The organism is Corynebacterium sp. HMSC06D04, from assembly GCF_001807315.1.
Lineage (GTDB): Bacteria > Actinomycetota > Actinomycetes > Mycobacteriales > Mycobacteriaceae > Corynebacterium > Corynebacterium simulans.
Window position 1 is genome coordinate 1 of the sequence record NZ_KV788535.1, and the last position, 54,643, is coordinate 54,643.

52 protein-coding genes and 1 pseudogene (1 of these 53 cut by a window edge) are annotated in these 54,643 nt (G+C 60.4%); 25 read left to right on the forward strand and 28 right to left on the reverse strand.

The annotated features are described in order from the left end of the window. On the reverse strand, positions 1-1,228 hold a 1,228-nt coding region (locus HMPREF3155_RS04385; protein ID WP_070432680.1), incomplete at its 3' end, for an HlyD family efflux transporter periplasmic adaptor subunit. After that, positions 1,228-2,244 carry a PspC domain-containing protein gene (locus HMPREF3155_RS04390; protein WP_061920643.1) on the reverse strand — a complete coding sequence of 339 codons (1,017 nt, stop codon included), beginning with the start codon at positions 2,242-2,244 and terminating at the stop codon, positions 1,228-1,230. The genes HMPREF3155_RS04390 and HMPREF3155_RS04385, both read right to left, overlap by 1 nt. A 112-nt stretch (positions 2,245-2,356) precedes the next feature. On the opposite strand from HMPREF3155_RS04390, the gene HMPREF3155_RS04395 reads away from it, so the two are divergent. The 3 genes from HMPREF3155_RS04395 to HMPREF3155_RS04405 are packed head-to-tail and all read left to right on the forward strand — an operon-like array spanning position 2,357 to position 5,339. After that, complete coding sequence (locus tag HMPREF3155_RS04395) at positions 2,357-3,505, forward strand: ATP-binding protein (protein WP_062035807.1); 1,149 nt, start codon at positions 2,357-2,359, stop codon at positions 3,503-3,505. Positions 3,506-3,507: 2 nt separating this feature from the next. After that, the gene (locus HMPREF3155_RS04400) at positions 3,508-4,161 is read left to right on the forward strand and encodes a response regulator transcription factor (RefSeq protein WP_062042154.1); all 654 of its coding nucleotides are present in this window, start codon (positions 3,508-3,510) and stop codon (positions 4,159-4,161) included. A gap of 35 nt (positions 4,162-4,196) precedes the next feature. Then, positions 4,197-5,339 carry a hypothetical protein gene (locus tag HMPREF3155_RS04405; RefSeq protein ID WP_141744831.1) on the forward strand — a complete coding sequence of 381 codons (1,143 nt, stop codon included), beginning with the start codon at positions 4,197-4,199 and terminating at the stop codon, positions 5,337-5,339. On the opposite strand, the gene HMPREF3155_RS04410 is transcribed toward HMPREF3155_RS04405, so the two are convergent. Further along, complete coding sequence (locus HMPREF3155_RS04410; protein WP_070432682.1) at positions 5,336-5,749, reverse strand: hypothetical protein; 414 nt, start codon at positions 5,747-5,749, stop codon at positions 5,336-5,338. The two genes, HMPREF3155_RS04405 and HMPREF3155_RS04410, sit on opposite strands and share 4 nt — an antisense overlap. A 58-nt stretch (positions 5,750-5,807) precedes the next feature. On the opposite strand from HMPREF3155_RS04410, the gene HMPREF3155_RS04415 reads away from it, so the two are divergent. After that, positions 5,808-6,491: a hypothetical protein gene (locus HMPREF3155_RS04415; protein WP_246817677.1), complete on the forward strand. Its 684-nt coding sequence runs from the start codon at positions 5,808-5,810 to the stop codon at positions 6,489-6,491. Further along, positions 6,488-8,056, forward strand: a complete 1,569-nt coding sequence (locus HMPREF3155_RS04420; RefSeq protein ID WP_070432684.1) for a DNA polymerase Y family protein — start codon at positions 6,488-6,490, stop codon at positions 8,054-8,056. Before HMPREF3155_RS04415 ends, HMPREF3155_RS04420 begins: the two co-directional genes overlap by 4 nt. Here HMPREF3155_RS04420 and HMPREF3155_RS04425 read toward each other — a convergent pair. Beyond that, entirely contained in the window at positions 8,053-8,673 is a 621-nt protein-coding gene (locus HMPREF3155_RS04425) for an AMIN-like domain-containing (lipo)protein (protein WP_070432685.1), read from the reverse strand. The genes HMPREF3155_RS04420 and HMPREF3155_RS04425 overlap by 4 nt on opposite strands. A 104-nt stretch (positions 8,674-8,777) precedes the next feature. Here HMPREF3155_RS04425 and HMPREF3155_RS04430 point away from each other — a divergent pair, with 104 nt between their 5' ends. Further along, positions 8,778-9,632, forward strand: coding sequence for a sucrase ferredoxin (locus HMPREF3155_RS04430; protein ID WP_070432701.1), 855 nt, complete (start codon positions 8,778-8,780; stop codon positions 9,630-9,632). Here HMPREF3155_RS04430 and HMPREF3155_RS04435 read toward each other — a convergent pair. Genes HMPREF3155_RS04435 through HMPREF3155_RS04450 form a run of 4 tightly spaced genes read right to left on the reverse strand, consistent with a single transcriptional unit; the run spans position 9,619 to position 13,155 of the window. Continuing rightward, entirely contained in the window at positions 9,619-10,299 is a 681-nt protein-coding gene (locus HMPREF3155_RS04435; protein ID WP_062035800.1) for a methionine ABC transporter permease, read from the reverse strand. The genes HMPREF3155_RS04430 and HMPREF3155_RS04435 overlap by 14 nt on opposite strands. Then, positions 10,296-11,357, reverse strand: coding sequence for a methionine ABC transporter ATP-binding protein (locus HMPREF3155_RS04440; protein ID WP_062042132.1), 1,062 nt, complete (start codon positions 11,355-11,357; stop codon positions 10,296-10,298). Before HMPREF3155_RS04440 ends, HMPREF3155_RS04435 begins: the two co-directional genes overlap by 4 nt. 33 nt (positions 11,358-11,390) lie before the next feature. Further along, positions 11,391-12,293, reverse strand: coding sequence for a MetQ/NlpA family ABC transporter substrate-binding protein (locus tag HMPREF3155_RS04445; RefSeq protein WP_070432686.1), 903 nt, complete (start codon positions 12,291-12,293; stop codon positions 11,391-11,393). Between the two features lie 4 nt (positions 12,294-12,297). Beyond that, a complete protein-coding gene (locus HMPREF3155_RS04450; protein ID WP_070432687.1) occupies positions 12,298-13,155 on the reverse strand; it encodes a MetQ/NlpA family ABC transporter substrate-binding protein in 858 nt (285 codons plus the stop codon). A 134-nt stretch (positions 13,156-13,289) separates the two neighbouring features. Between HMPREF3155_RS04450 and HMPREF3155_RS04455 the strand changes: the two genes are divergently transcribed. Continuing rightward, a complete protein-coding gene (locus HMPREF3155_RS04455; RefSeq protein WP_070432688.1) occupies positions 13,290-16,436 on the forward strand; it encodes an error-prone DNA polymerase in 3,147 nt (1,048 codons plus the stop codon). 230 nt (positions 16,437-16,666) lie between these two features. On the opposite strand, the gene HMPREF3155_RS04460 is transcribed toward HMPREF3155_RS04455, so the two are convergent. From HMPREF3155_RS04460 to HMPREF3155_RS04470, 3 genes are read right to left on the reverse strand one after another with little or no spacing between them, the layout of a single operon-like run. Beyond that, positions 16,667-17,119, reverse strand: a complete 453-nt coding sequence (locus HMPREF3155_RS04460; RefSeq protein WP_061920668.1) for a hypothetical protein — start codon at positions 17,117-17,119, stop codon at positions 16,667-16,669. Positions 17,120-17,121: 2 nt separating this feature from the next. Then, on the reverse strand, positions 17,122-17,595 hold the full coding sequence (locus HMPREF3155_RS04465) for a hypothetical protein (protein ID WP_061920670.1): 474 nt from the start codon (positions 17,593-17,595) through the stop codon (positions 17,122-17,124). A 6-nt stretch (positions 17,596-17,601) separates the two neighbouring features. Continuing rightward, positions 17,602-17,862 carry a helix-turn-helix transcriptional regulator gene (locus HMPREF3155_RS04470; protein WP_061920672.1) on the reverse strand — a complete coding sequence of 87 codons (261 nt, stop codon included), beginning with the start codon at positions 17,860-17,862 and terminating at the stop codon, positions 17,602-17,604. Between the two features lie 90 nt (positions 17,863-17,952). Between HMPREF3155_RS04470 and HMPREF3155_RS04475 the strand changes: the two genes are divergently transcribed. Together HMPREF3155_RS04475 and HMPREF3155_RS04480 are read left to right on the forward strand one after the other, a co-directional pair. Further along, a complete protein-coding gene (locus HMPREF3155_RS04475; RefSeq protein ID WP_070432689.1) occupies positions 17,953-18,402 on the forward strand; it encodes a PH domain-containing protein in 450 nt (149 codons plus the stop codon). After that, on the forward strand, positions 18,399-19,862 hold the full coding sequence (locus HMPREF3155_RS04480) for a PH domain-containing protein (RefSeq protein ID WP_082787632.1): 1,464 nt from the start codon (positions 18,399-18,401) through the stop codon (positions 19,860-19,862). Before HMPREF3155_RS04475 ends, HMPREF3155_RS04480 begins: the two co-directional genes overlap by 4 nt. Here the strand turns inward: HMPREF3155_RS04480 and HMPREF3155_RS12610 are convergent. The 4 genes from HMPREF3155_RS12610 to HMPREF3155_RS04495 form a co-directional block, all read right to left on the reverse strand. After that, positions 19,825-20,112: a hypothetical protein gene (locus HMPREF3155_RS12610; protein ID WP_062035793.1), complete on the reverse strand. Its 288-nt coding sequence runs from the start codon at positions 20,110-20,112 to the stop codon at positions 19,825-19,827. The two genes, HMPREF3155_RS04480 and HMPREF3155_RS12610, sit on opposite strands and share 38 nt — an antisense overlap. Continuing rightward, positions 20,109-22,055, reverse strand: a complete 1,947-nt coding sequence (gene feoB, locus HMPREF3155_RS04485; RefSeq protein ID WP_070432690.1) for a ferrous iron transport protein B — start codon at positions 22,053-22,055, stop codon at positions 20,109-20,111. The genes HMPREF3155_RS12610 and feoB overlap by 4 nt, the downstream gene beginning before the upstream one ends. A gap of 2 nt (positions 22,056-22,057) precedes the next feature. Then, positions 22,058-22,324, reverse strand: a complete 267-nt coding sequence (locus HMPREF3155_RS04490; protein ID WP_061920677.1) for a FeoA family protein — start codon at positions 22,322-22,324, stop codon at positions 22,058-22,060. Between the two features lie 78 nt (positions 22,325-22,402). Beyond that, entirely contained in the window at positions 22,403-22,873 is a 471-nt protein-coding gene (locus tag HMPREF3155_RS04495; protein ID WP_061920678.1) for a tRNA (cytidine(34)-2'-O)-methyltransferase, read from the reverse strand. A 24-nt stretch (positions 22,874-22,897) separates the two neighbouring features. Between HMPREF3155_RS04495 and HMPREF3155_RS04500 the strand changes: the two genes are divergently transcribed. Both HMPREF3155_RS04500 and HMPREF3155_RS04505 read left to right on the forward strand, forming a co-directional pair. Then, positions 22,898-23,755, forward strand: a complete 858-nt coding sequence (locus tag HMPREF3155_RS04500) for a bifunctional methylenetetrahydrofolate dehydrogenase/methenyltetrahydrofolate cyclohydrolase (RefSeq protein WP_061920681.1) — start codon at positions 22,898-22,900, stop codon at positions 23,753-23,755. After that, complete coding sequence (locus HMPREF3155_RS04505; protein ID WP_061920683.1) at positions 23,756-24,082, forward strand: DUF3017 domain-containing protein; 327 nt, start codon at positions 23,756-23,758, stop codon at positions 24,080-24,082. It begins immediately after the preceding gene. Here HMPREF3155_RS04505 and HMPREF3155_RS04510 read toward each other — a convergent pair. The 3 genes from HMPREF3155_RS04510 to HMPREF3155_RS04520 form a co-directional block, all read right to left on the reverse strand. Next, positions 24,079-25,230 carry a homoserine O-acetyltransferase MetX gene (locus HMPREF3155_RS04510; protein WP_070432691.1) on the reverse strand — a complete coding sequence of 384 codons (1,152 nt, stop codon included), beginning with the start codon at positions 25,228-25,230 and terminating at the stop codon, positions 24,079-24,081. The two genes, HMPREF3155_RS04505 and HMPREF3155_RS04510, sit on opposite strands and share 4 nt — an antisense overlap. A 13-nt stretch (positions 25,231-25,243) precedes the next feature. After that, positions 25,244-26,581, reverse strand: a complete 1,338-nt coding sequence (locus HMPREF3155_RS04515; RefSeq protein WP_070432692.1) for an O-acetylhomoserine/O-acetylserine sulfhydrylase — start codon at positions 26,579-26,581, stop codon at positions 25,244-25,246. A gap of 143 nt (positions 26,582-26,724) precedes the next feature. Next, on the reverse strand, positions 26,725-26,934 hold the full coding sequence (locus HMPREF3155_RS04520; RefSeq protein WP_061920689.1) for a hypothetical protein: 210 nt from the start codon (positions 26,932-26,934) through the stop codon (positions 26,725-26,727). Positions 26,935-27,337: 403 nt separating this feature from the next. On the opposite strand from HMPREF3155_RS04520, the gene HMPREF3155_RS04525 reads away from it, so the two are divergent. From HMPREF3155_RS04525 to HMPREF3155_RS04535, 3 genes are read left to right on the forward strand one after another with little or no spacing between them, the layout of a single operon-like run. After that, a complete protein-coding gene (locus HMPREF3155_RS04525; protein WP_061920691.1) occupies positions 27,338-29,986 on the forward strand; it encodes a nitric-oxide reductase large subunit in 2,649 nt (882 codons plus the stop codon). Positions 29,987-29,995: 9 nt separating this feature from the next. Then, entirely contained in the window at positions 29,996-30,643 is a 648-nt protein-coding gene (locus tag HMPREF3155_RS04530; RefSeq protein WP_061920693.1) for a hypothetical protein, read from the forward strand. Continuing rightward, positions 30,643-31,482: an SPFH domain-containing protein gene (locus HMPREF3155_RS04535; RefSeq protein WP_061920695.1), complete on the forward strand. Its 840-nt coding sequence runs from the start codon at positions 30,643-30,645 to the stop codon at positions 31,480-31,482. The genes HMPREF3155_RS04530 and HMPREF3155_RS04535 overlap by 1 nt, the downstream gene beginning before the upstream one ends. 166 nt (positions 31,483-31,648) lie before the next feature. On the opposite strand, the gene HMPREF3155_RS04540 is transcribed toward HMPREF3155_RS04535, so the two are convergent. Then, positions 31,649-32,965: a MocR-like pyridoxine biosynthesis transcription factor PdxR gene (locus HMPREF3155_RS04540; protein WP_070432693.1), complete on the reverse strand. Its 1,317-nt coding sequence runs from the start codon at positions 32,963-32,965 to the stop codon at positions 31,649-31,651. 81 nt (positions 32,966-33,046) lie between these two features. On the opposite strand from HMPREF3155_RS04540, the gene pdxS reads away from it, so the two are divergent. From pdxS to HMPREF3155_RS04555, 3 genes are all read left to right on the forward strand, one after another. Then, entirely contained in the window at positions 33,047-33,955 is a 909-nt protein-coding gene (gene pdxS, locus HMPREF3155_RS04545; protein ID WP_061920831.1) for a pyridoxal 5'-phosphate synthase lyase subunit PdxS, read from the forward strand. Between the two features lie 49 nt (positions 33,956-34,004). Beyond that, positions 34,005-34,598: a pyridoxal 5'-phosphate synthase glutaminase subunit PdxT gene (gene pdxT / locus HMPREF3155_RS04550; protein WP_070432702.1), complete on the forward strand. Its 594-nt coding sequence runs from the start codon at positions 34,005-34,007 to the stop codon at positions 34,596-34,598. 86 nt (positions 34,599-34,684) lie between these two features. Next, positions 34,685-35,701, forward strand: coding sequence for an HNH endonuclease signature motif containing protein (locus HMPREF3155_RS04555; RefSeq protein WP_062039135.1), 1,017 nt, complete (start codon positions 34,685-34,687; stop codon positions 35,699-35,701). Between the two features lie 66 nt (positions 35,702-35,767). On the opposite strand, the gene HMPREF3155_RS04560 is transcribed toward HMPREF3155_RS04555, so the two are convergent. After that, positions 35,768-37,822, reverse strand: a complete 2,055-nt coding sequence (locus tag HMPREF3155_RS04560; RefSeq protein WP_070432694.1) for a M3 family metallopeptidase — start codon at positions 37,820-37,822, stop codon at positions 35,768-35,770. A gap of 78 nt (positions 37,823-37,900) precedes the next feature. On the opposite strand from HMPREF3155_RS04560, the gene HMPREF3155_RS04565 reads away from it, so the two are divergent. Then, complete coding sequence (locus HMPREF3155_RS04565; RefSeq protein ID WP_062035786.1) at positions 37,901-38,683, forward strand: MerR family transcriptional regulator; 783 nt, start codon at positions 37,901-37,903, stop codon at positions 38,681-38,683. A 109-nt stretch (positions 38,684-38,792) separates the two neighbouring features. On the opposite strand, the gene HMPREF3155_RS04570 is transcribed toward HMPREF3155_RS04565, so the two are convergent. The 6 genes and pseudogenes from HMPREF3155_RS04570 to HMPREF3155_RS04590 form a co-directional block, all read right to left on the reverse strand. After that, a complete protein-coding gene (locus tag HMPREF3155_RS04570) occupies positions 38,793-40,979 on the reverse strand; it encodes an NADP-dependent isocitrate dehydrogenase (protein ID WP_070432703.1) in 2,187 nt (728 codons plus the stop codon). Between the two features lie 99 nt (positions 40,980-41,078). Then, a pseudogene (locus HMPREF3155_RS13280) lies at positions 41,079-41,954 on the reverse strand (siderophore-interacting protein); the annotation flags it as partial. Further along, positions 41,955-42,755, reverse strand: a complete 801-nt coding sequence (locus HMPREF3155_RS04575) for an ABC transporter ATP-binding protein (protein ID WP_061920704.1) — start codon at positions 42,753-42,755, stop codon at positions 41,955-41,957. A 15-nt stretch (positions 42,756-42,770) separates the two neighbouring features. Next, positions 42,771-43,775: a FecCD family ABC transporter permease gene (locus HMPREF3155_RS04580; protein WP_062042088.1), complete on the reverse strand. Its 1,005-nt coding sequence runs from the start codon at positions 43,773-43,775 to the stop codon at positions 42,771-42,773. Further along, entirely contained in the window at positions 43,775-44,767 is a 993-nt protein-coding gene (locus HMPREF3155_RS04585; RefSeq protein WP_070432695.1) for a FecCD family ABC transporter permease, read from the reverse strand. The genes HMPREF3155_RS04580 and HMPREF3155_RS04585 overlap by 1 nt, the downstream gene beginning before the upstream one ends. 4 nt (positions 44,768-44,771) lie before the next feature. Next, entirely contained in the window at positions 44,772-45,806 is a 1,035-nt protein-coding gene (locus HMPREF3155_RS04590; protein WP_070432696.1) for an iron-siderophore ABC transporter substrate-binding protein, read from the reverse strand. A 388-nt stretch (positions 45,807-46,194) separates the two neighbouring features. Here HMPREF3155_RS04590 and HMPREF3155_RS04595 point away from each other — a divergent pair, with 388 nt between their 5' ends. The 6 genes from HMPREF3155_RS04595 to HMPREF3155_RS04620 all read left to right on the forward strand — a co-directional run bounded on the left by HMPREF3155_RS04595 (position 46,195) and on the right by HMPREF3155_RS04620 (position 51,828). After that, the gene (locus tag HMPREF3155_RS04595; protein ID WP_082778551.1) at positions 46,195-47,367 is read left to right on the forward strand and encodes an MFS transporter; all 1,173 of its coding nucleotides are present in this window, start codon (positions 46,195-46,197) and stop codon (positions 47,365-47,367) included. A gap of 102 nt (positions 47,368-47,469) precedes the next feature. Continuing rightward, a complete protein-coding gene (locus HMPREF3155_RS04600) occupies positions 47,470-48,396 on the forward strand; it encodes an exodeoxyribonuclease III (protein ID WP_061920713.1) in 927 nt (308 codons plus the stop codon). A 55-nt stretch (positions 48,397-48,451) separates the two neighbouring features. Next, entirely contained in the window at positions 48,452-48,643 is a 192-nt protein-coding gene (locus tag HMPREF3155_RS04605; protein WP_049147434.1) for a hypothetical protein, read from the forward strand. A gap of 98 nt (positions 48,644-48,741) precedes the next feature. Further along, the gene (gene trpS, locus HMPREF3155_RS04610) at positions 48,742-49,761 is read left to right on the forward strand and encodes a tryptophan--tRNA ligase (RefSeq protein WP_061920716.1); all 1,020 of its coding nucleotides are present in this window, start codon (positions 48,742-48,744) and stop codon (positions 49,759-49,761) included. 95 nt (positions 49,762-49,856) lie between these two features. Beyond that, positions 49,857-50,939 (forward strand): YhjD/YihY/BrkB family envelope integrity protein, encoded by a 1,083-nt coding sequence (locus tag HMPREF3155_RS04615; protein WP_061920839.1) that lies wholly within the window; start codon positions 49,857-49,859, stop codon positions 50,937-50,939. Positions 50,940-50,991: 52 nt separating this feature from the next. Further along, positions 50,992-51,828 carry an RDD family protein gene (locus tag HMPREF3155_RS04620; protein WP_061920717.1) on the forward strand — a complete coding sequence of 279 codons (837 nt, stop codon included), beginning with the start codon at positions 50,992-50,994 and terminating at the stop codon, positions 51,826-51,828. On the opposite strand, the gene HMPREF3155_RS04625 is transcribed toward HMPREF3155_RS04620, so the two are convergent. Then, positions 51,797-53,083, reverse strand: a complete 1,287-nt coding sequence (locus tag HMPREF3155_RS04625) for a D-alanyl-D-alanine carboxypeptidase family protein (RefSeq protein ID WP_061920841.1) — start codon at positions 53,081-53,083, stop codon at positions 51,797-51,799. The two genes, HMPREF3155_RS04620 and HMPREF3155_RS04625, sit on opposite strands and share 32 nt — an antisense overlap. Before the next feature lie 40 nt (positions 53,084-53,123). Between HMPREF3155_RS04625 and HMPREF3155_RS04630 the strand changes: the two genes are divergently transcribed. Further along, positions 53,124-54,008, forward strand: coding sequence for an amidohydrolase family protein (locus tag HMPREF3155_RS04630; RefSeq protein WP_235591001.1), 885 nt, complete (start codon positions 53,124-53,126; stop codon positions 54,006-54,008). 99 nt (positions 54,009-54,107) lie between these two features. Here the strand turns inward: HMPREF3155_RS04630 and HMPREF3155_RS04635 are convergent, their stop codons facing one another. Next, positions 54,108-54,643 carry the final stretch of a hypothetical protein gene (locus HMPREF3155_RS04635; RefSeq protein ID WP_070432697.1) on the reverse strand. 703 nt of this gene lie beyond the right edge of the window, so 536 of the gene's 1,239 nt are visible here — the last part of the coding sequence; its start codon lies off the right edge, out of view; its stop codon occupies positions 54,108-54,110.

Below are 54,643 nucleotides of genomic sequence, written 5' to 3' on the forward strand. Positions count from 1 at the left end.
CGGGCGCGGCGGGCGCGGCGGGGGCGGCGGAGACGGGCGAGATGAAGGACACGGTGCCCGTGTATTCCTTATGCGGCTGGCTGGGGGAGGTGAACGTGACGCGGTCGCCGACCTCGATATCCGCGATGTCGGCTTCCTTGACCGTTGCCTTGACGAGGAGGGACGAGTCATCCGCGATCGCGAGCAGTGGCCCCTCGGCGGGGCGGCCTTGCTGCGCGGTGACGGACGTGATCACTCCGTTAAGCGGAGAAAATAGCTGAGAACCAGAGATGTCGAACTCGAGTTTCGCATTGGCTTCCTCGGCGGCGACGCGTGCGCCCGCGGCGGACTTGAGGGCGTGGTTGACGGCCTGGGACTGCGCGTCGATTTGCTGTTGGGCGCTGAGCTCGGCGGCGCGCTGGGCGAGCTGGGCATCGGAAAGCTGGGCGTAGGCAGCGTTGGCGGCGCGCTGTTTGGCACCGACCTCGCGGTCCACGGCCTCGAGCGCGCGGGCGTAGGACTCCTCGGCGCGGTCAACCTGGTTCTGGGCGTCGCTGACCGCGTCATCCGCCTCGGTCGAGGCGAGCAGCGACGTGGCCATGGTGGCGCTGTCTGCGGTGGCCTCGCCAGCAGCACCGAGCGAGGCGAGCGCGGCCTGGAGCGATGCGTTATTCGCGGTGCGCAGCCCAGCGCGGGCCGTGTCTACCGCGGCGGCGGCTTCGGCGACGGAAGGATCTGCGGCGGCGCGGGACTCGGCGACGGCCTGCTGCGCGTCGTCGAAGCTGTGCTGCGCGGTGTCCACGGAGGCGCGGGCGGCATTGACCTCGCCGTTGAGGCCTTGATCCAACGCGTCCTGGAGCTGGTTGAGCTGGAGCTGCGCGTCCTCGACCTGATTGAACGCGCCGACTTCTTCCGCGGCCTGAGCGGCACGCTGACTTTGGAGCTCGCGTTCGGTAGCAGAGGTGTCGAAGGAGGCGAGGCGCTGGTTGGCCGTGACGCGCTGGCCGACCTTCGCGTCGAGCGTGACGATGGGCCCGGTCTGCGTCGTGGCGAGCGAGACCTCGCGGGCGGGTGCGATCGAGCCCGTGGCGGGCACGGACTGCGTGATGTCCTTCGCCGCGACGGTCGTGACATCGGCGGCGGTGAGCACCACGCCGTCGGGGCCGAAGGTGAGGTAGTAGGCGCCGCCACCGCCCACGGTGAGGACGGCGAGGGCGGCGGTCGTGATAGCGATAGTCTTCTTTTTCATTATTCGTGAATAGTAGTAGTGCCAATTCCGTTATCAATAATTAATGTCAGCTTAGCGCCTGGATCTGTGCGTGGAACGCAGTTGCTCTCACCAATGCCGGCGTCGCATTCGATCGCGATGGGCAGGTTGTCCGGCAGGTAGACTTCCGTGGCACCAATTCCGTTGTCGACGGTCACGGTGCGCGGGGAGTCGAGCTCCAGCTCACGCAGGTCGAGCGTGAGCTTGCCGATGCCATTGTCGTAGAGGTCCTGCAGCTCCGCGCCATCGTGCGGGGTAAACCGTACGTCGCTGGAGGTCTCGTCCTCGCTGGTCATGGTCATGGTGAGCACGAAGCCGAGGCCGGCGATGACGGCGGCGGAAATCGCGATGGCCGCAATGACGCCTTCGCGGTGCTTCTTCTTTGGCTCAGGCTGCTTGTAGGGCGCTGGGTCGGGCAGATGCCAGGCCTCGGGCACCGTGCCCAGGGGATCCCAGGACGGTGGGGTCGTGCGCCCCGGCGGAAACGGGTAGCCTTCGACGGGGGTGAAGGCGGACATATCGGGGCCCGGGGTGGTATCGGGGATCGGCGACGCGAGGACGCCGGCGGGCGGGATGGGTTGGCGTTGGTGCAGTCCGTACCAGGCTACGGCGGCGAGGATGAAGATGACGACGGTGGAGAGGGTTTGCTTCTCGCCGAACAGCGGGCCGAAGCCGGCCGTGGCGGCGAAGAGAATGATGAGCCCGATGGCGAGGCTGGATTCGGACTTTGGGCCGTCGGCCTTGCCAAAGAGGTCCTGGACGGGTGCGGTGGCCTTGCCGTAGAGCGGCATGCACATCCATGCCAGGGCGTAGAGCGCGATGCCGCCGCCGAGGACGAGCGCGGTAACAACGAAAGCCACGCGGACGAGGACCGGGTCGATTTGGTAACGCACGCCGATGCCTTCGCAGACACCGGCAATCATGGCATTGCCGCCCTGGTTTCTCGGGATGCGGGGCGGGCGCGTGTCCCACATCTGGTTGAGAGTCGCGGTGTTCATACCTATATCGTGACGCACCGCGAGGTACGCCACCATCGGGGAACGCCCTGATTTTTGAACTTCAGGGTTTACCCCGATCCGCGCGGGGTGCAGCCGTGCGAAGATTAAGCGCATGAGTTCTCCCTATGCTTCGCGCGCGACTCAGCCCGCGTTCCCGACTTTGGCACGTCCCCAGGACGGCCGCGTCGTGGCGGGCGTGGGCGCGGGGGTCGCGGCGCACCTGGGCGTTGACGTGTTGTTCGTGCGTCTGGCCTTGACCGCGTTGTGCGCCTTGGGCGGCCTCGGCGCGTTCCTCTACGCCGGGGTATGGGTTGCGACCAAGCCTGCCGATGCCCCCGCGCCCGCCTCCCGCTTCGACTTCCGGGCTAACTGGTTGCTTGTCTTCATTGCCGTGGCGGCGGTCGTCAGCGCGCTGGCCAGCGGAGCCAACATGCTGCTGCCGCTGGTCATCGTCGGCGCGGGCGCGCTCGTGACGTGGCAAGCCTATGACCGCGGGCTCGAGAACGTATCGAGCAAGCTGAGTATTGCTGCGGGTAGTGTGCTCGTCTTGTCCGGCGTGGTCATTACCATCGCGCGGTGGGACGGCGGCGCGGACTTTATTCCGGCGTTGGCGGCGGTCGCGCTGACCGTTGTCGGCCTCGGCGCCCTCGTGGTGCCGCTCGTGCTCAAGCTGTGGCGCCAGGTGGCGGATGAGGGCGCGGAGAAGGCGGCATCGGAAGCCCAGGCGATCATGGCGGCGCGCCTACATGACTCGGTGCTGCAGACCTTGGCGCTCATTCAAAAACGCGCGGAGGATCCGGCGGAGGTCGCGCGGCTCGCGCGATCGCAGGAACGCGAGCTGCGTGCCTGGCTATTTGACGCCCCCTCGGCGGCGCCGGCGACGGTCTTTGGCGCGCTGGCCGCGGCGTGTGGCGAGGTCGAAGACCTGTTCCCGGTGCGGATTGCGCCGGTGACGGTGGGCGAAGATATCGAGCTTACCGAGCCCACGAAGCTAGCGGTGCAGGCGGCGCGGGAAGCGATGGTCAACGCCAGTAAGCACGCGGGCGTCGATACGGTGGACGTGTATGCGGAAAACTTAGCCGGCGAGCTGTCCATTTTTGTGCGCGACCGTGGCGCGGGCTTTGACCCGAACGCGGTGACCGGGGACCGGCACGGAATCCGGGACTCTATCCGCGGGCGCATGGAACGCGCCGGGGGCACCGCGCGGGTGAACTCGCGTCCGGGAGAGGGCACCGAGGTGGAGCTCACGGTAGCTTTGTAGCCATGGTTTCCGTTTTCCTCGTCGATGATCATTCTGTCTTCCGCGCCGGCGTGCGTGCGGAGTTGGCCGACGCAGGGGATATCGAGGTCGTGGGCGACGTGGGCACGGTCGCCGAGGCGGTCGCGGGGATTGAGTCGGCGCACCCGGACGTGGTGCTGCTTGACGTGCATATGCCGGACGGCGGCGGGTTGGCCGTGCTGCGTGGCGCCCCGGGCCCGGTGTACCTGGCGCTGAGTGTCTCGGACGCGGCGGAAGACGTCATCGCGCTCATCCGTGCCGGCGCTCGGGGCTACGTGACGAAGAATATTTCAGGCCCGGAGCTGGCCGCGGCCGTGCGCCGCGTGCATGAGGGCGACGCGTATTTCTCGCCGCGGTTGGCGGGTTTCGTGCTCGATGCGTTCGCATCGGGTGCGCCTGCCGAGTCGAAGCCCGGTGCGCCGGACGAATCCGTGGACCCGGCGGTCGACGCGCTAACACGGCGCGAGCTCGAGGTGCTGCAGCTGCTCGCGCGCGGTTACACGTATCGCGAAATCGGCGAGCGTCTCTTTATCTCGGTGAAGACGGTGGAGACGCACGCGTCGAATATCTTGCGCAAGACGCAGCAGTCGAATCGTCATCAGTTGACTCGCTGGGCGGCTAGCCATGATCTGGATTAAGTTTTTGCATGCGTCTATCTCTCCCTATTGCTTGCGTGACCCTATCCCTTAGCCTTGTTGCGTGCTCTGCTGCGGGTTCAAAAGATGAGCCGCTCTTTGATCCAAACGCTGCGTCTGACTCCAAGGAACCGGAGTTCAACATGGTTGATTTGTGGAGCGGCGAGGCCGATAAGGACACCGTGGAAGGTGCTGAAGGATGCGCGGATCCTTTCTTTGACCTAGGCGATACCTATGCTGGCTATTACCTGATGCAGCGCAAGGTGGGGCTGGATAGCCCGCGCGGGCATTCCCTCGGAATGGGAGATGATCTGGGGCTGGTGGATAACCAGTTCGACCCGTGCGCGCCGATGAGTTACGCAGTCGTGTCTATCGACGACCGTGTCGGCCGCTACAACAGCGAGGGCAAGTCCGAGCCTTCCCAGGATCAAGGCGAGGCGGTGCTCTTCTTCGCGGGTGAGGATTTGGCTAAAGACTCCGTTATTAAGATTGCCCCGCGCGTCGAGGACGTCGACATCGAGGGCACCGAGGCCACGGTGACCTACGCGGAGGGCCAGAAGGTCTCTTACTCCCTAGATGGTGACAAACTGGTCGTGGGCGATGGCCTGGAGAAGCTGCAATCTGATTATGACGGCTACGACGATGCCTACCTGGATTTCGAGCGCGCATTGCCAGGCAGCGATGGCGGGCGCCCGGTGGGGCTGGGCAACGTGAATGTGAAGCCGTGGGATGAAAACCGCGATGAGTTGGTGCGAGATCAAAGGCCTTTCCGCATTCCTGCCCGCGAGTCAGATTATGTATGCCGCTGGGAGAACTTTTCTCTGGTTTGCGCGGCAGAGGAGGGAACGCCTTTTCCTTCTGAGGCGGACTTTGACTTGACCTCGCCGTCGGATAAAGCCGAGCGGGCGGCCAGCATCCAGCTGACCATGCCTTTCGGTGTTTTCCCGAAGGATGTCGACGATAGTTTCTTCCACGCGGACGAAGCGCTCCAGGATGAGCAGGTTACGGCCGTTGGCACGATGCTTTTTGATACCCGCGGCGATGGCATCACGCTTTTCGACGGCCACGTCGGCATGCGCTTTACCCCCGACGGGCCAAAGAAGGTGCCGGTTGAGCATAGCCTGACCAGGAAATACTGGCCGGACCCGACGGAGCTCGATAGCTTTAACGAAGCTGGCTAGGCATAAGCTAGTTTGCGGGTGCCGTCGACGTGGGGGAATACGAAAAAGGCGGCGCCGGAAATCAGCAGCCAGGTCACGGCCACGCCCCAGACGGGAAGTGCGAAAAGAGGGGCGAGCATGACGGTGAGCCATAGCAGCGTCAGGGGGATGAGCTGGCTGATATTCGGCAGCATCGTCACGTTCTTTTTGTCCGCGTAGGCCCGCAGTTGCGTGCGGTAGGGGTGCAGAAAAACGAGGGTGAAGGCCGCAATGAGAAAAAGCAGGCCAACCCCGATGGCGATGCCGAAGTGGACATCGCTGACCAACACAGCCACGGCGGCGCCGATGAGGAGGGAAGCGCCCAATCGTACCCAGTGTGGGGTGGGGATTGGGGTCTCGAGGTGGCGGATATCGCTGGCATGGGCAGTCATGCCGGTTAACGCTATCACTGCAATTGCAAGAGCGTGGGGGAAGGGCCATAATGGAGGCATGAATCAAACAAGTGTTCGCATGGCGGAGGTGGCCGCGGGGCAGAGTCGCGCGGACCAGATTGCCGCTTTGCGGGCGCAGATGCACAAGCTGGAAGCGCCTCGAACCGCCCCGGCAGTGCAGCCAGATGAGGAAGTGGTGGAGGTGCCTTCTTCCCTGGCCAGGCTGCTTCCTGGTGGGGGTCTCGCGCGGCGCAGTGCGGTGTATTGCGGGGAGTGTCCTGCGCTTATCGTCGAGCTTGTTTGTCATATTAGCGCACAGGGCGGACACGTCGGCGTCGTTGGCTGGCCGGAACTGTCTCTCGCACAAGTGGCCGAGTCCGGGGATTTGCGCCGCGTGATTGTCGTCCCGGATCCCGGCGCTGAGCCGTGGGCGGTGACGGGAGTGTTGGCGGAAGGCCTCGATGTCGTTATTCACCGCGGGGTTGGGGAAGTCACGCCGTCGAAAGCGCGGCCCGTTCTGGCGAAGATCCGCGGCGGGCAGGCGGCCGTGGTGACGGTGGGCGTGCGCCTGCCGGGAACCACCACGGAAATCGAAGCGGAAGTCACCAGCTTCCGCGGGCTGGGGCGCGGAAGTGGGCGCATTAACGGCGTGGATATTGCAGTAAACGTGGAGTCCAAGGGCGTGCGAGCGCGGCGCGGCACGGTGACGTGCGGACAGCGGCGTCGGCTGGAGGCGGTATGAGGGTCGCGGCGCTGTGGTTTCCAGATTGGCCGGTCCAGGCGCTGCGGATGCAGGAGGCGGTGCGGGTAGGTGCAGCGCGGGGAGGCACAACGCGGGAGCGGGCTACAGCTATCGTGGCGCAGCACAAGGTCGTTGTATGCGATGGCCTCGCGCGCCGAGCCGGCGTGCGCCGCGGGATGCGCTTGCGCCAGGCGCAGGCGGTGCTGCCAGAGCTGCGCGTCGAGGAGCTTAACGCGGATCGTGATGGCGCTGCCTTCGCCGAGATTGCCACCGGCTTGGATGCGGTGGCTTCCTCCATCGAGGTGCTGCGTCCGGGCCTGGTCATCGTGGATGCTGCTGCGGCGGGGCGTTTCCACGGCGGTGAGGACACGGCGGTGCACATGCTTGTCGACGCCGCCTCCCGCGCCGGCCTCGACGCCACCGTCGGGGTAGCAGACGAAATCGCCACGGCGCTCATCGCTGCCCGCCACAATGGCCTGGGCGCGGTGGTGCCGGAGGGCGCTTCGCGGGAGTTTTTGGCGGGCCAGCCCTTAAGCGTGCTGGCCGCAGAGGTGTCTTTGGGCTGTGCGAAAGAAGTAGTAGAACAGCTGCGGCAGCTGGGGATTAGCAACCTTGGTGAGCTGGCGGCGTTGCCGGCTAGGCAAGTAATGACGCGCTTTGGGCAGGCAGGCAGGCGTTGTCATGACATAGCTAATGCCGTCCCGGATAGGCGGGTGGCGCCGGAGCTTGCGCGGCCGGATTTGGTGGTGGAGGTCAGCTATGAAGAACCCTTAGAGCGAGTGGACGCCGCGGCCTTTGCAGCGCGCCAGTTGGCGGCGCAGCTGCACAGCGTGCTCGCGGAGGCAGGGCAGACGTGCGTGCGTTTGCGGGTCGTCGCGGAGTTTCTAGGCGGCGCGGTGCTGGAGCGCGTGTGGCGTACCCAGGAGGCCCTGGATGAAAGCGCAACGGCCGATCGCGTCCGCTGGCAGCTGGATGGCTGGCTGAGCTCGGCGCGGGCGGGCGCGGAAGGCGGCGTCGTCAGGCTGGCGTTGGAACCGGTAGAAACCGCGGCGCCGGAGGGCGAGGGCCTGTGGGGGCAGACGAAGAGCAATGACAAAGCCAAGCGGGTCATCGCGCGCGTGCAATCGCAGCTGGGCGTGGATCGAGTACTGCAGCCGCGGGAGGCCGGCGGGCGTGGGGTGGCAGAGCGCATCGAGTACGTCCCCTACGGCGAGCAGCGCGACCCCGCTCCGCAGGGCAGCTGGCCAGGCCGAATTCCCTCGCCGCTGCCGGCAAGTTTGGCGCACCCTGCCTCGCGCATCCGGCTTCTCGACGATTCCTCCCGCGACGTCTACGTCACCGCCGAAGCGCTATTGAGCGCGGCGCCAGTGGCGTTGAGCTGGGGTAACAAGCGCTATCAGGTCATCGGCTGGGCTGGGCCATGGCCGGTGGATACTGCGTGGTGGGGAGAGGAAGCTCAAAGGCTCGCACGCTTGCAAGTGGTAGGCCAAGGCACGCAGAATCAGCGGGCCTGGCTGCTGGTCTGGGCGGCCGGGCGGTGGAGCGTGGAGGCGTCCTATTGCTAGGTGGCAGCGAGGAAATCGATGACCAGGCGGGTGGGTTCTTCCAGGACCTGCACGGAATATGGGTGGCGTTCCTTTAGGCCAACCACGAACTGGGAGCGGCCTTCGAATGTACCGGAGCTTTTGACCTCGGTGATAAAACCGCCTGCGCCGGGGGTGGAGCCGAGATTGGGATCGGCCATGTCTTTTTCGAAGGGATAAACGGTGCCGTCGATGTTGACGTTGAGAGCCGTGGCGCCTTCATAGTCGATGGCGTTGCCGGAACCCTGCTGCAGAGGCTTGTCTGTGTAGTCGATGAACCAGCCGGGGCTGCCTTCCCCAGTGAATTCGAAGACGACGCGTTCGAAGCCATCGTGATTGCCAACGCGAACATCGGTGACAACCAGCTGGGAAGGCACCGCGGGGCGTTCTGTCTTGCGGTTGAGATTGGTGACGCCAAGCGGGGTTACACCGGCTGGAGCAGAGGTCGTGGGGGCGCCTTCGACAGAGGACGTAGTAGATACCGCCTCTGTGAACGCGAGACTGGATTTATCCTCTGTGTCGCTAGCGCAACTTACCAAAGCTACAGATCCGAGAGTAAGGACAGCGAGAGCAGGCACGAGGGAGGACAATTTCGGCATGAAAACAGACTATTGCCTAGCCACCGACTCTGTATAGCCAAGGCAGGATTCTTAACCACATTGTTGTCATCATTTTCATTTTGATGGCAGGTAAGCTGTGGCACATGACTTTTTGCTCCGACGTACAGGTTGAGCCGCTTCCGGGCACTGCCAAGAAAGAAAGCGTATTTGTGCTCTTCGAGTGGCCAAACGGCTGGTCGCGCGATGTCTTAGACGGCGGGACCTTCGGCCCGGAACTCACTGCTGAACTTAAATCCAAGCTCAAAGGCGTGGCAGGGCTGCAGCTTATCCGCAAGCCCGGCAAGGAAGGCCGCAGCATTAACGGCAAGCATCGCTGCTACGTGGTCTGGGCCGAGCGCGGAGTTTATATGGAGCATCTCCTAGACGGCCCGGAAGGCATCTTGGGGTTGGATTTTGCGGTGCCGGAAGACGGCGTTCTTTCCCGCCCGCTTGTGCTGATTTGTACCCACGGGCGTCGGGACGTGTGCTGTGCGGTCAAGGGGCGCCCTCTTGCGGCGGAGCTGGCTGCAAGTTTCCCGGAGGAGGTATGGGAGACCTCGCACACGAAGGGGCATCGTTTCGCTCCGTCGATTCTTTTGATGCCGTGGGGTTATTCCTTTGGCAGGCTTAACGTTGAGGCGGCACGTGAGATGCTGCTGGCGGCGCGTCGCGGGGAGTATTTCTACCCGGGCAATCGCGGCAGCGGGCTCTATGATCCGCGCGGGCAGGTGGCGGAACTGGCAGTCGCGCGGGAGCTGCTCGAGGCGGGGGAGGCCTTGCGCTATGGGCAGTTGCACGCGCTTGAAGATACCGTGCACCACGACGACGGCCGCACCTGGCGGGTAGAGCTGGAACAAAAAGAGGTCTCCGGGGTCATCTCCTCGTGTGGAGACTGCCCGAAGACCTCAAAGGCGTGGCACGCAGTGGGTGTGCACGCGGGGGATGTTAACGGCGCATAATTTTGGCCGAGAGCCAGTTGCCGAAGAACTGTGCGGCTTGCACCAGCACGATGATAATCAGGGTGGCCACCACGGTGACCTCCCACTCGAAGGCGCGGTAGCCGTAGACGATGGCAAAGTCGCCCAAGCCGCCGCCACCGACGTAGCCGGCCATTGCGGACATATCTACGATGCCGATGAACAGGAAGGTATAGCCCAGAACCAGCGGGCCAAGGGCTTCCGGCACGATGACCGAGGTGATGATCTTCCAAGGGGAAGCGCCCATCGCGCGGGCTGCTTCAATGACGCCGGGGTCGATGGCGACCAGGTTTTGCTCCACGATGCGGGCCACGGCGAAAGTGGCTGCGATGACCATGACGAAGGTCGCAGGTTCGCGGCCGATAGATCCGCCGAGGACCGCCACGGTTAGCGGCTGCGCGAAGGCCAGCAGGATGATGAACGGGATGGGGCGGATGAAGTTCACCAGGATATTGATGATGAAGTAGACAACCTTGTTCTGCAGGATGCCACCAGGACGGGTGGTGTAGAGCAAGACGCCTAAAACGAGGCCGAGGAGGCCTGCGACCACCAGGGTCGTCGAGACCATGATGAGGGTGTCTTGGACGGCCTCGATGAGGGTATCGCCCAAGCGATCCCAGTCAGCGGCAGCTTGGTAGGTCACGTTCATCGGGAAATCTCCTCAATCTCGGTGGTGCGTTGCAGGGTGCGGTAGAACTCCTCGATGGCGGCGGCATTACCGTTCAAGCGCACGGTGAGCTTGCCGAAGGAATGCTTCTGCAGAGTCGTGATACCGCCGTGGACCACTGCGATAGACACGCCCTTTTCCGCCAAGCGTGCCGATGCGGTGAAAAAGCCGGAGTTCTCGGTCAGGTTGATGGTGAAAAGGCGGCCCTCGTGGGCGAGGAGGTCGTCTGCTTCTACCAGGTCTGGGGTGTTGCGCAGGGAAGTGGCAACGAACTTGGAAGCGACCTCCGTGCGCGGGTTGGAAAAGACCTCGTAGACGCTGCCGGCCTCGATGACTCGGCCGGCTTCCATGACGGCGACCTTATCCGCGATGGAACGAACCACGTCCATCTCGTGGGTAATCACGACGATGGTGATGCCAAGGTCGCGGTTGACCTTGCGCAGCAGATCCAGCACCTCGTGCGTGGTGGTGGGATCGAGTGCGGAGGTGGCTTCGTCAGCCAGCAACAGCGAAGGGTTGGTCGCCAGCGCGCGAGCGATGCCCACGCGCTGCTTCTGACCGCCGGAGAGCTGCTCCGGGTAATTCGAGCCCTTATCGCCAAGGCCCACGAACTGCAGGAGCTCCTCCACGCGCTTCTTGCGTTCTTCCTTCGGCATACCGGCTAGGCGCAGCGGGTATTCGATGTTGCCTGCCGCGGTGCGCGAGGTCATCAAATTAAACTGCTGGAAAATCATGCCGATGTTGCGGCGGATACCGCGCAGCTTGGACTCCGGCATGCCGACGATGTCGGTGCCATCCAGCAGGAGCTGGCCCGAGGTGGGCTTATCCAAGCCGTTGATCATGCGCACCAGCGTGGACTTACCCGCGCCGGAAAAACCAATGATGCCGACGATTTCACCGGGCTCGACGGTTAGCGAGACGTCGTCAAGCGCTTTGGTTTCGGTCTTGTTATTTGTAAAGACCTTGGTGATGTTGCGGAACTCAATGCGGGTGCCGTGCTTGGCACCGGGATTATCTGTCACGTGAGGCGTTTCCTTCATATTGTTGTGACTGGCTAAAACCTTTTTAAGACCTTACTCGGCGGAGGAAGTCTCCAAGCGATCCAGGATTTCCTGGAGTTCATCTTGCGGACGATCCACGAAGATGGTGGTGCCGCCCGTGGTCTCCTGCACTGCCTTTTTGACCTCTGGTGAAAGGTACAGCTGCGCTAAGCGCTTGACCTTATCGTTGTCCTTATCTTTTTCTTGTACTGCCCAGACGTTGATGTATGGGTCGAACATGATGGTGGGATCGGCGCTGGGGGCTTCGGGGTCGTCGTAAAGCACTGCCTCAGCAGGGTTGATGCCCGCGCGTTTGAAGAAGGAATTGGTGATGATGGCAGGGGTGCCTTCGCCGTATGCCGACGGAGTCTGGGAAGCATCGACCGGGGTTACCTTGACTTTTGACTTGGCCTCGTCGATGTCGGCCGGATCCGGGGTTAGCTTGCCTTTTTCCTTCAAAGTCACCAGATCGTTGGCGGCCAGCAGGTTGATGGCGCGGCCCTGGTTGGTGGCGTCATTCGGGATGGCGACTTCCTGGCCCTCGATGCCCTTTATATCCTTGTGGCCCTTCCAAAACAGCGGCATCGGGTAGACCTGCGTGGAGGCCACCGGAGCGAGGTTGGTGCCGTTGCCCGCGTTGTATTCCGCCAGGAACTTCAGGTGCTGAAACTTGTTGGTGTCGGTGCTGCCTTCCGCCAGAGACTGGTTCGGGGTGGCGTAGTCGGTGAAGCTTTTCATCTCGATCTCGATGCCTTCCTTGGCGGCGAGATCTTTCAATACGTCCCACTCCGGAAGCTCGGCATCGGTGGTGCCGATGATGATTGGATCCTCTGCGGTGCCGGCAGCAAACTCGGAGGACTTGGAAGAACAACCCGCAAGGCCCGTGGCTGCAACAATGCTTGCCGCAGCCAGCGCAGCAATCTTTTTCAGCTGCACGGCGCTAGCTCTGCTCTGTCACGCGGTCGAGGATCTTCTTCAGCTCCTCCGGAGACTTTTGAACCGGAACGGAAGTGCCCTTGGAATCCTCTGCGACGGCGTCCTGGACGGCCTGGGAGTGCCAAATTTCGGCGACCTTCTTAATCTCCTCGTTGTTGGCGTCTTCTGCGCGAACGACGAAGGCGTTGATATAAGGCTCTGCCTCCTTGGAGTTCGGGTCATCCTGGAATACGGCGGTGGTGGGGTCGATGCCGGCGCGGTCGAGGAAGGAGTTGTTGATGATGGCTGGCTTGCCTTCGCCGTAGGCGGTGGGGGTCTGCGCGGCGTCGACAGGCACGACCTTGACCTTGGACTTTGCCTCGTCAATATCCGGCAGACCTGGGGTGATGAGGCCTTCCTTCTTCAACGTAACCAGCTTGGCCTGTACGAGGACGTTGATGGCGCGTCCCTGGTTGGTGGTGTCATTCGGGATGGCGACTTCCTGGCCCTCGATGCCGTCGAGGGAGTCGTGGCCCTGCCAGAACAATGCCAGCGGCACGATTTCGGTGGCGACGATCGGAACGAGGTCGGTGCCGTTGCCCTTGTTGAACTCCGCCAAGAACTTCAGGTGTTGGAAGTTATTGGTATCCAGTTCGCCTTGGTCAAGCGCCTGGTTCGGGGTGTTGTAGTCCGAGAAGTTCTGCACCTCGATGTCAAGGCCTTGTGCCTCGGCTTCGTCCTCGAAGGCGGACCATGCCTTCTTAGCGGCGTCGGTAGTGCCGACGACGATCTTGCCGTCGGAATCGCCAGAGGAGCAAGCAGCCAGGCTGGTGGCTGCGATGACGGCTGCGGAGGAAGCAGCGAGAACGCGGCGAATACGCATGATATGAGGTGTCCCTTCGAGTGAAATAACGTTTGTTGCAAGAAACCTAGCAATGATTGAACCGCTTTGTCTATATCGCTTTGGGTGAGACTGAAAAATTGACTAGAACATAGTTTCGATCATATCTTTTCCCCATGAGGTTCAATGGTGGGGCGGCGCTGTCTTGGTCGCGGGTGGAGCGGATTCTTTCCGGCCGTCCTGCCGCAACGCCCGTTTCGGTGGAGCACTTGGGGGAGCGGGGCGAGGGTCTCGAGCGCGGGGTCTCGGCCGTGCCTTTCGCGGAGCTGCATGCGGTTTCTTCCTATAGTTTTTTGGGCGGCGCCTCGGAGCCGGAGGAGCTGGTGGCGCGCGCGATGCAGCTGGGGCTAGAGGGGCTTGCGCTGGTGGATAAGGACGGTTTTTATGGCCTGATGAAATTTGCCGAAGCCGCCGCTAAGGCGGGGCTGCCGGCGGTGTTTGGGGCGGAGCTTTCGCTTGTCGACGGCCCTCTTGTCGTCCTCGCCCGCACCCCCGAGGGGTACCGCCGGCTATCGCGATTGATTGCCCAAGCGCGCATGGATGCAGGTGTGAAGGGCGAGGTGGCTTACCCGCCGTTGGAAGTAATTGCGGAGCGTTTGCAAGATTATTGCCTGTTCCTTCTGGACTGGCAATGGTTGGACAAAATCGATCATGTGCTCGAAAGAATAAAAATAGACAGCATAGTACTTGAATATTCCTGCACGATGTCTCCTGAGGACGCAGATCGCCACGCTGAACTGGATAAATGCAATAATCTGCGCGCCATCGCCACTGCCTTACCCGCTGCCGCCACACGGCAGGAAGCGCGCCTAGCCGCGGCAAAGCGTGCGCTTAGCCAAAGAAAATCTCTGGACCAGGCAGAACCCGATGTGCCCCCGATGGGTGCCGGCTGGCTGCGCTCAGGCGAGCAGATGGCGCAGCTCTTTCCGGAGCGGCCGGAGCTCATCGCTGAGACTGTCAAAGTATTAAAGGAGTGCAGTTTCACCTGGGATGCGCTCGCGCCGAACCTGCCTGACTTCGAGGTGCCTGAAGGCCATACCGAGATGTCTTGGCTGACGCACCTGACCTGGCAGCGAGCAGAAGAGCGCTATGCCTCGCGCCCGGCTGCGATTCGCTCGCGGGCGTGGAAGCAGATCGAGTACGAGCTAGGCGTTATCGAGCAGCTGACCTTTCCAGGGTATTTCCTCATCGTGTGTGACCTCGTGGATTTTTGCCGTCGCTCCAACATCCTGTGCCAAGGTCGCGGCTCGGCGGCGAACTCCGCGGTGTGTTTTGCCTTAGGCATCACTAACGCCGAGCCGATTTCCGCGGGGCTGCTTTTTGAGCGCTTCCTTTCGCCAGACCGTGATGGCCCACCGGACATCGATATCGACATCGAATCCGGCCGCCGCGAGGAGGTCATTCAATACGTCTATGACAAGCATGGCCGCGAGCGCGCAGCGCAGGTGGCCAACGTTATTACGTATCGCCGCAAGGGCGCTGTTCGCGATGCAGCGCGTGCCTTGGGCTTTCCCCAAGGCAGCGCCGATTCCTGGTCGAAGGGGCTTTCGGAGCCGCCGGAGGGCGTCGTTAAGCTGGCGGAGCAATTCCTCGGCCAACCGCGCCACCTGGGCATTCACTCTGGCGGCATGGTGTTGTGTGACCGTCCTATTGCGGACGTGGTGCCGATGGAATGGGCGCGGATGGAAAAGCGTTCGGTGCTGCAGTGGGATAAGGATGACTGCGCGGCGGCCGGATTGGTGAAGTTCGATCTGCTGGGCCTTGGCATGCTGGAGGCGCTGCACCACATGCAGGACTTGGTGGAGGAGACCACCGGGTACAAGGTGAATCTGTGGGAGCTCGACCTAGCGGAAAAAGAGGTCTATGACATGCTCTGCCGCGCCGATGCGGTGGGGGTATTCCAGGTGGAATCGCGCGCGCAGCTGTCCACGCTGCCGCGCTTGCGCCCGCAGAAGTTCTTCGACTTGGTGGTGGAGGTTGCGCTCATTCGTCCCGGCCCGATTCAGGGCGGTTCGGTGCATCCTTATCTGCGCCGCCGCGACGGTAAGGAGGCTGTGACCTATGACCACCCGGTGCTGGAGAAGTCTCTGGGCAAGACGCTGGGCATTCCGCTGTTTCAGGAGCAGCTGATGCAGATTGCCGTCGACGCCGCAGGCTTTTCCGGAGCGGAGGCCGATGACCTGCGGCGTGCGATGGGCTCGAAGCGCTCGCCTGCACGGATGGCCGCGCTCAAGCAGCGTTTTTATGATGGGCTCGCGCAGACGAATGGCATCGAGGGCGAGGTTGCGGACAAACTGTGGAACAAGATCGTGGCCTTTGCAGCCTATGGCTTCCCAGAGTCGCACTCGCAGTCTTTTGCCTCGTTGGTCTACTTCTCGGCGTGGATGAAGTATCACTATCCGGCGCAGTTTTGCGTGGGTCTGCTGCGGGCGCAGCCGATGGGCTTTTATTCGCCGCAATCGCTCATTCAGGATGCGCGGCGGCACGGCGTGGAAGTTCTTCCGCTGGACGTGAACGCTTCGGGGTGCCAGGCGCGTGCGGTGGTCCAAGACGGCGGCGAGGTGGCGATCCGGCTGGGCCTTAACCTCATCAAGGGGTTGGGGGAGAAGGCCGCGCAGCGTATCGAGGATGCATGCGCGCAGACGCCGTTTCAAGACATCGCGGATCTGTCTAGGCGGGCGGAGCTTAGCGTGGAGCATGTGGAGGCTTTGGCCAGTGCCGGTGCGCTGGAGACCTTTGGGCTAAGCCGGCGTCAGGCGCTGTGGCAGGCGGGGGTGGCGGCCACGGAAAAGGCGGGCATGCTTGCAGGGCTTTCGGCTATTTCTGCGCCGAGCCTGCCTGGCATGAGCGCTTTCGAGCTGATGGCTTCCGACGTCGCCAGTACTGGCGTTACCCACGACAAACAGCCGATGGAGCTCGTGCGCGCCGCGCTTAACGACGCCCATGTCTGCACCGCCGCACAGCTGCGGCAGGTTCCAGACGGTACACGGGTGCGGATTGCGGGCATCGTGACGCATAGGCAGCGTCCGCAGACTGCCGCCGGCGTCATCTTTTTGGGCTTGGAGGATGAGACCGGCTTGATGAACGTGATGGTCTCACCGGGGCTGTGGCAGCTCAACAAGACCGTGGCCAGGACGTCTAAAGCGCTGGTTATTCGTGGCATCGTGCAAAATGCCACGGGCGCGGTCAATGTGGTGGCAGACAAGCTGGAGCCGCTTGCCATGGGTGAGTGGCTCTCCCGCGGCTCGCGTGATTTCCGTTAGGCCGGTGCGAGAAATCCCCCCGTATTCAGGTAAAGCCGCATAACATTCACCCCGCGCTGGCAGCGGGCCTGCTTTTCTTCCTGCTCTACCTGGCCTTTTCTAAGTAGCGAGCCTATCCCTTATGACTACGAATCCGGCGAGTACATCTCCAAGCAGGAAGCACGCGACCTAGGCCACGCGGACATCCAGGAAGTTGTCGACGGCTGGGAGCAGGATACTTAAAAAGGGGTCTAGGAAGCTACGAGTTCGGCACGATCATCGGTGTCCATGCCAAGGGCGATCGTGCCGAGCAGAGTCAGCGATGCCCCGAACATCAATACGCCGGCAAGCATGCCTAGGCAGCGCACGATTTCCGGCCATGGAACGTCTTGTCCAACTAGGTCGAGCAACGGCAGACAGAGCATCAGCACCATTAAACTGCCGAGGGCAAAATACGCGTACTTGAAGACGTTGCTGCGCGCGCGATCGATGCGGCTGCGCTGATATTCGTCTGCGAAGGCTGGGTCCATATTGTCTTTTCCGATTAGAACTTGAAGGCGCCCCAGGCAGATAACGAGCCAGGCAAGGCCGCCGACCCACAAGAACATCGCAATGACGTTGGAGAAGGGATTGACTGCTATAGCGGCGAGTGCAATGAACAGTCCGACGAAGCTGGAATAGAAGTACTTGGTGCGGATAGGCATGATTAATCCCCAGAAATTAGTTCGTCGCGGTTGAATTTGCCTGCCAGAGACTTGGCCACGGTGAATGGAACCCACAGCATTTGCAGCATGATCAGCTTGAAGAACAAGCTGGCCACGAAGATTCCGTCCATGGAATCAAGAAAGCGGGTTCCAAGAGCAATAGCGCCGCAGGCCACGAACATGAACATGGAAGAAAACAAGGCGAGCTTAAGTCCATCTTCGCGGGCCTCTATATGAAGTTGCAGCATGTACTCGTCGAGTTCGATAGTGGGTAGGTCGGCGGAGTCGATAGTCTTGCGTAGCTTGGACACGCCGAAGCCGGTTACACAGCTACCCAAGCAGGCCAGCATGAAGGACGTGAAATCGTCCCAGAACTGCAGCGGGATGGATAAGACGATGATTGCAAGCCCGACGTCGGCGAGGCGTATGAGGCGGTTGCGATTTGTGACGCGAGCTTTAGCAGCTGTGGTTGCCATGAGCAGTTAGTCCTTTCGATAGATCTCGGTGGATAGCGGCTGGAATTCGGTGCGGGAGAAGACGGCTTCGACAGGGAGGCCGAATACTTCGCAGATGCTGAATGCGAGGTCGAGGCTGGGAGAGTGATCGCCACGCTCAAGGGCGCCGATGCTTTGGGGGTTGACCCCGACGGCGTCGGCAAGCTGGGCGCGCGACATGTCCCTCTCGACTCGGAGCAACCGAACCCTATTGAAAATTGGGGAAGACGGCTTTTTCTTTGGGGACATAAACCAAAGTGTTGCATAAACCCAACACTTTGTAAAGAAATCTGAGGCTTTGTTAGCATAGGCGGCATGCGCTCCGCCCTTCCTCCAGACATGCATCCGGTCTCCCGGAAGCTGACCACAGCTCGCTATATTCACCACCTGAGCTGGTCGGCAGGCTTTGCTATCGCTTTCGCGGTTGCGGGATACTTCGCCAGCTCATTTTGGTACTGGTTCGCCGGAGCCTGGGGAGTGTGGTTCGTTTACTTGCTCTGGCTTATCCCCGCGCAGGTGGCGAATATGGGGTGGAAGGAGACTGACGATGAGCTGGTGATTACCCGCGGCAAGCTGTGGTACCGCCTGACCATTGTTCCGTTCGGCCGCATCCAGTTCGTGGACGTCTCCGCCGGCCCCATCGAGCGGTCCTTGGGGCTGAAAAGGGTGAAGATTCACACGGCGTCGACAAGCTCAGATGCGAAAATTGCAGGCCTTTTAGCCGCTGACGCCGATGCATTGCGCGAGCGCCTCGCCGTGAAGGCGCGCGAGAGGATGAGCGGACTGTGAACGGACGGCACCGGCTGGGCAAGGACCGCGCCCCAGTTGATAGGGAAGGCTATCGCCGTGTGCACCGGCTGACGCCGCTGCTGCGCTTTTGGTCGGTTATCTTCGCGTTTCTGGCCATTTGCGTGCTCAACTTCAACTTGGAGATGCTCTCCGACATCGCGGCCTACCTGCGCGGCGGGCACTGGAGTGACATTGGCCTTGGAACGCTCGCGGGGCTCGGCGGCTTCGTCGTGGTCTGCCTGGGCATTTGGTATGTCTCCGCCATCTGGTGGCGCAAGCTGGGCTATAAGCTCGGCCCCGATGAGGTGGCGCTGCGCCACGGCGTGATTTCCACGTCTTTTCGCTCCGCACGCTATGACCGCATTCAGGCTGTCGACGTGGTGGAGTCCGTCATCGCGCGGTTATTTGGTCTGGCTGCAGTGCGCGTGGAAACAGCCGGCGGCACGGCCTCTGTCATTGAGATTTCCTTTCTGCGCAGGCAAGAGGCCATGGCGTTGCGCGAGGAGCTTCTGACCCACGTGCATAGCCGTTCGGCGGTGTCGGAGGATGCCGGTTCCGAGGCGGTCGGGCAGGTAGCTCCGGCGGAAGAGCAGGGCTGGCAGCTGATTCCAGAAATCCCCGTTGGTCGCACGCTGGCGGCGGAGGCGCTGCGTTTGCCCACGCTGATTGCGGTTGTAGTCATGGCGATTTTCCTCGCTTTGCCGGATTTCCGCGCCGCCACGGTGCCCATCGTGGTGGGCTTTGTGCCCAATATTTGGAATCTCATCGATACCTCGTGGCGCTTCCAATCCCGCTACGACGGCCACGATGAGGTACTCAACATCTCCTACGGCTTGGCTGACCGCCGCCGCCAGACGATCCGGCGTTCGCGCATTCATGCGGTGCGGGTTACCCAGCCGCTGCTGTGGCGCATGTTTGGCTGGTACGAGGTGCAGGTTTCCGTGGCCGGGTACGGCGCGGTGGGCGGCGGCAAGCAGTCGGGCTCCACGCGCATCTTGCCGGTGGGCACGCGGGAGCAGGCGCTGCGCGTACTAGAGCTGGTCTCCGATCTTGATGCCGCGCAGATCGAGTATTACGCCCAGCCAGAGGGGCACACCCACCCCACCTATGTGTCGCCGCGTAAGGCCTGGTTGGCCTCGCCGGTGGATGTGCGCCAGCAGGCGGTCACGTTGGTGGGCGAGGACGTCGCCGTTGTGCATTCAGGAAGACTGTCGCGTCGGGTGATGGTCGTGGGCACTCCGCATATCCAGGAACTGACGGTCCAAGCCGGCCCGCTCAATCAGCTGCTGGGCGTGCAAAACATCCGCTTCGATCTGGTTAAGGGTCCCGTTGGAATGGCGGGAAAGCAGCTTGCGCTTGCCGACGCCGCCGAGCTTCTCACCCGCCTGCGGCAACGCCAACTGCCTTCGATGGAGCACGAGGCTACGATGCCGGCGCCGGGCGAGGCCGGCGCAGACTAAGCAAGACTGGACCGCGCTTTCGTCCGGGGTTGGCGGAGGCTGTGCCGCAGTGGGCTGCAGCAGTACAGGAACCGCATCCGCTGGTGGGGCAGGAGTTGAGCGTTTCGGCGTTTAGCTCCCCGGTGGAGAGCAGGTGTGAAATCACAAGATTGACCGTGCCGATTTTAAGGCCCGTTACGTGCGCGATTCCGGCGCGGGTGGTGGTGCCGGAGGAAATCGCGTCCTTTACCTGAGCAATGGGCGAGGTCATAGCAGCCTCAAGAGCTGGAAGGCGACCACGGCCAAGGCCCAAGCGGTAAATAGTTGCACCGCGAAACCGAAGAGTGTCCAGCGCCAGCCAATCTCCCGTTTCTGGGCAGCCAGCGTTGCCACGCACGGGGTATAGGCGAGCAGGAAGAGCATATACGCCCACACTGCAGCGTTCGTATTTCCGTCGGAGGCTGTGGCGAAGTCGGCGCGCACCTTCTCGCTTAAGGGGCTCGATGCCTGTTCTTCGGGTGCGGCGTCGGTGACGTCGTCTACTGCGTAGGTCTGCGACCACGTGGAAATCAGTGCTTCCTTGGCCACAAACCCCGTCACTAGCGGGCCCGCGAGCGACCAAGAATCAAAGCCCGCCGGGGCAAAGGCCGGAGCGATGCTGCGCGAGATAGCGCCATAAGCTGAATCCTCAGGAGCTGGCGACTTGTAGTCAGACAGGGAAACCCCATCAGCGCCTACGGGAATCGCCATGAGCAGCCAGATGACCACCACCGTGGAGACGATGATGCCGCCGGCAGTCTGCAGAAATCCCTTCAGCCTCGTCCACATCACCGACATGGCGAGGCGGAAGGTGGGAAGTTGATACGTCGGAAGATCGATGACCAGCGGGTCCTGCGGCACAGCCCGCCACAACGTGCCGCGCAGCACCAATCCCACCAGAATAAGCAGAGCGATGGAGATGACGTACATACAAAAAACGACGCTGCCGGCATGACCCGGGAAGAAGGTCTCCGCCAGCATCACGAAGACCACCAACCGGGCAGAGCAGGAGGTAAACGGGATAAGCAGCGAGGTCATGATGCGATGCCGCGGCGAACCCAGCACGCGGGTCGCAGCAATGGCAGGAACGTTGCAGCCAAAGCCTACAACTATAGGTAAAAATGCCTTGCCTGGCAGGCCGATGGCGCGCATGAAACGGTCCGTAACCACTGCCGCGCGGGCCATATAGCCAGAATCCTCCAGCACGGCCAGGCACAAAAACATCAGCGCCATCAGGGGTGCAAAGGTGAGGACCATGCCGACGCCGCCAATAAGGCCGTCGACAAGCAAGCCCTCTACCAGCGGATGCTGAAGGCCGATTGCCTCCAGCAGGTGGCGTGCTGCGTCAGAGATGGGCCCTGAGACGAGCGCCTCCAAGCCGTCTTGCAGAGGAGCGGCCACCGTGGTGGTTATCTGAAAGACTAGCCACATCACCGCGAGGAAAAGCAACGGGCCCGCTACCGGGTGCAGCGCTATCGCATCTAGGCGCTGCGAACGCGTGACCGGCTGGGACTGCGTGTGCACCGCTGCTTTGGTGGCGGCGTCGAGATCCGCAAAGCGGGCGTCGATGCTGGCGTCTTCGCGCAGGACCTGTGGCTCCTTAGTGAGGGAAACCTGCACCGTCTCACGCAGGCGCTCCAATCCTTCCCGCCGGCGGCCATCCACACAGACCACCGGGATTCCCGTGGCCCTCGCGAGCGCATCGGCATCCACCTGTAAGCCCTGGTCTTGTGCCACGTCCAGCTTGGTCAGCGCGATGCTGAGCCGGTAGGGAAGCTCTGCGAGCTGAAACGCCAAGTTGAGCCCGCGCGCAACCGCAGTCGCGTCGACCACGACGATGACGTGATCGGGGCGCTCGGCAGGGGCGGCGTCGTAAAGCATGGTGCGCGTGAGCGCCTCATCCGGGCTGAGCGGATCCAAAGAATAGCTGCCGGGGAAGTCAATGAGATCGGCAACCTCGGCCGGGCAACACGAATGCGCAATATTCCATGCGCCGCGGCTGACCTCCACGGTCGTGCCCGGCCAGTTGCCGGTCTGCACCTTCGAACCGGTTAGCGCATTAAAAAGCGTAGACTTGCCGGAGTTCGGAGCACCCACCATGGCGATGATGGTAGCGCCCGCGGGAGCCAGCGCCCCGCCCGGATTTCCATGGCAGCTGGGCGTTACAGCACTCATCACTAAACCCCGATTGATTGCAGCGTCTGGCGGTCAATGGCGTAGCGGCAGGAGCCAACCGCGACGATGCGCGCGCCACCTGCCACATGCGCGCCGACGGTTAGGCATGCTCCCGGGCGGATGCCCAGCTCGCCCAAGCGGCGGGCCATGGCCGGATTATGCACGCAATCCAGGCATTCGGGGCGCAGGGTAACAGTAGAACCGACCGGCAGGGAGTAGGCCGAGTTGTGGGAGGTCGACTCGCCTGAGCGTACGTGCAAAGGCAACATGACTAGGCATCCTTTCAAATTCGGTTATAAAGTTACCCTAACCGAATGATGGTTTACCTAATCGTTGTGACAATTGTCCTAGACAGCGCCCTTAAACCCCAGCTGGCGCCAAGCCTCATACACGGCTGTCGACGCCGCGTTAGACAGGTTCATCGAACGGCGCGCCGGGACCATCGGGATGCGCACCTGCTCGGTGATACGTGGGTGATTAAGATGCTCTGGCGGCAAGCCGGTGGGCTCGGTGCCAAAGAGTAGGACATCGCCTTCTTGGAACTCGACGTCCGTGAACCACTTATCGGTATGCGTGCTAAAAGCAAACACGCGCGCGCCGGGCAGTGCGTCCATGCAAGCGTCGAAGTCCTTGTGGATGTGCAGGTCAGCAAGGTCGTGGTAGTCCAGGCCGGCGCGCTTTAGGTGCTTGTCATCGAAGTTGAATCCGAGCGGTTCGATGAGATGCAGGGACGCTCCAGTGACGGCGGCGGTGCGGATTGCGTTGCCGGTATTGGTGGGGATCACGGGATTATCAAAGACGATGTGCAGCTGGCTCATGGGCATAAGTCTAGGATGGAGCGCATGAGCGCAACCAAACTAGATGGCAAGTTGTACCGCGACGAGATCTTCGCGGATCTGAAAACCCGCGTCGAGGCCCTCAAGGAAAAGGGCATCCAGCCTGGCCTGGCCACCGTGCTGGTGGGCGATGACCCGGGCTCGCACTCCTACGTGAAGATGAAACACCGCGACTGCGAACAGCTGGGAATCAACTCCATCCGCAAGGACCTTCCGGCGGATATTAGCCAGGAGGAGCTGGAAAAGGTCATCGACGAGCTAAACGAAGACGACGGCTGCACCGGCTACATCGTGCAGCTGCCGCTGCCTAAGCACCTGGATGAAAACAAGATCCTGGCCAAGATTGATCCGGAAAAAGACGCCGATGGCCTGCACCCGGTCAACCTGGGCAAGCTGGTTTTGAACGAGGATGCCCCGCTGCCGTGCACCCCGAATGGTTGCATTCACCTGCTGCGTCGCTTTGGCGTGGAGCTGGATGGAGCGAAGGTCGTCGTCATCGGCCGTGGTGTGACTGTTGGCCGTCCGATCGGCTTGATGCTTACCCGCCGCAGTGAAAATTCCACCGTTACGCTCTGCCACACCGGTACCAAGGACTTGGCTGCCGAGACGCGCGCTGCCGACGTCATCATCGCAGCGGCCGGCAAGGCACATATGCTCAACGCAGACATGATCAAGGAAGGCGCCGCGGTTCTCGACGTCGGAGTTTCCCGCGTTGATGGCAAGTTGGCTGGCGACGTCGCACCAGACGTCTGGGACAAGGCCGGCTTCGTCTCGCCGAACCCGGGCGGTGTCGGCCCGCTGACCCGCGCATTCCTGGTGTCTAACATCGTGGAGCGCGCAGAAAAGTTGGCGGGCCAGCAGTAGATGGCCCCGGAGCTAAACCTCGATAACCCGCACGACGCCAACCTGCGGCCCTCCCGCCTACCCGCGTCCGTGCAGTGGGCGGCCGTGGGGCTATTTTGTGCCGCCGTTGCGCTTTCTGCGGTTTTCGCGATTTCCGAGCACTGGCGCCGCGCCACGGTAGTCCTTGGTGCAGGCCTGCTTTGGCTTTCGTTGGTGCGGCTTAGCTGTGACTCGAAAATCGTCGGCATCCTCGCGGTCCGATCGCGCCGTTTTGATGCGTGCTTTAGCGGCGTTATTGGTGCCGTGATGGTGTTTTTGTCGGTTTCAGTCGATGCGTTGGGGTCTTAGATGTAGTACTCGCTGCCGCTAAACGCCGTTTCCAACTCCAGTCCGTCAGGTGCCGAGAGCGTAAGGAAGTTACGCAAGATTCGGTCCATCTGGCGGGCTTCGGCCAAGAAAGCATCGTGACCGACGGGGGAGACGATTTTTGCCATGGCCAGCAGGTTGCCGATGTTGCGCGAGATATGTTCCTGCTGGTGATACGGGTAGAGGATGTCCGTGTCCACGCCGACTACCATCGTGGGAACAGTCGATGTTGCTAGTGCTTTGTTGAGGCCGCCGCGGTCGCGGCCGACGTCGTGGCGGTTGAGCGCCTCCGTCAGCGTTACATAGGAGCCGGCGTCGAAGCGGCGGGCGAGTTTTTCTCCCTGATAGTCCAAGTAGGAGTTGACCGCGAAACGCTGGTTCCCCGCGCGGTAAGGCCCGAGCGGATTCTCGCCGCGTTGTGCTTGGACGCCGAAGCGCTCGTCGATTTCCTGTTCGCCGCGGTAGGTGAGGTGGGCAATCCGGCGTGCGGCGGCGAGCCCTTCGCGAGGCGTTTTGCCGCTTGCGTAGTAATCCCCGCCGTGCCAGAACGGGTCGCGCTCAATGGCAGAAATCTGTGCGGATTGAATGCCGATCTGCCAGCCCGAAGCCCGCGCTGATACCGCAATGACGCAGGCCGCGGTTATGGATTCCGGGTACAGCAGCGTCCACTCCAGTGTGCGCGCCCCGCCCATGGAGCCACCGATGATGGCATGGACCTGGGTGATTCCGAGGGCTTCTAGGAATTGCCTTTCCGTTCTCACCAAATCTCGAATCGATAGCGCGGGGAAGCGCGAACCCCAGGCACGGCCGTCGTCGGGATGCGCGCTGGCGGGCCCAGTGGAACCAGCACAGCCGCCCAGCGCATTGGTGGCGATCACGCACCATTTTCGCGTATCCAAAGCCTCGCCTGGGCCCAGCAGGTCGGCCCACCAGTCGGCAACGTTGGAATCGCCGGTCAGTGCATGCTCGATGAGCAGGACGTTATTCTTGCCGTGCGGGTCACCGGCGAATTCGCCCCACCGCTGATACGCAATACACACCTCGGGAATTTCAGCGCCTGCTTCAGTACGCAGCTTGCCGACGCCGACTTCTTCGAGCTCACCTTCACAAGCCAAGTTGGGCACAGTCATGGCGACTTCTTGATTAGATGGCCGCGAAGCCGCGCTCGAGGTCAGCGATGATGTCGTCAATTGCTTCGATGCCAACGGAGAGGCGAATCGTGGCCTGGGTGATGCCAGCTACCCGCAGCCCCTCCTCGTTGGATTGCGAGTGGGTGGTGGTAGCCGGATGCACCACAAGCGAGCGGGTATCACCGATGTTGGCCAGATTGGAATGCAGCTTGAGGGAATCGATGAACTTCCAGGCGGTTTCTGTGGCCGCTGCGGGTTCGCCTGACTCGGTGGCCACTTCGAAAGAAAGTACCGAACCGGTGTATTGGTAGCCGAGCCTTTCCTTGGTGGTCTTATACGGGCTCGAGTCGAGGCCGGCGTAATTGACCTTGGCCGCCTTCGGATGCGCCTCGAGGAATTCCGCAACTGCCTGGGCATTTTCGTTGTGGCGCTGCACGCGCAGCTCCAAAGTTTCCAGCCCGGTTAAGGTCAGCCAAGCGTTGAAAGGCGAGACTGCGGCGCCCGTATCGCGGAGGATGCCAGCGCGGGCGCGCAGTGCGAAAGCCGGTTCGCCGAGGTCTGCGAAGCGCAGGCCATGGTAACTTTCGTCGGGTTCGGTGAAGAACGGAAACACCGGCTTGCCGTCGCGCTGAACGGTCCAGTCAAAGGTGCCGCCGTCGACGATGACGCCACCGATGGCCGAGCCCGAGCCGGAATAGAATTTGGTGGTGGAGGCGACGACGACGTCCGCGCCGAGCTCTAACGGGCGCGCCAGTGCCGCGGTAGCGATGGTGTTGTCCACAATCAGCGGCACCTGGTTTGCATGCGCTACCTCAGCGATTGCCGGAATATCCAGCACATCTGCCACCGGGTTGCCGAAGGTCTCTCCATAAAAAGCCTTGGTATTTCCGCGCACAGCGCACTGCCATGACTGCGGATCATCGGGTTCCTCGACCAGAGTTACTTCAATGCCGAGACGGTGCAGCGTATGGGTAAAAAGGCTATTCGTTCCGCCATAGAGGCGAGGGGAGGCCACGATGTGGTCGCCCGCGCCAGCCAGCGTTTCGATGGCGGCGGTTTCTGCCGCCTGGCCAGGGGCAAAGGCGACTGCGGCTACGCCGCCTTCGAGCGCCGCTAGACGACGCTCGAGTGCGTCCACCGTGGGATTTGTCAGCCGGGTGTAGATGGGGCCGGCGTCGGCAAGCGCAAAGCGAGCGGCGGCATGCTCGGCCGAATCAAAGACGTAGGAGGTGGTTTGGTAAATCGGAATGTTGCGAGAGTTGGTGGAGCCGTCGAGATCCTGGCCTACGTGCAGGCAGCGGGTAGCGAGGGCGAGGTTTTCTAAGTTGCTGGTGTCGTATTTTGTAGCCATGAGCAAAGACTAGACCAAGCGGTTCATAATGGGCATGGATGTGGAGAAAATTTGACGTTTGCCCAGCAAGTGAAATGAATAAAAACAGACAAAGCGGTCGGCAGGTAGCCGACCGCTAGTCGCGGTGTGAGTTTAGCGCGTGTCTATTTTTGGGAGCCCGCGCGCTGATGGATGAGGTACCAGCCGCCTAGGATTCCGCCGAAGAGTAGTAAGGCAGCCGCAATGAAGACCATTGCGACCGTGACGGTTTGGTGTGGGTCGTTCAGAAAAATCATCGAAACAATCGCCGCAAGGAAGATGGTGGCAAAGAGGGTGATTAGCCAGTTGCGCTTGGTGTGCTCTGCGAAAGTCATGCTTAAAATAATACGACAAAATCCGAATTAAACAACTTTTGAGGTTGGGGTTGGTGGCGTTAACCTCTATGTACTCTGATTTTTGCAGTGCTTTGCGAATGGTGATCGAATTAACATCGTTGGGAAATCGCTTTAAAGACAAAGCAAATCGGGAGGTGTGGTCGACGTACATTATTGCGTTTTACTTGGGGAGATATAAAAATTAGCTGAAAGTCAGCAATGGGGGAATGGTCTAGCTATTGGCGGATGTCAACCTTCCGTATGACCGCCTTTGGGGAAGGTGGGCGCGCGCCCAGCTATTTAACTCTAGTTTTTCCGTCCATAATCGGTGTGGGTGCCTTCTGCCTCGGGACACCTTGGCGCGCAGTCTAAGCGTCAGCACATTGAGAAGACAGGAAAATATATGTCCACCACTACTAGCCACGAGGACCGCCGCAAGCCGGTCCTTAAGCTCAGCAGCGTGTGGGGGCAGGGCGTCGCCTTAGTCATGATCTTTGGCTTTCTAGTCATGGGTTTCTTGGCGTACCGCACTTACAACGCGTCTATGCCTCTTCCGGAAAAGATTGTTTCCGAAACCACCGGTGAGACCATCCTGACCAAGGATGAGATTCTGAACGGTCAGGCTCTCTACCAAACCCGCGGCCTGCAGCAATACGGCTCCGTCATGGGCCACGGCGCCTACTTAGGCCCTGACTACACGGCGGAATACCTCCGCATGTCTTTGGATAAGGCACGCGAGCTTAACGACGCCAACGGTTATCCCGATTTCATCTCCCCGGACGCGACTCCAGAAGAAGCAGTCCAGCAGGAGTTCCGCACCAACCGCTACGACGAAGCAACTGGTGTACTGAAGTGGACCGATAACCAAATCGCTGCTTTCGAGTCCAACAAGGACTACTACGCGAAGTACTTTGGCGAAGACTCTCATAACAAGGGACTTCCATCTGAGTTCATTACAGACAAAAAGCAGATCAACAACCTTGTTGGTTTCTTCGGTTGGACTGCATGGGCTTCTGCGGCAGAGCGCCCGGGCCACGATTACTCCTATACCAACAACTGGCCGGCTGAGCCACGCGTGGATAACGGCCCGACCGCAGACCTCGTGGTCTGGTCTGTGCTCTCGCTCATCGCGCTGATCGGCGGCACCGGCCTTATCTTCGCGATTTATGGCCGTTGGTCTAAGTCCATTGGTTGGCACGCAGAAGAGGCGCCAAACCTCGACTTCACCCAGCCGGGCGAGGTAGGTCTTACCAAGTCGCAGAAGGTCGTGGCATGGTTTGTCCTTGTCATCGCATTGCTCTTCCTCATCCAGGCGCTCCTGGGTGCAGCCTCACAGCACTACCGCACGGAGCTAACCGGCTTCTTCGGTATCCCATTGCAGGAGATCCTGCCGTATAACGTCTCGCGTACTTGGCACCTCCAGCTGTCGCTGCTATGGACTGCAGGCGGCCTGCTTGCTGCCGGTATTTTCTTGGCCTCTTTCGTGGGCAAGAAGGAACCGAAGAAGCAGCACTGGCTGGTTTGGTTCCTGCTCGGTGCCATCGCGTTTGTGGTCTTTGGCTCCATGGCCTTCGAGTGGCTGTCCACCATGGGCTACATCAAGGAAGGCACCCTGTTCTCCCAGCAGTGGGAGTTCCTTGACCTGCCGCGCTTCTTCCAGATTCTGCTCACTGTGGGCATGTTTGTCTGGATTGGCATCATCTTCCGCCAGCTGCGCGGCCGCCTGAAGTACGAACACAAGTCCAATATGCCGTGGCTGTTCTTCTACGCCGGCATCGCCATCCCTGCTTTCTATGCAGTGGGTAACCTGGCTGGCTCCGAGACCCATATCTCTGTTGCCGAGTTCTGGCGCTTCTGGGTCGTCCACCTGTGGGTGGAGGACTTCCTCGAGCTGTTTACCACCGTGATGGTGGCCTATGTCTTCGTGCTTCTCGGCGTCATCCGCGAGAAGATCGCCCTCGGCATCATCTTCTTGGACATTATTTTGTACTCCACCGGTGGCGTTTTGGGCACTATGCACCACCTGTACTTCTCCGGTACCCCGGTTGAGCACATGGCACTTGGCGCTTTCTTCTCTGCTGCCGAGGTCGTGCCGCTGACCCTGCTGACCGTTGAGGCTTGGACCTTCATGCAGCTCGGTTCCCGTCAGCGCGCCTCCGGCGAACGCCCATTCCCACACCGTTGGGCAGTTATGTTCCTGGTTGCAGTTGGCTTCTGGAACTTCTTGGGCGCCGGCGTCTTCGGCTTCCTAGTCAACCTGCCAATCGTCTCCTACTACGAGATTGGTACCGCGCTGACCGCAAACCACGCACACGGCGCCATGATGGGCGTCTACGGCTTCCTGGCCGTCGGCCTGTCCGTATTCGCGCTGCGCTACCTTATCCCGAAGGAAAAGTGGTCCGACAAGGCCATGGCGTGGTCCTTCTGGCTGCAGAACATCGGTCTGCTGTGGATGGTTGTTATTTCGCTGCTCCCGTTGGGCGTTATGCAGCTCTACGAATCCGTGGCTTCCGGATACGTCGAGGCACGTTCCCTGGGCTACATCACCGAGCCTGGCAACTTCATCATGGAGTGGCTGCGCATGCCTGGCGACGTCATGTTCTTAGCCGGCATCATCCCGTTCCTGTGGATGGCGCTCAAGGGCGTGCTGTTTAACAAGGAAATCCCGACCATCGAAGAGCACCCGAAGGATCCGCTGTTTAGCATCATCGCGCCTGACGACGACGACCACGCCGGCGAGGTGCCCGTCGCGGGCGCTGCCTCCAGCGTCGGCCTTGTCTCCGGCGGAAAGGGTCGTGTGGATACCCGCGACGGCGCGCACAGCACTGGACGAGTGGCAGGCCGCCGCTATGGCTACATCGACGAGCGTGGCGCCTTCGTTGAAGAGCAAGCCCCGGACTCGGGCCGCGGCGATTCTGCAGCTTCTGGCCCACAGGACCCAGAGTTCGAATCGCGCACCAAGTGGGGCGGCACCTACCGCTCCGACAAGCGGGCGGACGGTAATCCTGGCCAGAAAAGGTCAAATCAGAATAAACCGGATCAGAAGAAGTAGGGACACATAATGCAAGCTCCAGGAATCTTTACCCTCCTGGCGGTGTGCTACGGCCTGTTTCTTCTGGTTGTAGCGTGGGGCTTTGATGCTATGGCGAAGCAAACCGCCAACCGCACCATGGCTAACCGCGCTGGCACTTTCCGCTACTTGGAGGAACACGACGCCTGGCAGTGCCCTGAAGATCAGTGGCTTTGGCCGTCGAGCTTTGACCCGGAAAACCGCGTCATGCGTTACCGCGCCAACCCCACGGTGTGCAATACCTGTCCAGTAAAGGATGCCTGCACGGTCTCCCACCATGGCAGGGAAGTCACCCGGCAGCTCGACCCATGGCCACACTCCGACTCTGGTCGTTTCCACCGCGGAATTGCCCTCGCGGTGGCCGCTATGGGCTACCTGCTCCCGCTGTCGTCCCTAATTACCAACCACTCGCTGTCCGAGGTGCTTATCACCCTTGCCACCGTCTTGGTGATTACCGGTCTTGGTGTCTATCCGTTGGCACGCCACCTGTGGAATACGCCATCGAATGCGCCGCAGATCGTCGTCCCCGAAATGGACAACCGTGAAGCCGAGCTGGCCGCCCAAATCGACCGCTATGGTTCGAAGTACGGCAAGTCCAGCCGTTATCGCTCGGAACGCAAGAAGGAAGAAGCTAGCTAATGTCAGCACTCGTTTTCTGGCCGATCGTCATCGGCATCATCGTCGCGCTCATCATCGTCTTTTTGATGTACTCGCTGAAAGTCATCAAACAGTACGAGCGCGGAGTGGCCTTCCGATTCGGCCATCTGCGTCCGCTCATGGAGCCGGGCCTGCATTTCATGTGGCCGGGCATCGATAAGCTCGAGCGCGTGGACCAGCGTGTGGTGACACTTACCATCCCGCCGCAGGAAATCATTACCAAGGACAACGTCTCCGTGCGCGTGAACGCCGTGGTCATGTTCGAGGTGACGGATTCGCTCAAGGCCGTGCTGGAAGTGGAAAACTATGCCGTCGCTACGTCGCAAATCGCGCAGACGACTCTGCGTAGCCTGTTGGGCCGCGCGGATCTCGATGATCTCCTCGCACACCGCGAAGAACTCAACGAGGATCTTGCGAATATCATCAACGGCCAGACCGAGCGCTGGGGCGTAATCACCCGCATCGTGGAGATCAAGGACGTGGAAATCCCAGAAATGATGCAGCGTGCCCTTGCCCGCGAGGCAGAAGCCGAGCGTGAGCGTCGCGCCAAGGTCATCTCCGCACACGGCGAGTTGCAGTCTTCCCGCGAGCTGCGAGAAGCCGCGGAGGAGCTGGGTAAGGCTCCTGCGGCTTTGCAGCTTCGTTACCTGCAGACGGTGCTGGAGTTAGGCGCAGACCAGAACTCCACCATCGTCTTCCCACTGCCGATGGACATCATGGGTGGCTTCATGGATAACCTCGGCACCTTCTCGAAGGGATTTAAGGATTTCAACGAGAACTTCTCGCAGCTAGCCGGCGCTAAAAAGGCTGAGGATAAGTAACGTCCTAGGCAGCCGCAGTAAACCGTTAGCGCAGCAACTAAAGGGTCACGTTCTATGCGTGGCCCTTTCGGCTTTTCCTGCACGCGGCTCAGTGCCGCCAGGCATGCTCGTAGGCAGGTTGGCTGCGCACGCGCATGAGTGCGCAATCAGTGCGAGATCCTACCCATTAAAGAGATGCGGCTTCTGCGACCGCAGCGAGTGCTAGCGCCAATTCCAAGTCGCTGAGGTGGCCAAAGCCCAATACGACTCCGTTCGGTGCTTCCTCTCCGCCCCAGTAATCAGCTAGTGCAGTAAGTCCGATTCCCTGTTCCGCTGCCCGTGTGACCACCGCTGCCGCTGGGCGTTCGCAGAGCAACACAGCGTGCAGACCACCGCGAATTGGTAGCAGCTCGACGCCAGGTAGCGTGCGGAAGGTGGCGGTGACTAGGTCACGGCGGCGTCGGTAAGCGCGGCGCATTTTGCCGGTGTGACGGCGCAGCGCACCGCTGGCCATAAACCCCGCCAACGCATCTTGGGTAATAGAGCTCACGGGCTGCCCAAAAAGCTGACGCTGCTGCACAAGCGGCTCGCGCAGGTGCTCCGGGACGACGAGATATCCACAAGCGATGGTCGGGGAGATCACCGAGCTAAACGTGCCCAACAGCGCCGTGTGCTCGGGCTCGAGGGCAGTCAGCGCGGGCAAAGGTTGGCCTACGTAGCGCAGTTCGGAGTCGAAATCGTCCTCAATGATGAGTACCCCCGTCTCCCGTGCCCACCGCACCAGCTCCGTTCGACGAGCAGCCGAGAGGGAATCGCCGTACGGATATTGATGGCTCGGAGTGACGATGAGCGCATCTAGGTCCGTTAGCGGAACACGCACACCCTCTGAATCGGTAGGTACTTCCACGAGGGTATGGCCTAAAGCCTCCGGTACCTTGCGCAGACTGGGATAACCCGGCGATTCCACGCCAATACGCAGCTGCTTAGCGACGCCCCGCAATAACAACGCAAGCCCCTCACGCGCACCGGCGGTGACGAGGATGCGATCCGGATCTACCGCAAGGCCGCGCATGTGGCGGAGGTGGTGACCGATTTCTTGGGTTAGAAGGGGAGCGTTGGCAAGCGCGGCGGCGTTGCGCCAGGCAGCACGCCATTCGGGGGTGATGAGGCTCGTTGTATCGGGTAGGCCGGGGGTTAGCTCCACCCGGTTGAGGGGCGGTGGGGTGTGCGATTTCGGGGCGGTCGCGGGGGCTTTGGTGGGGTGGAGGCGAGGATTGATGCGGGTTCCGGAGCCGGTGCTTGCGATGAGGTAGCCCTCGGCGATGAGTTGATCGAAAGCGGTTACCACAGTTCCGCGCGAGACGCCTAGCTGCGCCGATAAGGTGCGGGTTGAATCTATCTGCTCGCCTGGCAGCAGTGCGCCAGTGGCAACCATCTCGCGGATGGCTGCCGCAATCTGCACTGGCAGCGTCCGCGAATCGTCCGGGTCGAGGCCTAAATTCATATCCTCATCTTAAAGTGGTCTAATCCAAATGGCCTAGATTGGACCTTGTTGTGGACCACTTTATGCGGTTCGATGATTCGCATGGCTGAAAACAAGACTGAAAATACTTCCAAGATTGCAACCACCCGCGTCAAGCGCGGCCTCGCGGATATGCTTAAAGGCGGCGTCATCATGGACGTCGTTACCCCGGAACAGGCAAAGATCGCCGAAGATGCTGGTGCTGCCGCCGTCATGGCCTTGGAGCGTGTGCCAGCGGATATCCGCGCGCAGGGCGGCGTCGCTCGTATGTCGGACCCAGACCTTATTGAGGGAATCGTTGATGCGGTTTCCATCCCGGTGATGGCAAAGTCTCGTATTGGCCACTTCGTTGAGGCGCAGATCCTGGCCGAGCTCGGTGTGGACTTTATTGACGAGTCCGAGGTTCTATCTCCGGCCGATTACGTCAACCACATCAACAAGTGGGACTTCGACGTGCCTTTCGTCTGCGGTGCTACCAACCTGGGCGAAGCGCTGCGCCGTATCACTGAGGGTGCTGCGATGATTCGTTCCAAAGGCGAAGCCGGTACCGGCGACGTCTCCGAGGCAGTAAAGCACCTGCGTACCATTCGTGGCGAGATTGCCCGCCTACAGCACCTGGATCGCGATGAGCTTTATGTCGCAGCCAAGGAGCTGCAGGCTCCGTACGACCTTGTCGCAGAGGTGGCAGAGACCGGTAAGCTGCCGGTCGTGCTCTTCGTTGCCGGTGGTGTCGCAACGCCTGCCGACGCCGCACTCGTCCGTCAGATGGGCGCCGAGGGCGTCTTCGTCGGCTCCGGTATCTTCAAGTCTGGCAATCCGGCTGCTCGCGCGGAGGCCATCGTTAAAGCGGCCACGCTGTATGACCAGCCAGCTGAGCTGGCGAAGATTTCCCGCGGTCTCGGCGAGGCGATGGTAGGCATCAACGTGGCTGACGTTCCGGCTCCGCACCGTTTGGCTGAACGTGGCTGGTAAGACAGATACGGCGGAAAAGGCGGATAATGCGGCGAAGCCTGGCAAAGCGCTGACGATTGGCGTGCTGGCCTTGCAAGGCGGCGTCGAGGAGCACGTGGCGATTCTGGAATCTCTCGGCGCACACGTAACCCGCGTGCGCTTGCCCCGGGAATTGGATGGCCTTGATGGCATCGTGCTTCCAGGCGGCGAGTCTTCCACCATCGACCGCCTTGCCCGCGCCTTCGAGCTCGCGCAGCCGCTTCGCGACGCCATCCGTGCCGGCCTACCCGTCCTCGCCACCTGCGCCGGACTGATTTACTTGGCCCGTGAACTGGAGAATCCGGCGCCTGGGCAACAGAGTCTCGGTGTACTTGACGTCGTCGTGCGCCGCAATGGATTCGGGAACCAGCGCTTCTCTGAAGAGCGCACTGTGCCCGTGCGCTTGGATGAGGAGGAGCTGGCTGTGGAGGCGTCTTTCATCCGCGCGCCTATCGTTACCTCGCATGGCACAGGGGTGGAAGTAATTGCCACCGTTCCTGAGAGTGACGGAACTCCAGTTGTCGTGGGAGTACGGGAAGACAACGTCATCGCTTTGAGCTTCCATCCAGAAGAAAATGGCGATGACCGCATCCACGCGCGATGGTTGGCAGGCTTAAGCGTGTAGCTATAAACCGTCAGATAGCTGCGAATTTGACCATCCTGGGCGCCAAGGCGTTGTGGCTGGTAGAAGGCCTGGGTAGCTTGATGGCTATGAGCCTTAAGACATACCTTGCAGCACTCAGCCGAGGCGTTGACCTCGTCGCTGAGTGCGAAGGCATGTCTGCCGCACAGCTGATTTCTTTAGGTGCCACGTCTGCTGATGCCGCCGAGCTTCTGGCGCTACACAGCACCTATTTTGGGCCGACGTCGTTTAGCAAGAAGCAACGCACCGCCGTTGCACACGCGCGAAACCAGCAGCATAGCCTGAGCACCCTGCGGCGCATCGAACATTTTGTTTCGCGAGTTAAGAAGAAAGTCGCGGCGTGGAATTTGCGCGTCGAACTCTGCGCGGCGGCGTCGCCAGAGGTAGAAAGGCTCGCGCGCAAACGCTTGAAGGAGATGCAGCCGCCGCGGGTAGCATCTGAACGTGCTACTTTGCGCCAGCACCCCAATGGTCTGGCCACGCTGACTGTCACTGGTTCTTCGATGGGAATTACGGATGTATTCAAAGGCATCGACCAGTCTCGCCCCGGCGCGAGCTTCTTGGAATCGCAGTCCGAGGGCGGAGTGCGCACGCAGGCTACCACGATGGTGGTAGTCCATCTCGAGGATTATTGCGAGCTGCAGCGCGGTAATGGTCGCGATGATGGCGATGTTATTTTGCGCACTACCTCCGGTGCCACAATGACTGGTGCGGAGTATCTTGAGCGTACTTTTTCCGGCGAGGGATTCGTTACCCTGATTAGCCGCGAGGAAGGGCCGGTGGATCTATACCGCATGTCGCGCTTTGCTTCGCCGAAGCAGCGAAAGATGTTGTCAGCAGAAAACCCCACCTGCGCCTGGCCGGATTGCAAAGTTCCGGCTGAGCGTTGCCAGATACACCACATCGAGCCTTGGGTCCACGGTGGCGAAACCAACGTTTCAAATATGGTTCCGCTGTGTTCCTACCACAACGGTGTAAACGGCGATGACCCGAATGCGCCTCCCGAACGCGGGCGCATGCTCCGCATCGGCGGGCGGGTGGCATGGCAGCCACCGTACGAAGCTCCGCCTACCTTCGTTACCTAGCAGTAACCCAGCTGTAGTTGCCAGAACTAGCGCAATCGCTTGGGCGATTGCGCCTACACGCATGCCTTAAGCACCAGCGAGGCCGCGGCGCTTGAGCAGCGGCTCGACGTCCTTGTCTCGGCCACGCAGTTCGCGGTAGGTTTCGGTGAAATCGCGCGATGCGCCCTTGGACAAGATGAGCTTGCGGAATTTCTCGCCAGCTGCACGAGCTTGCTCGTCCGAGTCACCGGCGCCTTCTTCCTTGAACCAAGAAAATCCATCGGCGTCGAGGACCTCGGCCCAGAGGTAGGAGTAATAGCCTGCAGAGTATCCGCCGGCGAAGATGTGGTTGAAGTACTGGGAACGGTAGCGCGGCGCGATAAGCGGGTTGTTCAGCCCGGCCTTGGCTAGGGCTTGCTTCTCGAACTGCGCAACCTCCGCCGCCTTGAGGTCTGCGGTTTCGTCGAATGAAAGCGAGTGCCACGCCAAGTCCACAATCGAGGCCGCTAGGTATTCCACCGTGGCAAAGCCCTGGCCGAACTCGCTGGCTTCCGAAACTGCCTGCAAGAGTGCATCGGGGATGACCTCGCCGGTATCCACGTGGCGGGCGTAACGCTTCACCAGTGCCGGCTCCAATGCCCAGTTCTCATTAATCTGCGAGGGAAACTCGACCCAGTCTCGGGGGACGTTTGTACCTGCGAAAGTGGGGTATCGGACATCCGAGAGTAAACCATGCAGCGCATGGCCAAACTCGTGGAAGACGGTGCGCAGCTCGTCCAAGCTCAGCAGCGGCTGTGAACCATCGGCTGGCTTGGTAATTCCCATGACGTTCACGATCACCGGTTTGTGCTCCAGCAGACCTGCCTGACCCACAAACTCGCTCATCCATGCCCCGCCGCGTTTGGTGGGGCGGCCGAAGTAATCAGTGACAAACAGGCCGATGCCATTGTCCTTGTCCGTTGCGGGATCCTGGCCCTCGTCGAAAACCTCCCACACGCGCACGCCCTCGGCATATCCCTCCAAGTCATCGCGTGGGACAACCACGATGCCATAAAGACGATTTGCAGCAGCGAATACACCTTCCTCCAAGACCTGTTCGAGTGGGAAGTAATTGCGTAGTTCTTCCTCGTCCAGCGCGAAATCACGGGCACGCACCTGCGACTCCCAATATGGCCAATCCGCTGCGCTAAAGTCCTCATCGCGCAGGCTCGCTGCCTCGGCGAGCAACTTCTGTTCACCTTCTGCGTTGGCCTCAGCCGCAGGTGCTAGTTGGAAGAGCATATCGCGAGCCGCCTGGGCGCTTCCGGCAGTTTCTTCAGAGATGACATAGTCGGCATGCGAGGTAAATCCTAAAAGTTCCGCGCGCTCGGCACGTAGCTGTACGGCCTCGATGAGACCTTCTGCGTTTCCTTCGCCGCGGCGAGCAGACGCCTCATAAAGCTTCGCACGAGCCTCCGGCTGCACGAGACGGGCCTGCTCCGATTGCACAGTTGGCAGCTCTAGAGGAATCACGAAGCCTTCACGACCCAGAGCTTTTGCATCCGCGCTCGCGGAGGCCTTCCTCTCCTCCGGCAGGCCCTCCAACTCCTGTTCCGTGAGCTCCACCGCGAGTTTTCGGGTTGATTCCATCAGCGTTCGGCCGAATTCCTCAGACAGAGTCGAAAGACGCTGATTGATTTCCGAAAGCCGGGCCTTGCTTGCGGAATCTAAGTCCGCGCCTTTGCGAGCGAACGTACGCAGCAAATGAGCATATAGACGTTGGGATTCCTCGTCCTTGGGCGTGTCTACGCCCACTTCCTTCAAACGGGCGTAGAGAACCGCATTTTGATAGATCGCATCTTGATGGGCGGAAAGCTCTGGCCATAGCTGCGAACCGATGGCCTCCATACCGTCGGTGATATCGGTTCCGGAGAGATTCGCAAAGACAGCAATGACGCGTTCCAGGTCTTGTCCGGAGCTCTCTAGTGCTTCGACGGTGTTTTCCCACGTCGGGTCGGCGGGATTATCTACGATGGCGGCGATTTCGGCATCATGAAGCTGAAGAGCCTTGTGAAAAGCCGGGAGGAAGTGTTTTTCTTTAATCTCGGCAAAAGGTGGCAATTGGTAGGGCAGAGTAGACGGAGAAAGTAGTGGATTACTCATAAGTGAGCAATGTACCCAATAAGGGGCTGAAGCGGAGTGATTTGACTCTCACGCGACGTAAGGGAGTGAAATTTTGGTATGAGCATACACATGGAAGTAGGCGAAGCCGCAGAATTTCTGGGAGTCAGCGTACGTACTCTGCACTACTGGGAAGAACGCGGACTTGTTATACCGAACGCTCGTACGTGGTCTAACTACCGGCTTTATTCGGAGCAAGACATCGCACGGGCGCAAAGAGTTGTGGTCTACCGCGCTACGGGGATGCCGCTTAAAGATATAGCTGCGGCCCTGGAAGCGGGAGATAGTCCGGTGGAACACCTACGCCGCCAACAGGCGATGCTCATGGAAAAACAACGCCGCCTTGATGAACAAGTGCGCGCACTCGATGCCCTTTTGGAGGAAACCATGAATAACAACAATCTCTCGGTTTCGCAGATTGCGGCAGTGCTTGGCGATAGTTTCGCCGAACACCACGCCGAAGCCGAAGAAACCTATGGCGATACGGAAGACTGGGCTATCTCCCAGCGCAATGCAGCCCGCCGCAACGTGGCAGACTGGGAAGAGCTTAAGCAACGCCATGAAAAACTCGAGCGTGAGCTAGCCGCTGCTTGTACGGCCGGAATGGACCCCGCAGCGCCGGAAGCTTTACAGCTGGTAGAGCGACACCGCGAATTGTTAGGTGAGCACTTTCCGGTATCGAAGTCCAAACATGTGCTTATCGCGCGCGGCTACACCGCCGACGAGCGTTTCCGCGCTCACTACGATTCCCAGGCGCCAGGTCTTGCGCAGTGGCTCCAAGACGCGATTAACGCCGCCGCACACGCCGCGGGAATCGACCCAGACACCGCGCAATGGCGTTAGTGATGCTCAAACGCACCAAGCAAGCCTAAGCGCTGAGCTCAACTCAGCGCCGTACTCGAGCAACAAAAAGGCTCCCCTCCGTAAGAGAAGGGAGCCGAATTGTTACGGTTTACTTCTTCAGACCGTCAATGATCTCGTTGAAGGCAGCAACCGGGCGCATGACGGAGGAAATCTTTTCCTCGTCCGGTGCGTAGTAGCCGCCCAGATCAGCTGGGGAGCCCTGAACATCGAGCAGACCCTGCTGGATCTCGTCCTTCTTAGCCTCGAGTGCCTCAGCAACCGGCTTGAAGGTCTCGGCCAGCTCAGTATCTTCGGTCTGAGCAGCCAGCTCCTTCGCCCAGTTGAGGGTCAAGTGGAAGTGAGAACCACGGTTGTCGTTCTCACCGACCTTACGGGACGGGGAGTTGCCCTCGTCGAGGAGGGTCTCGGTGGCCTTGTCGAGGGCGTCGGCAAGTACGCCTGCCTTAGTGTTTCCGTGCGCATTGAGCTCGTGGCGGAAGGACTCAGCCAGAGCAAGGAACTCGCCCAGGGAATCCCAGCGCAGGTGGTTTTCTTCCTCAACCTGCTGAACGTGCTTCGGAGCGGATCCGCCTGCACCGGTCTCGAAGAGGCCGCCGCCAGCCATCAGCGGAACCACAGACAGCATCTTTGCGGAGGTGCCGAGCTCGAGAATTGGGAACAGGTCGGTGTTGTAGTCACGCAGCACGTTGCCGGTGACGGAGATGGTGTCTTCGCCCTTACGGATGCGCTCGATGGAGATCTTGGTTGCCTCGACCGGGGAGGCGATGGAGATATCCAAGCCCTCGGTGTCGTGGTCTTGGAGGTACTTCTCAACCAAGGAGGTGATGTTGCGGTCGTGTGCGCGCTCCGGGTCCAGCCAGAAGATGGTCTTCATGCCGGAAAGGCGAGCGCGGTTAACAGCCAGCTTGACCCAATCCTGGATCGGAGCATCCTTGGTCTGGCAAGCGCGCCAGATGTCGCCTGCCTCGACGTCGTGCTCGATGAGGACGTCGCCAGCGGAGTTAGTCAATTGCACGGTGCCGTTCTCCGGCACCTTGAAGGTCTTGTTGTGGGAACCGTACTCCTCAGCCTTCTGAGCCATCAAGCCGACGTTCGGAACGGTACCCATGGTGGAAGGATCGAAAGCGCCATTCGCCTTGCAATCATCGATAACTGCCTGGTAGACGCCAGCGTAAGAAGAATCAGGGATGACAGCCAAGGTGTCCTGCTCTTCATCATTCTTGTTCCACATGTGGCCGGAGGTGCGGATCATGGCCGGCATGGAAGCGTCGATGATGACGTCAGATGGGACGTGCAGGTTGCTGATGCCCTTAGCGGAGTTGACCATAGCCAGGTCCGGACCATTTTCGAGAGCAGCGTCGAATGCGGCCTTGATCTCTTCGCCATTCTCGAGGGACTGCAGGCCCACGTAGATAGCGCCAAGGCCGTTCTCACCATTGAGACCAGCGGCCTCAAGCTGCTCGCCGTACTGTGCAAAGACATCAGCGAAGTAAGCACGCACAACGTGGCCGAAGATGATCGGGTCAGAGACCTTCATCATGGTGGCCTTCAAGTGAGCAGAGAAGAGAACGCCCTCTTCCTTAGCGCGTGCAACCTGAGCCTTCAGGAACTCATCCAGAGCCTTTGCGGAAATGAAGGTGCCGTCAACAACCTCGCCCTTTAGAACCGGCAGCTTCTCCAACAGGACGGTCTCAGTGCCGTCCTCAGCAACGAGCTTGATGGAAAGGGTGTCATCCTGCTCCAGGATGACGGACTTCTCGTTGTGACGGAAGTCGTTATCAGACATGGTGGCCACGTTGGTCTTGGAATCAGCAGACCAAGCGCCCATCTTGTGTGGGTACTTCTTCGCGAAGTTCTTCACTGCGATGGGAGCGCGGCGGTCCGAGTTGCCCTCACGCAGCACCGGGTTCACAGCGGAACCGGTAACCACAGCGTAGGCCTCCTGCGCGTCCTCGTAATCCGGGACGTCGTAACCTGCAGCCTGCAGCTCAGCGATTGCCTTCTTTAGCTGGACGAGGGAAGCGGAGATGTTCGGCAGCTTGATGATGTTAGCTTCCGGAGTCTTAGCCAGCTTGCCCAGCTCAGCGAGGGCGTCTTCGACCTTCTTGTCGCCGAGGCGCTCCGGGAACTGCGCCAGGATGCGGCCGGCCAGGGAGATATCGCGGGTTTCTACCTCGATGTCTGCGGTGGAGGCGAAGGCCTCAACAACCGGCTTGAAAGAGTAGGTTGCAAGCAGCGGAGCTTCGTCCGTGCGGGTCCAGATAATCTTTGCCATGATTCTCCTAATTAAAACGTGAAAATGTTTCGACCTACCAGAATACCTACTTAGTATTCGCGGCGTTGACGACCACCCCTCAGAGACCCCACGCTTCCAATATCCCATGAAAGACACAGCCGAACGGGGCACGCCGGCCTCTTTAACCAGCAATCGACGCATACGCTTGACGACGCCGCTTTCTCCCGCAATCCACCAATACGCATCGCTTGCAGCGCGCTCGCCTAGTTCTTCACCGGAAGAGGAATAGGCGGGGGTTTCCCAGAGGATTTCGCGCTCCACGACGCTGCTTAAGGAGTTCGGTTGTAAGTCTTTATCGGCAGGGGCGGGAGAGGGAAGACCTGCGAGGTGGGCGAGGGCGCCGATAAGTGAGGCTTCGTCGTGCGGGAGGAATTCCACCTTGACACCGGCTGGAGCAGCGAGTGCTTGGGCATCCTGGAAGTAGGGCACCGCAATGTGCACGGTGCCGGTCAGCCCCGCCGGCCATTCGTCGAGGATGCGGGCGATTGCAGGCAGTGCGGTTTCATCGCCCAGAATGTGGATTTCGCGGGACTCGCCGGGCTGGAATTCGATGCCGGGGCCTGGGGCGTCGGTGGCGTGGGGAGCAATCACGTAAATGCTATCGCCGGGTTTGGCCGCGTGTGCCCAAGAAGATGCTGGCCCGGTTTGCCCAGGGGCAGTATGCAGGACGAAGTCGACGGTGAGGATGCCGTTTTCGCGGTCTAAATCGCGTACAGAATATGTGCGCATCGCTCCGCGGGTAGCCGGGTCGAGCTTTTGCCAGGAACTGAACCAATCTTCTGCGGCAGGCAGTTCAGGCAGGCCGGCAGGGCCGGGGATGATCAGCTTGATGCGCAGATCGTGGATCGCACCTGCAGGGCCCATTTCTTTCAATCCAGACAGGCGTACGCGTTGAAAGCTTGGCGAAATCCGCGTGGAGTCGACGACGGTCGCGCGGAATGGTTGATAGGCCACTTATTTCACCCTCCTTTTCCCAATCGGCATGACAGCCGGCAGCCCCGAGACTGGATCATCAACGATGACCGAGTCAACACCGAACACGTCGTGCACGGTCTGGTGTGTCAAAACTTCCTGCGGGGTGCCTTGAGCGTAGACCGTGCCATCTTTAACAGCGATGAGCGCATCGGAGTACCGGGCAGCCAAGTTGAGGTCATGGATGACCATCACGATGGTGGTGTCATGCTTTTCGTTCAAGTCCACCAGCAGGTCGAGGACTTCGAGCTGATGCTTGATATCGAGATAGGTGGTGGGCTCATCCAAGAGCAAGATGTCGGTGCGCTGGGCTAGTGCCATGGTGATCCACACGCGTTGGCGTTGGCCGCCCGAGAGCTCATCGATGGAGCGCTGCGCCAGGCTGGCGACGCCCGTCAGCTCCATCGATTCTTCCACAATTGCGTAGTCTTCCTGACTCCAGCGGCCAAGCAGCCCCTGGTGCGGAGTACGCCCGCGGCCGATGAGGTCCGCGACCACGATTCCGTCCGGCGCGATTGGTGATTGCGGTAGCAAGCCCAGCGACGTGGCGAGCTGTTTGGTCGGGATGTCGGCAATCTCCTTACCGTCTAGGAAAATGTCGCCGTGTGTTGGCTTTAGCAGGCGGGAGAGCGAACGTAGGAGGGTCGACTTACCGCAGCCGTTTGGGCCGACGATGGAGGTTATCTTTCCTGGGGCGAGCGAGAGGGATAGATCGCTTAAGATGTCGTGCTCGCCGTAGCTTAGGGTGATTTCCTGCGCGGAAAGTTGTGCTGATTGTTTCATTGTGGCGACGGTGTCCTAACGGTTGGTACGGGTAAGCAAATAGATAAGGAAGGGAGCGCCGAGCGCACCGGTGACGACTCCGACCGGATAGCGGGTGCCGAAGAAGTATTGTCCGGCCATGTCCGCAGCAAGAACTAGGATGGCGCCGATGGCACCGGCGGGAGCGATCATCGAAGGTCCCTGACGGAAAAGCCGGGTGGCGATTGGCCCTGCCATAAATTCCACGAATGCAATGGGGCCTGTCGAAGCGGTGGCCACTGCGATGAGGATGACCGCACCGACAATTGCCGTAACGCGTACAGCGTTAAGGCGGAGGCCGAGTCCGACGGCGAGGTCGTCGCCAAGCCGTAGCACGTTGAGTTTGTGGCCGAGCATAACCATGACCGGCGCGATGACTACTACCGCCACGAGGAGGGGGAGGCCACGCTGCCAAGACATGGTGTTGAGTGAGCCCGTAATCCACCGTGTGGCCGTGGGCAGGTCATAAGACGGTGCTTTCGATAGCACGAAGTTCGTCCAGGCCTGCAAGATTGCGGACATACCGATGCCGATGAGAATCAGGCGGGTGCCAGTAAAACCTGACTTGAGCGACAACAAATAGATGGCTCCGGCAACAGCGAGGGAACACAGCAGCGACCAAATCGAGACTGTGGTTTGGGAAGCATTGAAAAAGACGATTGCCGTAATGCCTGCGGCTGAGGCGCCGGAGGAGATGCCGATGATATCCGGCGAGGCTAGCTGGTTGCGCAGCATGGTTTGGAAGGTCACACCGGCGATGCCGAAAGCGATTCCTGCAGCCACGGCCACGGTGGCCCGCGGCAGGCGTAGTTCGCCGACGGTAAAGGAAGCGCCGGGAACGGTCTCTCCGAGTAAGACCTGGAGGATCTTCTGGGGGCCGTAGAAGGTCTCGTCAAACATGAGTCTGGCGGCCCACAACACTACGATGAGAGCGATGAGCGCGCTAAGGCACCAGGCAAAAGAACGAGTGCGGGCACGGCGCTGCTGCTGGAGTGTTTGCATTAGAGATCACGCACCTTTGTGCGACGGACGATCCAAATAAACAATGGCGCTCCGATAAGCGGGGTGAGGATTCCGACGGCAATCTCGCTGGGGCGTGCGACGATGCGGCCCAAAGTATCGGCTGCGACGAGCAGGAAGGCGCCGGCGAGGCCGGTCATCGGCAGGAGAAGTCGATGGTCGGTTCCTAGGGCCAAGCGCATCACGTGCGGGACGATAAGTCCCACAAAAGCGATGGGGCCGGCGAGCGCCGTGGCCGTGCCGCACAAGATGACTGTCCCGACAACGGAGATTAGGCGCGCACGCAGGACGTTGATGCCGAGGCCGGTGGCGACGTCGTCGCCAAGCGCAAGTGCGTTGAGCGCTGTCGAACAGGCCAACACGATGACAAGACCCAGCACTAGGAAAGGCAGGGCCATAGCGATATGCGGCCACTGGGCGCCGCCAACGGAGCCAATTTGCCAGAAACGGAACTGGTCCATGACATCGGTGCGGGGCAAAAGCACGGCGCTGACCAAGCTCGAGCAGGCCGCGGCTGTAGCGGCGCCGGACAGCGCGAGCTTTAGGGGAGTAGCGCCTCCGTGGCCTAGGGAACCGACGAAATAAACAAACGCCGCGGCCGCGAAAGAACCGATGATGGACACAATCATCGTCGGAACAGGGCGCGAGAGTCCGAAGAACGCGATACCCACGACCACAGCGAGGGAAGCACCAGACAGGATGCCGAAGATGCCGGGGTCGGCGAGGGGATTGCGGGTCATGGCTTGCAACGTGGTGCCCGACATGGCGAGTGCAGCTCCGACGAATAGTGCCAAAACGGTGCGGGGCACGCGCAAGTAGGCGGCGGCCTCACTGGCGGTGGCAGTGGAACCGCTAAGCGCTGAGAGGGCGTCGGATAGGGAAATCGTGCGCACGCCAAACATGACCGAAGCCACCACTGCGGCAACAGTGGCGGCCAATAGTCCGATGCTGACGGCGGTCTTTTTAGCCGTCATGGAATTAGCCCTGCAAACCGGAGTTCAAGCGCTCGAAGTATTTATCGATACCCCATGGAATAGAAAGCGGAGATTGGTTAGCAGAAGCACCAAGTGGGCCGTTGTCGAGGAAAACAACGTGGCCAGCCTTGACGGCCGGAATCTTGCCCTTAAGTGGATCCTTTTGCATTTCCTCCAAAGCCTTCTTGTCATCCGCCGCGTTGCCGGAGGAGTAGGCCACGACGAGATCGACGTCGTTGAATTCTTCCGGCTTTTCGGCCGAGACCTCAACCCAGAACTGCTTCGCGCCCTTGGAGTTCTTCTCTACGATGTCCGGGGTTCCGAGACCGTGTTCAGCAAGGAAGCCCATGCGCGGATCCTCAGTGGTAAAGAAACCAATCTTGGAGGCGTCAGTGGTGCCGCCGAATGCGGTGAACAGGAGCTTCTTGTCCTTTAAGTCTGGATATTTGCTCAGGGCCTTTTCGGTTTGTTTATCGAGGTCGTCGACAAGCTTTTTGCCTTCGTCTTCCTTGCCGATGGCCTCAGCGTTCATCTCCACCATCTCTTCCATGGACGTAGCCCATGGAACATCGGGGTAGGCCACGACGGGAGCGATCTTGGACAGCGTGTCGTAGTCCTCTTGCGTCAAGCCAGAGTAGGAGGCCAGAATGACGTCCGGCTGGGTATCGGCGACCTGCTCGAAGGGGATGCCGTCGGTTTCATCGAAAAGCGTCGGGGTTTCAGCACCGAGCTCCTTTAGCTTTTCTTCGGTCCACGGCATGATGCCGTTGCCGTTGTCATCGCCCCAGGTGGACTTGGACATGCCCACTGGTGCAACGCCAAGGGCAAGGGGGACCTCGTGGTTGGCCCAGCCAACGGTGGCTACGCGCTCAGGCGCCTTCTCGATAGTGGTCTCACTGAAAGCGTGCTCGATGGTGACGGGGAAAGCGGCCGAGTTCGCGTTGTCTGCAGAGGAGACAGACTCGTTGCTGGTCGATTCTTCGGACGAGCAGGCGGTGACGCTGAATAGCGTGGCTGCCGCTGCGACGGAGGCGATGATGCTTTGTGCACGTACGAGGGGGAGATCTCCTTGCTTGGTGGATCAGCAGTAATTACTGGATAAGGTAATCCTGTTCTAACTCAGGCAAGCCTATTATGCAACGACTATGTTGCGCAATTTCTTCGGTATGAGCTTTGACACAAAAGTCCGACGGTGTGGGAATAACCCAGTTCAGTCTTTCCGACTTACGCACACTGTCTGCCCCGCGCTAAGGTCTCCGCACGTGAAACCTGTTTCTTCTACCGCCGCGTCCGCCGATAGTTCGCGTCCCGACGCTTCGCGTGCCGATGCTTCGCCTGCCGATGCTTCGCGTGCCGATGCCTTGCTTGCCGACGCCGCACCCAAGCCCCGCGTCCCCCGCCAAACCGAGATTTCCAATGCCCGCCGTATGCTGGTTACCCTCGCCCTTGCGCTGGGTGCGTTTTCGATTGGCACCACCGAGTTCGTGTCGATGGGCTTGCTGCCGCTTATCGCAGGTGACTTCGGCATTACGGAGGACGCTGCCTCGACGCTGATTTCGGTCTACGCGCTCGGCGTTGTGGTCGGTGCGCCGGTGATTTCTGCGGTAACGGGCAAATTCCCGCGCCGTCGACTGATCATTTTGCTGATCGCATTTCTTCTGATTGGCAACCTACTGACGGCACTGGCGCCGAACCTGGCGACGTTACTTATTGCCCGTTTTATCGCAGGCTTGCCGCACGGCGCTTATTTCTCCGTGGCCAACCTCTCGGCTGCGGCGATGGCGCCGAAAGGCGCTCGCGGTAAGGCGATGGCCGCAATCGGCATGGGTTTGGCCGTTGCCACGGTCGTCGGCGTGCCAGCAGCCCAGGCGCTGGGCCAGAGCTTGGGTTGGCACGCGGCTTACTTCCTCGTCGTCCTGCTCGCGCTGGCGACGATGATTCTGCTGTTTTTCCTTTTCCCACACATGACCCAGATGCCTTCGACGGATATCTCCACTGAGCTGGGCGCTTTGAAGAACCTGCAGGTATGGCTTTCTGTCATCATGGGCATCGTCGGCTTCGGCGGCATGTTCGCCGTCTACACCTACATCACCTGGACGATGACCGAAGTTGCGGGAATGCCAGAGCACTGGACCTGGGCGGTGCTGATGATTTACGGCATCGGAATGACCATCGGCAACGCGGTTGGCGGCGCGCTTGCTGACCGCAACACCGAATACTCTATCGTCTTCGCCCTCCTCTGCTTGGTTGCGACCTCCCTTATCTTCTTCTTCGGCGCCCATAGTCTGTGGGTGGCCGCCACCGCGTTCGGTTTCCTAGCCTTCTTCGGCTCCGTCCTTATCCCATCGCTGCAGCTGCGCCTCATGATTGTTGCCGGCGATGCTCAGACCCTGGCTTCCGCGTTCAACCAGTCCGCGTTGAACATCGCGAACGCCTCGGGCGCGGCTTTGGGCGGACTCGTCGTCGGTGCGGGCTTTGACTACAACGCCACCTCGCTTGTCGGTGCGGTGCTCGCATCGGGCGGTATCGTCGTCTGGTTCATCACGCAGGTAACCGCCAAGCGAAGCGGTGTTTATAGCAAGATCATCGAACAAAGCTAGAGAGGCTATGAGCTCTCAGGCATCCACCGGCGCTGGCGGGCACGGCACTAGCCGCGGTGGCGGTTGCGGTTTGTCTGCTCGCGCGTAAGTAGACTGGCGCGCATGACTTTTACTATCGCAAGCGTTAACGTCAACGGAATTCGCGCCGCCTGCAGGCAGCGCAATGAAAACAACCCAGGCATGAATGCGTGGCTTGCTGAGACTGCGGCGGACGTTGTCCTCATGCAGGAAGTCCGCGCGAATCCGAAGGAGACGGAGAAGGCGCTTGCCCCAGCTTTGGAGGCCGGCTGGCACCTCGAGCAGGCAGAGGCTGCCGCTAAGGGGCGCGCGGGCGTGGGAATCTTGTCGCGCACGCCGCTTAGCGACGTCACCGTTGGCTTCGGTTCCTTCCTCGATGCCGGTCGCTTCATTGCGGCTACCGTTAAGGACCCAGAGGGCAAGGACGTTCGAGTGGCGTCGCTGTACCTGCCTTCGGGCGATACGGATTCGCCAAAGCTCGATGAAAAGTACCTTTTCCTCGACGAGTTCTCAGGCGTGTTGTCTGAGCTGGCAGAGGCTTACCCGCAGGCAGTTATCGGCGGTGACTGGAATATCTGCCATCGCGCGCAGGATCTGAAAAACAACAAGGCCAACGAGAAGAAGTCGGGCCACCTGCCGGAAGAGCGCGCTTTCATGGATCACGTCTTTGGCACCTTCCCGGACGACGCGCCGCAACCGAAGAAGGGGTTGGGCGATTACCTGGGCGTCGTGGAGTATGCGACCAAGACTGACTGGTCCACCCGCGTGCCGGGGGAGGAAGACGTCAAATGGTACGACGTTGCAAGGCGCTTGGCGCCAGAGGCTGATGGTCCATATACCTGGTGGACCTATCGCGGCCAGGCTTTTAATAATGACGCAGGCTGGCGCATCGATTATCAGGCGGCGACCAAGGACTTGCTCTCCCGTGTAGAAAAAAGCTGGGTGGAAAAAGCACCAAGCGTGGAGGAGCGGTGGTCCGATCATTCCCCTTTGCTGGTGCAGTATCGCTAAGCGGTGTTAAACTGGATCAGTCTTTAAACCCTTAAGTTCGTATACGGAGAACCTAATGACCCGCGCAATTATTTACTTCGTGCTCGGCGCCGTACTGCTCGGCCTGGGTATTTGGTGGTGGACCATCGTAGGTCCGTCCTTCGCCTTCCTGGCTCCTATTATCCTCCAGGGCGTCGGCGGCGCGTTCATGGTCGCTGGTTGGGCAGTTATGCTCGACGTTCATGCGCCAACCTCCCGCAAGCTTTAAAGCCTGCGCATCTTTGATGCCTCTTTCCTGCCTTTGGGGAAGGGGCATTTTTGATCTCTTGGGTGCGCGCTGCAGCTGCCGGGGTAGAGTGAATAACCATGAATGAGCAGAATCCATCCCGCGTACTGTCCGGTATCCAACCCACGGCTGATTCCTATCACCTGGGTAACTACTTGGGAGCGCTGAAGCAGTGGATCGATCTGCAAAACGGCTACGAGGCCTTCTACTTCATCCCTGATCTGCACGCGATTACCGTCGAGCAGAATCCGGAGGAGTTGCGCAACCGCACCGTCGCGGGTGCCGCACAGCTTATTGCGCTGGGCATTGACCCGGAAAAGTCCACGCTTTTTGTTCAGTCCCACGTTCCGGCACATACGGAGCTGACTTGGGTGCTGCAGTGCCTGACCGGTTTCGGCGAGGCCTCCCGCATGACCCAGTTCAAGGATAAGTCTGCAAAGCACGGCTCGGATCGCACAACGGTTGGCCTGTTTACTTACCCAATGCTGATGGCAGCCGATATCCTCCTGTACTCCCCGGACTACGTGCCGGTGGGCGAGGACCAGCGCCAGCACCTGGAGCTAACCCGCAACCTGGCGGAGCGCTTTAACAACAAATACGGCGAGGTTTTCCGCGTTCCGGAACCATTCATTCCGGAAGGCGCTGCGAAGATCTATGACCTGCAGGAGCCGACTTCGAAGATGTCGAAGTCGGGAGATAACCCAAAGGGCCTTATTAACCTGCTGGATCCGCCTAAGACTTCCGCGAAGCGCATCAAGTCTGCGGTCACCGATGACTTGGGCGTTGTGGCCTTCGACCGCGAAAAGCAGCCGGGCGTGTCTAATTTGCTGGTCATCCAGTCTGCGCTCACGGGCGAGAAGATTGATGCGCTGGTGGAGAAGTACGCCGATAAGGGCTATGGCCACCTCAAGGTGGATACCGCCGATGCGCTGGAGGCGTTTACTACTCCTTTGAAGTCGCGCTACGACGAGCTCATGGCGGACCGCGGCGAGCTGGAACGCCTGCTGGCTAAAGGCGCAGAGGCGGCTTCGGAGATTGCAGAACCGCTCGTGGAGAAGGTTTACGAGGCAGTCGGATTCCTCCCCCGACTGCGTAAGTAAAAGCCAGCAATTCTGCGCGGTGGTGGTATGACACGCTAACCTGGGTAGTCTGAACTTATATGTGAAAACTCATACGTGAAAAGGACATGTTGCCCGTGGCTACCACCACCCAAACAGACTCTTCCAAGACGGACGACTACGGCATCGAACGCGCCTACGCTGATGACCCAAGTCCGGTAGACAAGGTGCGGGATAAGTCGCCTTTCATCGACCACATCATGCGCATGCTGGGCCGCTACGGCGAAAACGGCGGCAACCAGTTCGCCGCCGGCATCACCTATTTCTCGGTGCTGGCAGTCTTCCCGCTATTCATGCTTACGGTGGCAGTTGCCGCAACGGTCTTGGCGAGCCGCCCTGACCTCATGCAGCAGGTCCAGGATTACATTTCCGACTCCGTATCCGGCGACCTTGGCGGCACCATCAACGAGGTCCTAGAAACCGCCATCGCCCAGCGCGGCGCGATGTACGGCATCGGTGGCCTTACCACTCTCTGGTCCGGCTTGGGCTGGATGAATAACCTGCGTATCGGCATTTCTGCGATGTGGGATAAGGATCCGAACGAAACCCAGGGCAACTTCTTTACCCAAAAGTTGAGCGACCTTCTGGGCCTAATCGGCCTGCTGGTGGCGCTCATCGTCGCCTTCGGCGTTACCGCCGCGGGCTCGTCCGGTCTTACTCAGAAAATCTTTGAAAAGGTCGGTATCGCCTCCTTCCCGGGCATGGACGCCGTGATCATCCTGGCCGGTATTGCCCTCGGCCTGCTGGCGAACTTCCTCGTGTTCTGGTGGATGATCGTCTTCCTTCCACGCACAGAGGTCCCTACCAAGTCCGGCCTGAAGGGCGCGGCAATCGGTGCGGTGGCATTCGAGGCCATCAAGCAGCTTTCCACCGTGATCATGTCTTCTGCCTCCGGCAACCCCGCGGGTGCGGTATTTGGTCCGGTCATCGTGCTTATGGTCATGATGTACCTGGTTTGGCGCGTCGTACTTTATGTCTCCGCGTGGACCGCCACTACAGAAGAATCCATGGAGTTGGCGGAGCCACCAGTGCCGGAGCCTGCCGTGATCCGCGTGCGCAACGAGGTCAAGAGCGGACCGTCGACTAGCGTGACCCTCGGCGCAGGTGCGGCGATGGGTGCTGTGGTTGCCGGCATCGCGGCACTGCTACGTCGAAAGTAACATTCCCCCGTCCCCGACACCATAATTTAGGCTCTGATTTAGACTACTTATTATGACTCCAGAATCCTTCGCGCCGAACCTGTACGAGCACTTTTCTCTCGACCATCGCAGCACTTCCCGAGAGCTGGGAATCTTGCTTGCTGCCAAGGATGCGCGTCTGGAGCAGATGGGCTTCGAGCTTGGCGACGACCGCCGGCAAGAAGCACAGATTGCCCACACAATCTTGTCTAACCCGGAAAACCGCGCCACCTACGATCAGGGCCTGGAGGATAGTTTCCAGCCCACCTGGGCGCAGCTGAGTGAGCTTGCGGCTTACGGAGAGTGGCCGGCGCAAATGCAGCGCCCACAGCAGCCTTATGGTTTCGCTCCAACTGCGCAGGCCCAGGCTTCGCCCTTCGATCCTTTCGCGCCGCAGAATAAGGCGGCCGCTCCGGCACCGTTTAGCCCGTATCAGCCAGCGCAAGTTAACGCCGAGCGCCCGTTGGGCAGCACCCGTGCGCTGATGGCTATTGCGGACCTCGTCCTATGCGGCATGGTTTCTGCTCCGATTGCGGCAATAAGTGCGGGGGCCTCGGAGCTGTCAATGTCTCTTATCTTCGGGCTGTGCACGATTTTGTACTGCGTAGGCTTCGAAGTTTCATGGGGCGCAACGCCGGTAAAGAAGCTGTTGGGCTACGAAGTCCGTGACCGGACTTCGGGTGACAAGCTCAGCGTTGTCCAGTCTTTGAAACGGCAGTGGTGGCGCGTTGTCACCCTCGTTCCAGGTTTGGGTGGGGCAGTCAGCTTCTTCGCCGCGATTTTCTACGCCACCACTATCAATCAGGAAAATGGTTTACTCGGTGCGCACGATAACCTCGCTAATGCCGAAGTAGTGAAAAAGCAGCGATAACGATAACCAGCAAGGCCACTGCTGCAGCGATGGCCCAGCCGGCCCAGCCCTCGATTTTCTCGAGGGCTGATTTTTTAGTTTCGGGGGCCTGCTGCGTGGTCTGCGGTGCGGGGCGAGGAGTTTCTTTCTGCGGGGCGTCGCCAAGCTTGCCGACGCCCGAGCCAGCCGGGACTTTATACGCGGCGTCGAGAAGCATCTGCGCCTGCTGCCACGCGCGGAAGCCGTGCTCGACGGTGGTATCTAAGATGACGGCCTGCAGGCGGCGGCCATTGCGGTCGAGTGCGCCAACGAAAGTGTGGTGGGCGTCTTCGGTGTAGCCGGTCTTACCGCCGATTCCGTTGGGATCGTTTAAATAAAGGCCGTTGTCGTTCCATAACTCGTAGCCGGGCAGCTCGCCCCAGCCGGGAAATTTGACGTGTTCGGTATCGACGATGCGGGCGAAAGTCTTATTTTGGAATGCCGCGCGGTAGATGATGGAGATGTCTTCCGCGGAGGTGGACATGCCGGCTGAATCGAGGCCCGAGTAGCTTGCCGCGTGGGTGGAGCGGGTGCCGAGCTTCTTCGCGAGCGCGTTGACTTTGCGTAGGGCCTTCTCATCGCCGCCAACTTGGCCGGCGAGGGCGTGGGCGGCGTCATTGCCGGAGGCCATCAACAGGCCCTCGAGGAGTTGTTCAACGGTGTATTCGCCGTCGGGGCCGATACCTACGGCGGAGCCTTCGACGGATGCATCTTCCATGGTGGCTTTGACTTTTTTGTCGAGGGGGACTTCCTCGATGACCACAAGTGCTAGAAGGGCCTTGATGATAGAAGCCGGCCGGTAGCGGCCGTGCGGGTCTTTCATGGCGATGATCTCGCCGGTGTCTAAGTCGCTGACCATCCAAGCGGAGGCGACGACGTCCTTATTGAGATCGAATCTTGGGGCGGCGGTGACACCACAGCGCTGCGTGGATTTGACAGGCGGCAGGGGAGTTGGGGTGGGCTGGCCCGGCGCGAGACGCTCCGAGGTGGAGACAGGCTCTCCGGGGCTAAGCGAGTGGGGGCAGTTATCGGTGTTCGGCGCTTCGGTCCGGATGGCCGAGGATTCGGCGTCCGTGCTCATTTCTGCGGCGTCTGCGTTGGTCTCGGCGCCTTCAACGTTTGGCTCAGCGTTGGAGTCAGGTTCGGACTCTGCGGGTGCAAAGTCTTGGGCCGAGGCAAGCGGAGCACTAGCGACGAGGCAGGCGGAAGCGAGGAAGGTAGCGATAACGTTTTTCATGGCATGGAACATCTTAGGCACAGTGCCTAGGATGTGTCTTATGCATGACGCACCATTAATTAGCCCAGAAAATAAAGATTCCGCGCCGGAGCTTATCGCTCGTCTTCCCAAGGTCGAATTGGATGCGGTTTTCGCGCCGGAATCTTTGCCCGCAGATAACGCCGCCTTAACCGCGGCGATGCGCGAATATGTTCAGGAATTGGCCGCGGCGAACGTGGTGTATGCAGAGATTCGTTTCGACCCACAGGCATTTGCTTTTGGTGCGGAAGCCGCTCTCGAAGCAGCGACAGCCGGCCTCGACGTTGCCGGAATTGATGCGCGTTTGTTGCTGACCAACGCCCCGCAGTCCGCTAGCGCCCGTTTGGGCTCGCAGGTCGTCGGTTTTGTGCTGGAAGGCGAGAGTGATCCGCAGGTTGTTGCGGATCTGCGCGCGAATTTCGTGCCTTTCGTTGTTGATGTCCGCGGCCTCGAATTCGGGGCGGTTGCTGCTGCTGTGCAGGCCGGTGCCACTCGTTTGGCGCATGCGACCCAGCTGCCGGATGATTTCTCCGCCGATCTCGAGGGCATCCAGCCAGGAACGGTCTCGAGTTGGATTCGGGATCGCCATCTGGCAGCTACCTTTGAGCCGCTGTCTTTTGAGGAATTCAGCGACCATCCGCTGCCGCTGCTACAGCAGCTGGGCTTTACCTGTGCCGTAACCGCCGGTTCGGGCAATCTCAATGAGGTGTTCCTGGCTTTAACCGAGCACTTTGGCTACGGGTTGGAGGAGTTTTTCGATTTGAGCGTGAAGGCGCTGGAGAACTCGTTTAGCACTGAGGAGGAGCGTCAGCACTTGCTGGAGACTGTCATCCTTCCCGCATACGAGGAGCTTTCTGACCCTGAGCTTGCAGGACCAGACACCGAAGAGTCCGTCGCCGCGGAATAGTTCCCCGGAGCAGCCGGCGAAGTAATGCCAGCACAAGCAAAAGACCCTGCATCGTAAAAGACCCTGCATCTTGCGATGCAGGGTCTTTTCACGTTGAGGCTAGAAGCGGGAGAAACGCTTGATGAGCATTTCCTCTAGGCCCTTCCATGCCTCTGCGTGGTGGTTATAAGGCTTCGAGGGGACGTAGCCTGCGTGCTCGGTGGAGCCCAGCATGTAGCCCAAGTAATCCTGGAAACGTGGGTTTTCGAGCATGTAGGAGTTAATAGAGTCGTCGCCAGCCCAGTCTGCGGCATCTGCGCAAACCTCGTAGCAGCGGCCCATCTGGTCTTGGTCGACTGCCTCGGGGCCCTTCTCGATATCGCGGGTAAGCCCGTTGAAGGTGTACTGATTATCCGGGTGAACGCTAAGCTCCAGCTCGCCAGCGTTGGCCGCGGAGACGAGTTCCTCCCAGGTGGAAACGCGGGCAAGATCATGCTCGTCGTTTTCCATAATCCAGCGAACGAGAGTCTTCGGGGAGTTGAAGGTGAAGATTTCGCCCCACTTGCCCAAGAACACGGGTTTGCCGTCTAGGTAGGTGCGCAGCGTATAAACCGACTTCATGTCTGCGGTGATTTTGACCGGATCGATGCCCGCCG

What these genes read in the sequence shown, in the direction of transcription:
- HMPREF3155_RS04390 (WP_061920643.1), bottom strand. Translation starts at nt 2,244, where the DNA reads ATGAACACCGCGACTCTCAACCAGATGTGGGACACGCGCCCGCCCCGC.
- HMPREF3155_RS04395 (WP_062035807.1), top strand. Translation starts at nt 2,357, where the DNA reads ATGAGTTCTCCCTATGCTTCGCGCGCGACTCAGCCCGCGTTCCCGACT.
- HMPREF3155_RS04400 (WP_062042154.1), top strand. Translation starts at nt 3,508, where the DNA reads ATGGTTTCCGTTTTCCTCGTCGATGATCATTCTGTCTTCCGCGCCGGC.
- HMPREF3155_RS04410 (WP_070432682.1), bottom strand. Translation starts at nt 5,749, where the DNA reads ATGACTGCCCATGCCAGCGATATCCGCCACCTCGAGACCCCAATCCCC.
- HMPREF3155_RS04415 (WP_246817677.1), top strand. Translation starts at nt 5,808, where the DNA reads ATGAATCAAACAAGTGTTCGCATGGCGGAGGTGGCCGCGGGGCAGAGT.
- HMPREF3155_RS04420 (WP_070432684.1), top strand. Translation starts at nt 6,488, where the DNA reads ATGAGGGTCGCGGCGCTGTGGTTTCCAGATTGGCCGGTCCAGGCGCTG.
- HMPREF3155_RS04425 (WP_070432685.1), bottom strand. Translation starts at nt 8,673, where the DNA reads ATGCCGAAATTGTCCTCCCTCGTGCCTGCTCTCGCTGTCCTTACTCTC.
- HMPREF3155_RS04430 (WP_070432701.1), top strand. Translation starts at nt 8,778, where the DNA reads ATGACTTTTTGCTCCGACGTACAGGTTGAGCCGCTTCCGGGCACTGCC.
- HMPREF3155_RS04435 (WP_062035800.1), bottom strand. Translation starts at nt 10,299, where the DNA reads ATGAACGTGACCTACCAAGCTGCCGCTGACTGGGATCGCTTGGGCGAT.
- HMPREF3155_RS04440 (WP_062042132.1), bottom strand. Translation starts at nt 11,357, where the DNA reads ATGAAGGAAACGCCTCACGTGACAGATAATCCCGGTGCCAAGCACGGC.
- HMPREF3155_RS04450 (WP_070432687.1), bottom strand. Translation starts at nt 13,155, where the DNA reads ATGCGTATTCGCCGCGTTCTCGCTGCTTCCTCCGCAGCCGTCATCGCA.
- HMPREF3155_RS04455 (WP_070432688.1), top strand. Translation starts at nt 13,290, where the DNA reads ATGAGGTTCAATGGTGGGGCGGCGCTGTCTTGGTCGCGGGTGGAGCGG.
- HMPREF3155_RS04460 (WP_061920668.1), bottom strand. Translation starts at nt 17,119, where the DNA reads ATGCCTATCCGCACCAAGTACTTCTATTCCAGCTTCGTCGGACTGTTC.
- HMPREF3155_RS04465 (WP_061920670.1), bottom strand. Translation starts at nt 17,595, where the DNA reads ATGGCAACCACAGCTGCTAAAGCTCGCGTCACAAATCGCAACCGCCTC.
- HMPREF3155_RS04470 (WP_061920672.1), bottom strand. Translation starts at nt 17,862, where the DNA reads ATGTCCCCAAAGAAAAAGCCGTCTTCCCCAATTTTCAATAGGGTTCGG.
- HMPREF3155_RS04475 (WP_070432689.1), top strand. Translation starts at nt 17,953, where the DNA reads ATGCATCCGGTCTCCCGGAAGCTGACCACAGCTCGCTATATTCACCAC.
- HMPREF3155_RS12610 (WP_062035793.1), bottom strand. Translation starts at nt 20,112, where the DNA reads ATGACCTCGCCCATTGCTCAGGTAAAGGACGCGATTTCCTCCGGCACC.
- feoB (WP_070432690.1), bottom strand. Translation starts at nt 22,055, where the DNA reads ATGAGTGCTGTAACGCCCAGCTGCCATGGAAATCCGGGCGGGGCGCTG.
- HMPREF3155_RS04490 (WP_061920677.1), bottom strand. Translation starts at nt 22,324, where the DNA reads ATGTTGCCTTTGCACGTACGCTCAGGCGAGTCGACCTCCCACAACTCG.
- HMPREF3155_RS04495 (WP_061920678.1), bottom strand. Translation starts at nt 22,873, where the DNA reads ATGAGCCAGCTGCACATCGTCTTTGATAATCCCGTGATCCCCACCAAT.
- HMPREF3155_RS04500 (WP_061920681.1), top strand. Translation starts at nt 22,898, where the DNA reads ATGAGCGCAACCAAACTAGATGGCAAGTTGTACCGCGACGAGATCTTC.
- HMPREF3155_RS04505 (WP_061920683.1), top strand. Translation starts at nt 23,756, where the DNA reads ATGGCCCCGGAGCTAAACCTCGATAACCCGCACGACGCCAACCTGCGG.
- HMPREF3155_RS04510 (WP_070432691.1), bottom strand. Translation starts at nt 25,230, where the DNA reads ATGACTGTGCCCAACTTGGCTTGTGAAGGTGAGCTCGAAGAAGTCGGC.
- HMPREF3155_RS04515 (WP_070432692.1), bottom strand. Translation starts at nt 26,581, where the DNA reads ATGGCTACAAAATACGACACCAGCAACTTAGAAAACCTCGCCCTCGCT.
- HMPREF3155_RS04520 (WP_061920689.1), bottom strand. Translation starts at nt 26,934, where the DNA reads ATGACTTTCGCAGAGCACACCAAGCGCAACTGGCTAATCACCCTCTTT.
- HMPREF3155_RS04525 (WP_061920691.1), top strand. Translation starts at nt 27,338, where the DNA reads ATGTCCACCACTACTAGCCACGAGGACCGCCGCAAGCCGGTCCTTAAG.
- HMPREF3155_RS04530 (WP_061920693.1), top strand. Translation starts at nt 29,996, where the DNA reads ATGCAAGCTCCAGGAATCTTTACCCTCCTGGCGGTGTGCTACGGCCTG.
- HMPREF3155_RS04535 (WP_061920695.1), top strand. Translation starts at nt 30,643, where the DNA reads ATGTCAGCACTCGTTTTCTGGCCGATCGTCATCGGCATCATCGTCGCG.
- HMPREF3155_RS04540 (WP_070432693.1), bottom strand. Translation starts at nt 32,965, where the DNA reads ATGAATTTAGGCCTCGACCCGGACGATTCGCGGACGCTGCCAGTGCAG.
- pdxS (WP_061920831.1), top strand. Translation starts at nt 33,047, where the DNA reads ATGGCTGAAAACAAGACTGAAAATACTTCCAAGATTGCAACCACCCGC.
- HMPREF3155_RS04555 (WP_062039135.1), top strand. Translation starts at nt 34,685, where the DNA reads ATGAGCCTTAAGACATACCTTGCAGCACTCAGCCGAGGCGTTGACCTC.
- HMPREF3155_RS04560 (WP_070432694.1), bottom strand. Translation starts at nt 37,822, where the DNA reads ATGAGTAATCCACTACTTTCTCCGTCTACTCTGCCCTACCAATTGCCA.
- HMPREF3155_RS04565 (WP_062035786.1), top strand. Translation starts at nt 37,901, where the DNA reads ATGAGCATACACATGGAAGTAGGCGAAGCCGCAGAATTTCTGGGAGTC.
- HMPREF3155_RS04570 (WP_070432703.1), bottom strand. Translation starts at nt 40,979, where the DNA reads ATGGCAAAGATTATCTGGACCCGCACGGACGAAGCTCCGCTGCTTGCA.
- HMPREF3155_RS04575 (WP_061920704.1), bottom strand. Translation starts at nt 42,755, where the DNA reads ATGAAACAATCAGCACAACTTTCCGCGCAGGAAATCACCCTAAGCTAC.
- HMPREF3155_RS04580 (WP_062042088.1), bottom strand. Translation starts at nt 43,775, where the DNA reads ATGCAAACACTCCAGCAGCAGCGCCGTGCCCGCACTCGTTCTTTTGCC.
- HMPREF3155_RS04585 (WP_070432695.1), bottom strand. Translation starts at nt 44,767, where the DNA reads ATGACGGCTAAAAAGACCGCCGTCAGCATCGGACTATTGGCCGCCACT.
- HMPREF3155_RS04595 (WP_082778551.1), top strand. Translation starts at nt 46,195, where the DNA reads ATGCTGGTTACCCTCGCCCTTGCGCTGGGTGCGTTTTCGATTGGCACC.
- HMPREF3155_RS04600 (WP_061920713.1), top strand. Translation starts at nt 47,470, where the DNA reads ATGACTTTTACTATCGCAAGCGTTAACGTCAACGGAATTCGCGCCGCC.
- HMPREF3155_RS04605 (WP_049147434.1), top strand. Translation starts at nt 48,452, where the DNA reads ATGACCCGCGCAATTATTTACTTCGTGCTCGGCGCCGTACTGCTCGGC.
- trpS (WP_061920716.1), top strand. Translation starts at nt 48,742, where the DNA reads ATGAATGAGCAGAATCCATCCCGCGTACTGTCCGGTATCCAACCCACG.
- HMPREF3155_RS04620 (WP_061920717.1), top strand. Translation starts at nt 50,992, where the DNA reads ATGACTCCAGAATCCTTCGCGCCGAACCTGTACGAGCACTTTTCTCTC.
- HMPREF3155_RS04625 (WP_061920841.1), bottom strand. Translation starts at nt 53,083, where the DNA reads ATGAAAAACGTTATCGCTACCTTCCTCGCTTCCGCCTGCCTCGTCGCT.
- HMPREF3155_RS04630 (WP_235591001.1), top strand. Translation starts at nt 53,124, where the DNA reads ATGCATGACGCACCATTAATTAGCCCAGAAAATAAAGATTCCGCGCCG.